General features: G+C 61.9%; 59 protein-coding genes and 1 pseudogene (2 of these 60 only partly in view). 29 read left to right on the top strand and 31 right to left on the bottom strand.

Annotation, left to right across the window (positions count from 1 at the left end; translation table 11 throughout):
* The 4 genes from IPF85_RS12905 to IPF85_RS12920 form a co-directional block, all read right to left on the bottom strand.
* Positions 1–1,664 carry the 5' portion of an ATP-binding cassette domain-containing protein gene (locus tag IPF85_RS12905; RefSeq protein WP_343408491.1) on the bottom strand. The gene continues 139 nt to the left of window position 1, outside the view, so the window shows 1,664 of its 1,803 coding nt (coding positions 1–1,664); it begins with the start codon at positions 1,662–1,664; the stop codon falls past the left edge of the window.
* Positions 1,665–1,724: 60 nt separating this feature from the next.
* Complete coding sequence (locus tag IPF85_RS12910; RefSeq protein WP_343408492.1) at positions 1,725–4,115, bottom strand: penicillin acylase family protein; 2,391 nt, start codon at positions 4,113–4,115, stop codon at positions 1,725–1,727.
* A 395-nt stretch (positions 4,116–4,510) separates the two neighbouring features.
* Positions 4,511–4,795 carry a hypothetical protein gene (locus IPF85_RS12915; protein WP_343408493.1) on the bottom strand — a complete coding sequence of 95 codons (285 nt, stop codon included), beginning with the start codon at positions 4,793–4,795 and terminating at the stop codon, positions 4,511–4,513.
* Between the two features lie 42 nt (positions 4,796–4,837).
* Entirely contained in the window at positions 4,838–5,212 is a 375-nt protein-coding gene (locus IPF85_RS12920) for an HsmA family protein (RefSeq protein WP_343408494.1), read from the bottom strand.
* A gap of 354 nt (positions 5,213–5,566) precedes the next feature.
* On the opposite strand from IPF85_RS12920, the gene IPF85_RS12925 reads away from it, so the two are divergent.
* The 3 genes from IPF85_RS12925 (at position 5,567) to msrA (ending at position 8,950) form a co-directional block, all read left to right on the top strand.
* Positions 5,567–7,585 carry a hypothetical protein gene (locus IPF85_RS12925; RefSeq protein ID WP_343408495.1) on the top strand — a complete coding sequence of 673 codons (2,019 nt, stop codon included), beginning with the start codon at positions 5,567–5,569 and terminating at the stop codon, positions 7,583–7,585.
* Positions 7,586–7,798: 213 nt separating this feature from the next.
* On the top strand, positions 7,799–8,161 hold the full coding sequence (locus IPF85_RS12930; RefSeq protein ID WP_343408496.1) for a nucleotidyltransferase domain-containing protein: 363 nt from the start codon (positions 7,799–7,801) through the stop codon (positions 8,159–8,161).
* 228 nt (positions 8,162–8,389) lie between these two features.
* Positions 8,390–8,950, top strand: coding sequence for a peptide-methionine (S)-S-oxide reductase MsrA (msrA, locus tag IPF85_RS12935; protein WP_343408497.1), 561 nt, complete (start codon positions 8,390–8,392; stop codon positions 8,948–8,950).
* A 53-nt stretch (positions 8,951–9,003) separates the two neighbouring features.
* On the opposite strand, the gene IPF85_RS12940 is transcribed toward msrA, so the two are convergent.
* The 3 genes from IPF85_RS12940 to IPF85_RS12950 are packed head-to-tail and all read right to left on the bottom strand — an operon-like array spanning position 9,004 to position 10,755.
* Positions 9,004–9,372, bottom strand: coding sequence for a HepT-like ribonuclease domain-containing protein (locus IPF85_RS12940; RefSeq protein ID WP_343408498.1), 369 nt, complete (start codon positions 9,370–9,372; stop codon positions 9,004–9,006).
* Positions 9,359–9,688, bottom strand: a complete 330-nt coding sequence (locus tag IPF85_RS12945) for a nucleotidyltransferase family protein (RefSeq protein ID WP_343408499.1) — start codon at positions 9,686–9,688, stop codon at positions 9,359–9,361. The genes IPF85_RS12940 and IPF85_RS12945 overlap by 14 nt, the downstream gene beginning before the upstream one ends.
* A gap of 17 nt (positions 9,689–9,705) precedes the next feature.
* Complete coding sequence (locus IPF85_RS12950) at positions 9,706–10,755, bottom strand: ThiF family adenylyltransferase (RefSeq protein WP_343408500.1); 1,050 nt, start codon at positions 10,753–10,755, stop codon at positions 9,706–9,708.
* Between the two features lie 144 nt (positions 10,756–10,899).
* Between IPF85_RS12950 and pyrH the strand changes: the two genes are divergently transcribed.
* The 3 genes from pyrH (at position 10,900) to IPF85_RS12965 (ending at position 13,531) form a co-directional block, all read left to right on the top strand.
* Complete coding sequence (gene pyrH / locus IPF85_RS12955; protein ID WP_343408501.1) at positions 10,900–11,634, top strand: UMP kinase; 735 nt, start codon at positions 10,900–10,902, stop codon at positions 11,632–11,634.
* A 229-nt stretch (positions 11,635–11,863) separates the two neighbouring features.
* On the top strand, positions 11,864–12,817 hold the full coding sequence (msrP, locus tag IPF85_RS12960) for a protein-methionine-sulfoxide reductase catalytic subunit MsrP (protein WP_343408565.1): 954 nt from the start codon (positions 11,864–11,866) through the stop codon (positions 12,815–12,817).
* A gap of 27 nt (positions 12,818–12,844) precedes the next feature.
* On the top strand, positions 12,845–13,531 hold the full coding sequence (locus IPF85_RS12965; protein WP_343408502.1) for a protein-methionine-sulfoxide reductase heme-binding subunit MsrQ: 687 nt from the start codon (positions 12,845–12,847) through the stop codon (positions 13,529–13,531).
* Between the two features lie 163 nt (positions 13,532–13,694).
* On the opposite strand, the gene IPF85_RS12970 is transcribed toward IPF85_RS12965, so the two are convergent.
* From IPF85_RS12970 to rpsB, 7 genes are all read right to left on the bottom strand, one after another.
* Positions 13,695–14,810: a M23 family metallopeptidase gene (locus IPF85_RS12970; RefSeq protein WP_343408503.1), complete on the bottom strand. Its 1,116-nt coding sequence runs from the start codon at positions 14,808–14,810 to the stop codon at positions 13,695–13,697.
* Between the two features lie 210 nt (positions 14,811–15,020).
* On the bottom strand, positions 15,021–16,274 hold the full coding sequence (rho, locus tag IPF85_RS12975; protein ID WP_343408504.1) for a transcription termination factor Rho: 1,254 nt from the start codon (positions 16,272–16,274) through the stop codon (positions 15,021–15,023).
* A gap of 622 nt (positions 16,275–16,896) precedes the next feature.
* Positions 16,897–17,688 (bottom strand): phosphatidate cytidylyltransferase, encoded by a 792-nt coding sequence (locus IPF85_RS12980; RefSeq protein WP_343408505.1) that lies wholly within the window; start codon positions 17,686–17,688, stop codon positions 16,897–16,899.
* A gap of 45 nt (positions 17,689–17,733) precedes the next feature.
* Positions 17,734–18,453 (bottom strand): polyprenyl diphosphate synthase, encoded by a 720-nt coding sequence (uppS, locus tag IPF85_RS12985; RefSeq protein WP_343408506.1) that lies wholly within the window; start codon positions 18,451–18,453, stop codon positions 17,734–17,736.
* Positions 18,454–18,507: 54 nt separating this feature from the next.
* Complete coding sequence (gene frr, locus IPF85_RS12990) at positions 18,508–19,065, bottom strand: ribosome recycling factor (RefSeq protein ID WP_343408507.1); 558 nt, start codon at positions 19,063–19,065, stop codon at positions 18,508–18,510.
* Positions 19,066–19,294: 229 nt separating this feature from the next.
* The gene (gene tsf, locus IPF85_RS12995; protein ID WP_343408508.1) at positions 19,295–19,888 is read right to left on the bottom strand and encodes a translation elongation factor Ts; all 594 of its coding nucleotides are present in this window, start codon (positions 19,886–19,888) and stop codon (positions 19,295–19,297) included.
* Positions 19,889–19,903: 15 nt separating this feature from the next.
* Positions 19,904–20,788 carry a 30S ribosomal protein S2 gene (gene rpsB / locus IPF85_RS13000; protein ID WP_343408509.1) on the bottom strand — a complete coding sequence of 295 codons (885 nt, stop codon included), beginning with the start codon at positions 20,786–20,788 and terminating at the stop codon, positions 19,904–19,906.
* A 452-nt stretch (positions 20,789–21,240) separates the two neighbouring features.
* On the opposite strand from rpsB, the gene IPF85_RS13005 reads away from it, so the two are divergent.
* The gene (locus IPF85_RS13005; protein WP_343408510.1) at positions 21,241–21,879 is read left to right on the top strand and encodes a sigma-70 family RNA polymerase sigma factor; all 639 of its coding nucleotides are present in this window, start codon (positions 21,241–21,243) and stop codon (positions 21,877–21,879) included.
* Between the two features lie 327 nt (positions 21,880–22,206).
* Here the strand turns inward: IPF85_RS13005 and IPF85_RS13010 are convergent, their stop codons facing one another.
* Entirely contained in the window at positions 22,207–22,716 is a 510-nt protein-coding gene (locus IPF85_RS13010; RefSeq protein WP_343408511.1) for a hypothetical protein, read from the bottom strand.
* Positions 22,717–22,922: 206 nt separating this feature from the next.
* Here IPF85_RS13010 and IPF85_RS13015 point away from each other — a divergent pair, with 206 nt between their 5' ends.
* Together IPF85_RS13015 and IPF85_RS13020 are read left to right on the top strand one after the other, a co-directional pair.
* Entirely contained in the window at positions 22,923–24,218 is a 1,296-nt protein-coding gene (locus tag IPF85_RS13015; RefSeq protein ID WP_343408512.1) for a DNA replication/repair protein RecF, read from the top strand.
* On the top strand, positions 24,199–25,581 hold the full coding sequence (locus tag IPF85_RS13020) for an FAD-dependent oxidoreductase (protein WP_343408513.1): 1,383 nt from the start codon (positions 24,199–24,201) through the stop codon (positions 25,579–25,581). The genes IPF85_RS13015 and IPF85_RS13020 overlap by 20 nt, the downstream gene beginning before the upstream one ends.
* Before the next feature lie 19 nt (positions 25,582–25,600).
* Here the strand turns inward: IPF85_RS13020 and IPF85_RS13025 are convergent, their stop codons facing one another.
* From IPF85_RS13025 to IPF85_RS13070, 10 genes are all read right to left on the bottom strand, one after another.
* On the bottom strand, positions 25,601–26,068 hold the full coding sequence (locus IPF85_RS13025) for a hypothetical protein (protein WP_343408514.1): 468 nt from the start codon (positions 26,066–26,068) through the stop codon (positions 25,601–25,603).
* A gap of 754 nt (positions 26,069–26,822) precedes the next feature.
* The gene (gene speB / locus IPF85_RS13030) at positions 26,823–27,731 is read right to left on the bottom strand and encodes an agmatinase (RefSeq protein ID WP_343408515.1); all 909 of its coding nucleotides are present in this window, start codon (positions 27,729–27,731) and stop codon (positions 26,823–26,825) included.
* 16 nt (positions 27,732–27,747) lie between these two features.
* On the bottom strand, positions 27,748–28,839 hold the full coding sequence (speY, locus tag IPF85_RS13035) for a deoxyhypusine synthase (RefSeq protein WP_343408516.1): 1,092 nt from the start codon (positions 28,837–28,839) through the stop codon (positions 27,748–27,750).
* Positions 28,840–29,033: 194 nt separating this feature from the next.
* Positions 29,034–30,038 (bottom strand): rod shape-determining protein, encoded by a 1,005-nt coding sequence (locus IPF85_RS13040; protein ID WP_343408517.1) that lies wholly within the window; start codon positions 30,036–30,038, stop codon positions 29,034–29,036.
* Between the two features lie 97 nt (positions 30,039–30,135).
* Positions 30,136–30,462: an MFS transporter gene (locus tag IPF85_RS13045; protein WP_343408518.1), complete on the bottom strand. Its 327-nt coding sequence runs from the start codon at positions 30,460–30,462 to the stop codon at positions 30,136–30,138.
* Positions 30,463–30,779: 317 nt separating this feature from the next.
* Complete coding sequence (locus tag IPF85_RS13050; protein WP_343408519.1) at positions 30,780–31,244, bottom strand: MFS transporter; 465 nt, start codon at positions 31,242–31,244, stop codon at positions 30,780–30,782.
* Positions 31,244–31,513, bottom strand: coding sequence for an MFS transporter (locus IPF85_RS13055; protein ID WP_343408520.1), 270 nt, complete (start codon positions 31,511–31,513; stop codon positions 31,244–31,246). The genes IPF85_RS13050 and IPF85_RS13055 overlap by 1 nt, the downstream gene beginning before the upstream one ends.
* 32 nt (positions 31,514–31,545) lie before the next feature.
* Positions 31,546–32,652 carry a family 20 glycosylhydrolase gene (locus tag IPF85_RS13060; protein ID WP_343408521.1) on the bottom strand — a complete coding sequence of 369 codons (1,107 nt, stop codon included), beginning with the start codon at positions 32,650–32,652 and terminating at the stop codon, positions 31,546–31,548.
* Complete coding sequence (locus IPF85_RS13065; protein WP_343408522.1) at positions 32,646–32,993, bottom strand: glycoside hydrolase family 20 zincin-like fold domain-containing protein; 348 nt, start codon at positions 32,991–32,993, stop codon at positions 32,646–32,648. Before IPF85_RS13065 ends, IPF85_RS13060 begins: the two co-directional genes overlap by 7 nt.
* Positions 32,994–33,036: 43 nt before the next feature.
* Complete coding sequence (locus tag IPF85_RS13070; RefSeq protein ID WP_343408523.1) at positions 33,037–33,708, bottom strand: deoxynucleoside kinase; 672 nt, start codon at positions 33,706–33,708, stop codon at positions 33,037–33,039.
* A gap of 368 nt (positions 33,709–34,076) precedes the next feature.
* On the opposite strand from IPF85_RS13070, the gene IPF85_RS13075 reads away from it, so the two are divergent.
* From IPF85_RS13075 to IPF85_RS13095, 5 genes are all read left to right on the top strand, one after another.
* Positions 34,077–35,081, top strand: a complete 1,005-nt coding sequence (locus tag IPF85_RS13075; RefSeq protein ID WP_343408524.1) for a lysylphosphatidylglycerol synthase transmembrane domain-containing protein — start codon at positions 34,077–34,079, stop codon at positions 35,079–35,081.
* Positions 35,074–35,430, top strand: a complete 357-nt coding sequence (locus tag IPF85_RS13080) for a glutaredoxin domain-containing protein (RefSeq protein ID WP_343408525.1) — start codon at positions 35,074–35,076, stop codon at positions 35,428–35,430. The genes IPF85_RS13075 and IPF85_RS13080 overlap by 8 nt, the downstream gene beginning before the upstream one ends.
* A gap of 36 nt (positions 35,431–35,466) precedes the next feature.
* The gene (locus tag IPF85_RS13085; protein ID WP_343408526.1) at positions 35,467–35,826 is read left to right on the top strand and encodes a hypothetical protein; all 360 of its coding nucleotides are present in this window, start codon (positions 35,467–35,469) and stop codon (positions 35,824–35,826) included.
* Between the two features lie 109 nt (positions 35,827–35,935).
* The gene (locus tag IPF85_RS13090) at positions 35,936–36,226 is read left to right on the top strand and encodes a hypothetical protein (protein WP_343408527.1); all 291 of its coding nucleotides are present in this window, start codon (positions 35,936–35,938) and stop codon (positions 36,224–36,226) included.
* Between the two features lie 125 nt (positions 36,227–36,351).
* A complete protein-coding gene (locus IPF85_RS13095) occupies positions 36,352–37,062 on the top strand; it encodes an alpha/beta fold hydrolase (protein ID WP_343408528.1) in 711 nt (236 codons plus the stop codon).
* 12 nt (positions 37,063–37,074) lie between these two features.
* On the opposite strand, the gene IPF85_RS13100 is transcribed toward IPF85_RS13095, so the two are convergent.
* Complete coding sequence (locus IPF85_RS13100) at positions 37,075–38,322, bottom strand: hypothetical protein (RefSeq protein WP_343408529.1); 1,248 nt, start codon at positions 38,320–38,322, stop codon at positions 37,075–37,077.
* Between the two features lie 355 nt (positions 38,323–38,677).
* Between IPF85_RS13100 and IPF85_RS13105 the strand changes: the two genes are divergently transcribed.
* From IPF85_RS13105 to IPF85_RS13175, 15 genes are all read left to right on the top strand, one after another.
* Complete coding sequence (locus IPF85_RS13105; RefSeq protein ID WP_343408530.1) at positions 38,678–38,977, top strand: hypothetical protein; 300 nt, start codon at positions 38,678–38,680, stop codon at positions 38,975–38,977.
* The gene (locus tag IPF85_RS13110) at positions 38,965–39,645 is read left to right on the top strand and encodes a nucleotidyl transferase AbiEii/AbiGii toxin family protein (RefSeq protein WP_343408531.1); all 681 of its coding nucleotides are present in this window, start codon (positions 38,965–38,967) and stop codon (positions 39,643–39,645) included. The genes IPF85_RS13105 and IPF85_RS13110 overlap by 13 nt, the downstream gene beginning before the upstream one ends.
* Complete coding sequence (locus tag IPF85_RS13115; protein WP_343408532.1) at positions 39,642–39,860, top strand: hypothetical protein; 219 nt, start codon at positions 39,642–39,644, stop codon at positions 39,858–39,860. The genes IPF85_RS13110 and IPF85_RS13115 overlap by 4 nt, the downstream gene beginning before the upstream one ends.
* Positions 39,857–41,212 carry a hypothetical protein gene (locus IPF85_RS13120; protein WP_343408533.1) on the top strand — a complete coding sequence of 452 codons (1,356 nt, stop codon included), beginning with the start codon at positions 39,857–39,859 and terminating at the stop codon, positions 41,210–41,212. Before IPF85_RS13115 ends, IPF85_RS13120 begins: the two co-directional genes overlap by 4 nt.
* The gene (locus tag IPF85_RS13125; protein WP_343408534.1) at positions 41,154–43,214 is read left to right on the top strand and encodes a protein kinase; all 2,061 of its coding nucleotides are present in this window, start codon (positions 41,154–41,156) and stop codon (positions 43,212–43,214) included. The genes IPF85_RS13120 and IPF85_RS13125 overlap by 59 nt, the downstream gene beginning before the upstream one ends.
* Positions 43,181–43,576, top strand: coding sequence for a hypothetical protein (locus IPF85_RS13130; protein ID WP_343408535.1), 396 nt, complete (start codon positions 43,181–43,183; stop codon positions 43,574–43,576). Before IPF85_RS13125 ends, IPF85_RS13130 begins: the two co-directional genes overlap by 34 nt.
* Before the next feature lie 7 nt (positions 43,577–43,583).
* Complete coding sequence (locus IPF85_RS13135; protein ID WP_343408536.1) at positions 43,584–43,823, top strand: hypothetical protein; 240 nt, start codon at positions 43,584–43,586, stop codon at positions 43,821–43,823.
* Positions 43,824–44,243 carry a hypothetical protein gene (locus IPF85_RS13140; RefSeq protein WP_343408537.1) on the top strand — a complete coding sequence of 140 codons (420 nt, stop codon included), beginning with the start codon at positions 43,824–43,826 and terminating at the stop codon, positions 44,241–44,243. It begins immediately after the preceding gene.
* A complete protein-coding gene (locus tag IPF85_RS13145; RefSeq protein ID WP_343408538.1) occupies positions 44,216–44,602 on the top strand; it encodes an SIR2 family protein in 387 nt (128 codons plus the stop codon). The genes IPF85_RS13140 and IPF85_RS13145 overlap by 28 nt, the downstream gene beginning before the upstream one ends.
* A 57-nt stretch (positions 44,603–44,659) precedes the next feature.
* Positions 44,660–45,049, top strand: coding sequence for a nitrilase-related carbon-nitrogen hydrolase (locus IPF85_RS13150; RefSeq protein ID WP_343408539.1), 390 nt, complete (start codon positions 44,660–44,662; stop codon positions 45,047–45,049).
* Between the two features lie 7 nt (positions 45,050–45,056).
* The gene (locus tag IPF85_RS13155) at positions 45,057–45,302 is read left to right on the top strand and encodes a nitrilase-related carbon-nitrogen hydrolase (protein WP_343408540.1); all 246 of its coding nucleotides are present in this window, start codon (positions 45,057–45,059) and stop codon (positions 45,300–45,302) included.
* The gene (locus IPF85_RS13160; RefSeq protein ID WP_343408541.1) at positions 45,239–45,544 is read left to right on the top strand and encodes a hypothetical protein; all 306 of its coding nucleotides are present in this window, start codon (positions 45,239–45,241) and stop codon (positions 45,542–45,544) included. The genes IPF85_RS13155 and IPF85_RS13160 overlap by 64 nt, the downstream gene beginning before the upstream one ends.
* A 47-nt stretch (positions 45,545–45,591) precedes the next feature.
* Positions 45,592–46,788: a CoA transferase gene (locus IPF85_RS13165; RefSeq protein ID WP_343408542.1), complete on the top strand. Its 1,197-nt coding sequence runs from the start codon at positions 45,592–45,594 to the stop codon at positions 46,786–46,788.
* Positions 46,789–49,045: 2,257 nt separating this feature from the next.
* Positions 49,046–49,933, top strand: coding sequence for a tyrosine-type recombinase/integrase (locus IPF85_RS13170; RefSeq protein WP_343408543.1), 888 nt, complete (start codon positions 49,046–49,048; stop codon positions 49,931–49,933).
* Positions 49,930–51,513: a tyrosine-type recombinase/integrase gene (locus IPF85_RS13175; RefSeq protein ID WP_343408544.1), complete on the top strand. Its 1,584-nt coding sequence runs from the start codon at positions 49,930–49,932 to the stop codon at positions 51,511–51,513. The genes IPF85_RS13170 and IPF85_RS13175 overlap by 4 nt, the downstream gene beginning before the upstream one ends.
* A gap of 180 nt (positions 51,514–51,693) precedes the next feature.
* Here IPF85_RS13175 and IPF85_RS13180 read toward each other — a convergent pair whose 3' ends face one another.
* From IPF85_RS13180 to IPF85_RS13200, 5 genes and pseudogenes are all read right to left on the bottom strand, one after another.
* Complete coding sequence (locus IPF85_RS13180) at positions 51,694–52,083, bottom strand: hypothetical protein (protein ID WP_343408545.1); 390 nt, start codon at positions 52,081–52,083, stop codon at positions 51,694–51,696.
* 23 nt (positions 52,084–52,106) lie between these two features.
* Positions 52,107–53,231, bottom strand: coding sequence for an RHS repeat-associated core domain-containing protein (locus tag IPF85_RS13185; protein WP_343408546.1), 1,125 nt, complete (start codon positions 53,229–53,231; stop codon positions 52,107–52,109).
* A gap of 82 nt (positions 53,232–53,313) precedes the next feature.
* A complete protein-coding gene (locus IPF85_RS13190; RefSeq protein WP_343408547.1) occupies positions 53,314–53,655 on the bottom strand; it encodes a hypothetical protein in 342 nt (113 codons plus the stop codon).
* Entirely contained in the window at positions 53,579–54,382 is an 804-nt protein-coding gene (locus IPF85_RS13195; RefSeq protein ID WP_343408566.1) for an RHS repeat domain-containing protein, read from the bottom strand. Before IPF85_RS13195 ends, IPF85_RS13190 begins: the two co-directional genes overlap by 77 nt.
* Positions 54,267–56,581: pseudogene (locus IPF85_RS13200) on the bottom strand (hypothetical protein) (its annotated part continues 265 nt past the right edge of the window); the annotation flags it as partial. The gene IPF85_RS13195 and the pseudogene IPF85_RS13200, both read right to left, overlap by 116 nt.

The raw sequence follows: 56,581 nt of genomic DNA on the forward strand, positions 1-56,581 counted from the left end.
CTCTGCTCGGCCTCCAGGGCTTCGATGCGGCCGGGCAGCGCTTCCATCTCCCGCTGCTCCCGATAGGTCAGCCCGCGCGCACGTTCGGGTCTGGCCCGCGGCTCCGCGGTCGGCGGCGGTGAAACCGGCCGGGATGCGGTTTTTTCGGCCGGAGCGAGGGAGGCGCGCTGGCGCACCCAGTCGTCATAGCCGCCCGCGTATTCGCCGACTCGCCCGGCGCCATCGAGGGCCAGCGTGCTCGTGACCACGTTGTTGAGCAGTTCCCGGTCGTGGCTGACGAGCAGCACGGTCCCCTCGTATTCCAGTAGCAGGTCTTCCAGAATTTCCAGGGTCTCCAGGTCCAGGTCGTTGGTGGGTTCATCCATGACCAGTACGTTGGCCGGCCGCGCAAAGAGGCGCGCCAGCAAGAGCCGGTTGCGCTCGCCGCCGGATAGGACGTTCACCGCAACCCGCGCCCGTTCTCTGGAGAAGAGGAAATCTTCCAAGTAGCCGATCACGTGGCGGGGGCGACCGTTGACGTTGATGAACTCCCGGCCGTCAGCCACGTTGTCCAGCACCGTCCGATCTTCATCGAGCTGGGCGCGCAATTGGTCGAAATAGGCGATCTCCAGGTTCGTCCCGTGGCGCACCGTGCCCGACTGTGGCGGCAGCTCGCCCAACAGCAGCCGTAACAACGTCGTCTTGCCGGCGCCGTTGGGGCCAATGATGCCCACCTTGTCGCCGCGCATGATGGTGGTGGAGAGGTCTCGCACGAGCGTCCGATTGCCATAGCCGAAGCTGGCGTTTTCGGCGCGGATCACCAGCCGGCCCGAACGCTCGACCTCCTGGAGCTGCATGCGCAGGGCGCCGGGCTGTGCGCGACGTTCCCGACGCTGCCCGCGCAACTGCTCCAGGGCGCGTATCCGCCCCTCGTTGCGCGTCCGCCGGGCCTCGATCCCCTGCCGGATCCACGCCTCTTCCTGGGCCAGCTTCTTGTCGAACTGCATCTCCTGGGCCGCTTCGGCCTTCAGGATCGCCTGCTTGCGCGCGGTGAAGGTGGTGTAGTCACACGGCCAATCCACGAGACGCCCGCGGTCAATCTCGATGATGCGGAGGGCGAGTTTCTGCAGGAAAATGCGGTCGTGAGTGACAAAGACGAGGGTGCCGCCATAGCGCAGCAGAAAATCTTCCAGCCAGGCGATGGCGTCAATGTCCAGATGGTTGGTTGGCTCGTCGAGGAGGACGATATCGGGGTCACGGACCAGACCGCGGGCCAGGAGCACCCGCCGCTTCAGCCCGGCAGAGAGCAACTCGAAATCGGCGGCGGGATCGAGTTGCATGCGCGAGATGATCGTATCCATCTGCAGCCGCCGTCGCCACAACGCATCGTCATCGCCGGCTGCCGCTGCATCCAGTCCGCCCGCCACGACAGCATCCACGGCGCCCGTCAGCCCCTGGGGCGTCTCCTGGGTCAGGTAGGCCACCCGCAGCCCCTGTTGGCGGGCGATGGTTCCTTCATCCGGCTCGAGCTGGCCGGCCATCATCTTGAGCAGGGTAGATTTGCCCACACCGTTGCGGCCGAGCAGCCCCACCCGTTCGCCGCGCTCGATCTGCAGACTGATGCGTTCCAGGACGAGCGCGCCGCCAAACCCGATGCTCACGTCCCGCACATTCAACAAGGCCATGCATGTTACCTCGGTCCGGCACACCCACCCGTACATCGGGCAGATGATGCGAAACTGCCCTCAGCCGCCGCGCGCCAGTGTCAGCTTCGCCTCGGCGTGCTTCTCCACCTGGGCGCGCGACCACAGCATGGGGTGATACTCGCCCCGGCTCCACAGTTCGAGCAGATCGTCGTAATGCGGACTGCCGAGATGGCCCGATTGGCCGACCGGCAGCACCGCCACTGCGCCCTCCAGGTCGCCCATGTCTATGATGTGACGCATCGAGGGCGCCCACGCATCGTTCGCGAAGGCTGCGCCGGGCAGGGTGGCGGTTTGCAGCGGGGTGTCGGTGTCGCCGCCAATCGGCAGCGGGCCGCGGTTGAAGACCAGGTCGAGTGGTTTCTGCACGCCCAGCGCGTGCGGGAGCGCGATGTGATGCAGACGCCCCCACTGCCAGCCCTGCGGTTCCGGGCCAAGCTCCGCGGTCAGCCACGCCACCGCCTCGGTCAGGCCACGGCGCAGCAGCGCCTCGCGGCCGCCGGCCTGCCCCACCCACCACGAGTCAGGATCGCGCAACATGCGCAGCAACACCACGGTGTCGTGTCCGTAGAACTCATGCGTACACATCAGGACCGGATGGAAGCCCTGGCCGCGCCAACGCGTGGTCAGCGATTCGCCCATGATGGGCGCGAACAGGGCGCGCACCAGCGCGGTGCGCGTCACCTCGTAGAGACTGCCGCCGACCGAGTCGGTGCTCAGCCGGCCGTCCCAGGCGGTCAGCAGATCGAGCGCCCGCGCCACGTCGCCCGCCTCGCCGCCGCGGTTCGCCTGCGGGAAAACCTCGGCCAGCAGGCGCACGAACTCAAGCCCCGGCAGGCAGGTGACGTCCATCTGCATGGCGCGGCAGTCCGCGGCTGTCACTCTGTCGTTGCTCACCAGCAGATCGGCCAGGCGTCGGGCGCGGTAGCCGTTCATCCAGGCGTTGCCCAGGTAGTGGGGATAATCGTCAGGCGCGATGCGGTTGTTGCAATGCACCAGGTAGCCGGCCGCCGGGTTGAGCGCGTGCGGCATCTCCTCGAACGGCACCTCGCCAATCCATTCGTCTTCGCCGGTCCAGCCCGGCGCGGGCACGACGCCCTGCCCCCTGGCGCGGATCGGCACCTTGCCGGTGACCCAATAGCCGATGTTGCCATCCACGTCCGCGTAGGCAAAATTGAGCTGCGGCGCCTCGATCGGGCGCATGGCCTCGACGAATTCATCCCAGTTGCGCGCCCGGTTCAGCGCAAACCAGCCGTGCAGCGCCGGACAGGGGCGCAGCGCCATCGAGCTGACCGCCAGCCGCTGGCCCGGCTGCCCGATCACATCCGAGATGACCGGGCCGTGGCGCGTGACGAGGACCTCCTCGACGTGCGGCTCCCTGCGCCCCTTCACCTGGATCGTCTCTCGAATGACCTCCGCGTCCAACCACTGGCCCTTGAATTCGTAACGCCGGGGCTGATCCGGGTCGAATTTCTCCACGAACAGGTCTTCGCAGTCGGTGAAGGCCAGCGTGATGCCCCAGGCGATGTGGGCGTTGTGTCCGGCCACGACGCCCGGCAGCCCTGGCACAGAAACCCCAGTGACCCGCAGATCGCCGGCCTCCAGGTGTACCTGGTGCCAGATGCCGGGCACGGTGAGCTGCAGGTGCATGTCGTTGCACAGAATGGGATGGCCGGAGGCGCTCCGGCTGCCGGAAATGGCCCATGCGTTGCTGCCCATGCGCCGTTTGAGGAAAGGATCGTGCGCTCCCGCCAGCGCTGCGCCGGCCAGGGCGTTGAACTCGATGCCGGCCGGCAGCACCGCCGGGTTGTCGGCCGCGTCGGAAATTTCCAGCTCTGCGGCGCGCTCCGGGCCGAGCGCGGCAATCAACTGAGCGCGGATCACCTCGCCGTACCAGGCATGCGACATCTGCCAATTCATCACGCGGCTGAAGGCCAGAGTGTCCTCCACGCGCCACGGTTGCGGGCGGTGGCGCAGCAGGGTGAATTCGAGGGGCCGGCAGCGTTTGCCGGCCGGGCTGTCCAGCCAGGCGTTGATGCCCGCGCAGTAGGCTTCGATGCGCTGGCGGTCCTCTGCGGGCAACAACTCCCAGTCGGCGCGGCCCAGGCGCTCGAAGCCAAAGGTGCGCGTGGCGCGATCGGTGTCGAGGGCCAGGTCGCCGAGCATCTCGCTCAGGCGTCCGGTCGCCAGGCGGCGGTTCAGCTCCATCTGCCACAGGCGGTCCTGCGCATGGACGAACCCCTGCGCAAAGAAGACATCATGGTCGTTGGCCGCGTAGATGTGCGGCACACCCCAACGGTCGCGGATGATTTCGACTGACGCGGTCAGGCCGGGCAGGCTGAGCGTCCCGCTGGTTTGAGCCAGCCGGCGCCGGCCCAGCCAGGTCAGGCCGCCGGCCAGGACGCGGCCGATGAATGGACGTTGCGGAGACATGCAGATTCCTCCTCGATTGCGAATGACCCGATTATACCCGCCCGCGCGCCAGCCGCCAAACGTCCGCCGAAGGGCTAATTTGCACGAATCGGACTTCTGCCTTCGTGGCAAAATCTGACGCGGCGCGGGATTGACCGCGGCGTCCGCTTGCGGTATGATTGCCTGCGCTCGGTCTCCTGGCCGAGCGTCCTCTGCGCTTGACGATCATGGCGCAACTGCACGCCTTCACCAGGCAGCTACACCCCTGATACACCGAAACCTGCTGAAGCAGGTTGGTGGTGGGTGCGACGGCTCGAGGCGTGCAATTCGTGGCAGAACTGAACCACTGAACCACCAGAACCTGTCAAGACAGTGCTTACCCAATCAATCCTCCAGGCCAACAATGTGATCGAAAATCAGGATAGCGCAATCGGCGCACACTGGAGGTGGGCGGCCGCGGCAAGCACTTGTTCCCAATCAGGCAAGGTATCTCGTTCGGCATATTGTTTCCAGAAATGGTAACGCTGGGCATAGGGATCGGCCACGTGCGCCTGGCACACCCGCAGCACTTTTTCCAGCGTGGCCCGATCCGCAAGCGCCGCCCGGCGCAGCGCAGCGCAATCCGGCCGCTTGCCGCGGGCGATCACGTCGTCAATGGCGGCCAGGGCGAACTGTTGATGGGTGAGGTGACGGTGTAACATGACGTGATTATCTAATCAGACTCGCAGTTTTGCCAATCGCCGTTATGCTGTCATCCCAAACAGAGCGCCGGAGAGGTAGGGAATCAACCAGATCACCCACACCGCGACGCTGAACTTATGGAAGTTGCGAATCGCGGCCTCGTCCACCCGGATCAGCACGACCGTCGCCCAGATCGCGTGGACGACCATCAGGAGGATGGCGGTCACGCCGGTGACGCCGTGGACGCCGAAGGTCAGCCCGCCGGCCATCTCCAGCATCATGGCGGTGCCCACGGTGTCGCATACCAGACCGAGCCAGAAGAAAGCCAGGTGCCAGGCCTTCAGCCGCCCGGCGATCCGTTCGCTCCACACGCCGATGGAGTAGAAAATCAGGGCCAGGGTGATAAAAACAGTAGAGAGGAGCACTGGAGCGGGCATAAGTTATCCTTTCGATACGTATCGGGCCACTTGTCTATGATCCATGATGGCGTGATTATACAAGCGGACTTGCGGCTTTGCCAATCGCAGCGCCATTGACAATGACGCCGGCGAGTGGCATAATGATAGTGGCGCAGTCGGTCCGACCGGCGCGGCGCGCAAGACACCGATCAGGCGACTCAGCGGGCGATGAAACGCTCGGCGAGGCCGATCGGGCGGCGAGCGTGCGACCGGGCGGCGCATGACGGCCGAAGCGGGCGCGGACGAGACTATCGGGTGTTCGACGGATCTCTCCAGGGCGATCCCAGTGGATCGTCCTGATCGGCTCGCAACGTTTTGTATCGGAGGAACATAATGGATTGCAGACCGCGTGTTGTTCCCGCGGCGTTACTCGTAGGGTTGATTATCATGAGCATGGCGGCGCCCGGCGCCGCCAGCGCACCATTCGGCGCTCCCCTGGCGCCAGTATCCGCCAGGGCAGACGCCCTGCCCCCGGCACAGCAAACGACGGTGGCGTTGTATCTGCCCGTCATCGGTCAGCGATCGCAGCCGTACCCGGCGCCGATCGGCCAGATTGGCGGGCAAGCCCTAGCCGTGGCGGTGTTGGGCGACTACGCGTATGTCGGCGTCGGCCCACGTCTGCTGATCGTGGATATCCACGACCCGGCCGCACCGCAAGTGGTGGGGCAGAGTTGGTTCCTGACCTTTCAGGAAGTGCGTGACATTGCCGTTGTGCATGAGCCGGCGACCGGTTCAGGTGCGAGCGCTGCGTCAGCCCCAGGGGAGACCCTGGCCTACGTTGCGGCCAGAAGTCGGGGCTTGCACATCTTCGATGTCAGCGATCCGGCGCACCCGGTTCTGCGGGGCAGTTACTACAATCAGCTCGATGCCCTGGGCGTAGCCGTCGTCGGCAGCCTGGCCTATGTGGCGGCCGGGTGGAGCGGGTTGCAGATCTTCGACGTGAGCGACTCGACAAGCCCGCAGTGGCGCGGCGCCTTCGACACGCCGGGGTGGGCTGAACGCGTGGCCGTGGTCGGCAGCCTTGCCTACGTCGCGAACGGGCTCAATGGGTTGCAGATCATTGACGTGAGCGACCCGGCCAACCCCGTGCGCCTCGGCGTCCATGATACGACGGGGTGGGCCAATGACGTGACCGTGGCGGGTAACCTGGCTTACGTCGCCATCGACTCGGGTGCATTGCAGATCATTGACGTGAGCGACCCGGCGAACCCCGTGCGTCGCGGCAGCGTTGACACGCCCGGGTTTGCCGAAGGCGTTGCCGTGACCGGCAACCTCGCCTACGTCGCGGATGCGAATCACGGGTTGCAGATCATTGATGTGAGCGACCCGGCCAATCCCATGGTGCGCGCTGCGTATGACATGCCGGGATCGGCCCACAGCGTGGCCGCGGCCGGCAGCCTGGTCTATGTCGCAGCCAGGAATGGCGGATTGCAGATCATTGACGTGAGCGATCCGGGCAACCCTGTGCGCCGCGGCGATTATGATACGCCGGATTTTGCCGTGGACATTGCCGTGGCCGGCAGCTTGGCCTATGTAGCGGCTGGGCATGACGGGCTGTGGATCATTGACGTGAGCGACCCGGTCAACCCCATGCACCGCGGCCGCTATGATACGCCGGGGTCCGCCGAAGGTGTGGCGGTGGCAGGCAGCCTGGCCTACGTCGCCGACTATGAATGGGGATTACAGGTCATTGATGTGAGCGACCCGGTCAACCCCGTGCGCCGCGGCGGCTACGATACGCCGGGGTACGCCCGCGGCGTGGCCGTGGCCGGCAGCCTGGCTTACGTCGCTGACCATGACAACGGGTTGCAGATCATTGACGTGAGCGACCCGGCCAACCCGGTGCATCGCGGCGGCATTGACACGCCGGGGTATGCCCGTGGCGTGGCCGTAGCCGGCAGCCTGGCCTACGTCGCCGACCATGATAGCGGGTTGCAGATCATTGACGTAAGCGACCCGGCCAACCCCGTGCGCCGCGGCGCGTATGACACGCCGGGATATGCCCATGGTGTGGGCGTAACCGGCAGCCTGGCTTACGTCGCCGACGACTCGCTTGGCGGGTTGCAGATCATTGACGTGGGCGACCCGGCCAACCCCGTGCGCCGCGGCGCGTATAACACGCCGGGGTATGCCAATGGCGTGACCGTAGCCGGCAGCCTGGCTTACGTCGCCGACGACTCGCTTGGCGGGTTGCAGATCATTGACGTGGGCGATCCGGCCAACCCCGTGCAGCGCGGCGCGTATGACACGCCAGGTGGGGCCCAGGGCGTGGCCGTGGCCGGCAGCCTGGCCTATGTTGCCGACTCTTTTGGTGGATTGTGGATCGTGGACGTGAGCGACCCGGCTCACTAACCTGAGGTGAGGCGGTGCGTATGACACGCCGCCCGGTTCCTTGAACCAGGTTGACAACACCGCTCGCCACCGAGATCACTCAGCGGCGCGATGGACATGGTCATGTCCATCGCGCCGCTTTTCATTTTTTGCCAATCTGCCAATGTGGTATAATGTGGGAGTCAGGCCCTACGTCGAGTTGCCTGCCATCGCTTGCAGGCCAGGAGTTAAATCATGGATGCCATCACATATTCAAGGTCAGACCCACAACCTTGTATTTCCATGCAGGCGATTCGTGCGCTGGCAGAGCACATTGCCGAACAGTTTCAGCCTGAGGAAATTGTGCTTTTCGGCTCCTATGCCTACGGCACACCTAAGCCAGAAAGTGACGTTGACCTGCTGATCGTCATGAATACGGCGCTGCGCTCGCGCGAACAACGGCTGCAGATCTCACGTGCGCTTTCACCGCGCCCCTTCGCGCTGGACATCATTGTGCGTACACCGGAGGAAGTCGAAGAACGCGTTGCCTTGGGCGATCCATTTCTCTCTGAGATTACGAAGCGAGGCAAGGTAATGTATGCACGAGATCGTAACTGAATGGGTCAAGAAAGCCGAGAGCGACTATTCATAATGACGGACAGACAGGCTGACTGACCACGCGCCCGTGTAACGATTCCGGTGACAGTGAGACCCAGAGTCCCGAACTTGTTCGGGCCGTCTTCACGCGAATCTGCCCTTGTAACGATTCCGGTGACACTGAGACTGCGTAAGCAGTCAAAACGCTGTCGCCAACGAAACCAGGAATCAACAGGGAGAAAACTCAGCATGAATACACCATCTATCCAGGCCAGCCGTGAGGTCGCCACGTTGGGCGGCGGCTGCTTCTGGTGTGTAGAGGCCGTCTTCGATGAAGTCACCGGCGTGACCGACGTCGTGTCCGGTTATGCCGGCGGCGCGGTCAAGAATCCAACCTACGAGCAGGTGTGCAGCGGCCGCACCGGGCACGCGGAAGTCGTACAGGTGACGTTCGATCCGGCCATCATCAGCTTGCGTGAGATTCTGGAGATCTTCTTCACGATCCACGACCCCACCACGCTCAACCGCCAGGGCAACGATGTCGGCACGCAGTACCGTTCTGTGATCTTCTATCACAGTCCGGAGCAGCAAGCGGTCGCGCAGCAGGTCATCCGTGAGTTCAACGCGGCCGGGATATGGGATCGCCCGCTGGTGACCGAGGTCACGCCCGCGCCGACGTTCTACGCGGCTGAGGATTATCACCAGGAGTACTTCGCCCGCAACCCCACCCAGGGCTACTGCCGGGCCGTCGTTGCGCCCAAGGTGACGAAGTTCCGCCAGAAGTACGCGCATCGGCTGAAGGGAAGCTGAACTGCTGAGTATGCGCCGCAGATGAGCGGAGCCATCCGCGGCTGCGGCGCAGATCAGTCATTCGTTTTGACAGTGGGCGGCGGAATAAGCGATTCGATCATGCTTTCCAATGCCGCCAGCAAAGGCGGCAGGTCATCAGTGATCGTATCCCAAACGCGATCCATGTCAACGCTATAGTAGGCGTGAATCAACCGATGACGCATGCCCACAATATGTCTCCACGGAATCTCAGGATGTTCACGACAAAAATCATCGCTGACCTGCGAGGCCGCTTCGCCGACGATTTCGATGCATTTGACGAGCGACAGAGCCAACATGCGGTCATGATCAAGATCTTCACGGCGCCGATGCTCTGCAAACGCAATCGCTTCGCGCGCAGCATCAGCCATATGACGTAGGCGAACCAGGTTATCCCTGAACATACTGCGGTTCCGCCTCTTTCAGAACTTGGTCACGAAAGTAGATACTGAGATCGGCAGGTGTACGCAGATCAACCTTGCGACCGAGCAATGCGCTGAGTTCAAGCTCAAGTCCGGCTAACCGAATCAGCCCAATCCGATAGCCTGGCTCGAACTCCACGAGTAAGTCTATGTCGCTATTCGGTCCCATTTCACTACGCAAGGCCGAACCAAACAGCGATAGCCTCCGGATATGGTTATTACAACAAAATTGCCTGATCTTCTCAGTCGGCAAGTGAATTCGTTCCATTGACATACGACAAACCACCCTTTCAGACATAGGGGAACCGCAACTGCTTAGTTCCCCACATACTTCGCATACAAGGTGCGTGCGACGTCGGGATCGCTAGTGCCGGCGATGATGGCGCGACCGTCGGGGAAGATGGTCAGATTGTAGCCATCAATATCGGCCTTGAGCAGATAGGCGTTGGCGCGCACCGCGCCCAGCGGCTGCAGGACCTGTGCCAACCGCGCCAGGTTGAGCACGGTCGCGTCGTCGGCCCCGCGGTTGACGCTGATCTGCACCGCGTTGCGGCCGCACAGGGTGATGCTGTGGGTGCCGCGCTCGGCGTTCAGAAATTCATAGTCATGCTGCCCGCAGGCCGGACAGTCTGCTTGCGGGCCGCCCAGGTCGAACACATCCAACGAATTATCCCACAAGTCGTAGTGCAGCATGCCCCGGTTCGGCTCGCCAAACTGCCCCAGGCGCTTGAGCGCCTCGCCGGCCGAGATGGACGCCACTACGGCGACGGCCGGCCCCAGCACGCCGGCCGTGTCGCAGGTGGGCGTGGTGCCCGGCGCCGGCATCTGCCCCAGCACGCAGCGCAGGCAGGCGCTTTGCCCCGGCACAATCGTTTGCGACACGCCGTAGGAGCCAATGACGCCGGTGTAAATCCACGGCTTGCCCAGCTTGACGCACACGTCATTCAACAGATAGCGCGTCTCGAAGTTGTCGGTGCCATCCATCACCAGGTGTACGTCTTGCACGAGCTGCACCACATTGCCGGGGTTGACATCGGTCACCACGGCCTCGATCTCGATTTCGCTGTTGATACGGCGCAATTTGATGGCCGCGGCCGCGGCCTTGGGCAATCCCTGCCGCATGTCCTCTTCGTCGAACAGCAGTTGGCGCTGCAGGTTGTTCAACTCGATGTAGTCGCGATCCACGATGCGCAAATAGCCAACGCCCGCCCGCGCCAAGTGATTGGCAATCACCGTGCCGGTCGCGCCGCAGCCGATGATGGCCACCCGCGCAGCCAACAGCCGGCGTTGACCCGCCTCACCCAGCCCGCTGAAAATGGTCTGGCGCAAATAGCGCGCCAGCGATTGGTTTCCTGTTTCCGGCATAACACGTCATCTCCAACGCACAACAAAACGTCAGCCGCATTCGACATTATAACGATATAATGTCTATTGTATCACATCTGCCCAGGGCTGACAGATTGCGCGCCGCGGGCAATTCGAGTACAATTCAAAACGGAGGTAAATGTTGTGCGTTATTCACGTATTTTGCTCAAACTGAGCGGCGCCGCGATGGCCGGCGACAAGGACTTTGGTTTCAACCCGACTGCGCTCAACTTCATCGCCGATGAGGTGCTCAAACTGCACAGTGCTGGTATTCAAGTCGGCATTGTGATTGGCGGCGGCAACATCTTTCGCGGCAACCTGGGGGCGCAGTGGGGCATCGAACATGCCGAGGCCGACAACATCGGCATGATGGCTACGGTCATCAACAGCCTGATGCTGCGCGGGGTGCTTACCAGCCGTGGCAACGCCGAGGTGCGGGTCATGACCGCCATTCCGATTGACACCGTGGCCGAGCCATTCATCCGTCTGCGCGCCATTCACCACATGGACAAGGGCTATATCTGTATCTTCGCCGGTGGCACCGGCCAACCCTTCATGACCACCGATTATCCGGCCGTGCAGCGGGCCATCGAGGTGCGCGCGCAGGCGCTGCTGTCGGCCAAGTCAGGCACCGACGGCATCTACACGGCCGATCCCAACCAGGACCCCGCGGCCCGTCGCTATTCGCAGATCAGCTATGACAGCGTGGTGCGCCAAAATCTGCGCGCCATGGATCAGCCCGCGGTGCTGCTGGCCCGCGATAACCGCCTGCGCCTGCACGTCTTCAGCTTCGACCATCCCGACGTCATGTACCGCCTGTGCCAGGGTGAAGATGTCGGCACGCTCATCGCCAACGTGGATCAGGATCAACTGGCCTGAAAATAGCGTCGTTCGGTCGTAGGTCACGCCTCTGGCGTGACAACGCCCTCTGCGACACATCACGCCCCTCCTCAGACCCGGCCTCTCGCAGAAGCCGGGTCTCTCTTTGTAATTTTCTCTTTGTAATTCTCTCTTTGTAATGACCTGCGCCGGCGCGAGACTAACTGCAAAGAATCGCCGTCCAAAAGGTGATCTTACGAGACGATCAAATTGACCGAAGAGAGGCATGATGCAAGAGATACCGACCATTCCATCGTCCGAAATTACCCCGGAACCGATCTATCTGTCACGGCGTAAGTTCATGTTGGGTATTGGCAGTCTGGCGCTTAGTTCGGCGCTGCTGGCGGCCTGCGGCGGTGCGGCGCCGGCCACGCCCAGCGCTGAGGTTGCCACGCCGGCCGGCACCCCAGAGCCAACGCCTGATCTGCGCCAGGAGCTGACAACCTTCGAGAACATCACCAATTACAACAACTTCTACGAGTTTTCCACGGACAAACAGGCCGTGGCGGGTCTGGCAGGCAATTTTCGCACCAACCCGTGGACGCTGCAGGTGGGTGGTCTCGTCAACAAACCGATGACCTTCGGTATCGAAGACCTGCTGCGCCAATTCACCCAGGAAGAGCGCATCTACCGCCTGCGCTGTGTCGAGGCCTGGTCCATGGTCATCCCCTGGCAGGGCTTCAGCCTGCGCAAGCTGCTGGAGGCCGTAGAACCGACGGCCGCGGCGCAGTATGTGCGCTTCGAGACGCTGCTCGACCCCACACAGATGCCCGGTCAGAAGGCCGGCTGGTACACCTGGCCCTACGCGGAAGGTCTGCGCCTCGACGAAGCGATGCACGACTTGACCATCCTGGCGACCGGCCTCTACGGCAAGACACTGTTGCCGCAAAACGGCGCGCCGCTGCGCGTGGTGGTGCCGTGGAAGTATGGCTTCAAGAGCATCAAGTCTATCGTCAAGATTGACCTGGTGGCGGAGCAGCCGACTTCATTGTGGATGGCGGCCGGGCCGAACGAGTATGGATTCTACGCCAACGTGAATCCCAGCGTCAACCACCCACGCTGGTCGCAGGCCAGCGAGCGCCGCATCGGTGAACTGTCACGGCGTAAGACGCTGCCGTTCAACGGTTATGCCGAACAGGTAGCGTCGCTCTACGCCGGTATGGACCTGCGCCGCTTTTATTGAGGCCAGATCGTGAGGCTGGATGGCTTGATGACACGTTGGTTGAGATGGGGCACCCACAGCGCGGCGCTGGCGCCGCTGGCGGTTATTCTGTTTCTGGCCTGGCAGGGCCGGCTGACAGCCAATCCAATTCAGGACATCACCCTGCGCACCGGGCAAACGGCGCTGGTGTTGCTGGTTCTTTCCCTGTCCATCACCCCGCTGTACACCGCCTTCACGATCAAGGAACTGCTGCCGCTGCGGCGACGACTGGGATTGTATGCCTTCCTGTACGCGACGCTGCACTTCCTGATCTTCATCGGCCTGGATTACGGCTTCGATCCAGAATTGCTGAAGGAAGCTATCTTCGAAAAACGCTACGCCCTGGTGGGATTTGCGGCCTTCCTGGTAATGCTGCCGCTGGCCCTCACCTCCACCAAAGGCTGGATGCGGCGGCTGGGCAAACGCTGGAAGGCGCTGCACCGCTGGGTTTACGTCGCCGCGCTGCTGGTCATCGTACACTACGTCTGGCTGGTCAAATCGGATATCCGAGTGCCGCTGCTGTACGGAGCGATCGTTGGCATCCTGCTGGCGCTGCGTATCCCAGCGGTGACCCAGCGTGTGCGCCAGTTCCGCCAGGCCAGGCGTGGAGGGCGTGCATCGGACGCAGCCACGGCCGCAGGCCGGCGCGTGGCGCCCAAGTCACAGCCGCCCGGCCGTGAATCAACGGCCGATTGAGTCCAATTATCTGCACCACAAAAGACGGCCTGTCTTGGCGACAGGCCGTCTTTTGTGATGCAATTGTTATCCTGGCTTGAGCTTAGGAACGAGAATTAAATAAGTGTCCGAACATAGCCACCCCGTGGGTCGTTGAACCAGACAATTGAAAAATTCTCGTTCCTTAGGGCAGCATGCTCAGCGGGTTGCGCTGAGCGCCGCGCACACGTACTTCGAAGTGGAGGTGCGGGCCGGTAGAATTGCCGGTGCTACCCACATTGCCGATCACCTGGCCCCGCGTGACCGAGTCGCCAACCTTGACGCTGAACTTACTCAAATGGGCATACAGGGTCTGCATCTGATTGCCGTGATCAATGACCACATGGTATCCGTAGCCGTAGGGGCTCCAACCGGCAGCCACCACATAGCCGGCATCGGCTGCCTTGATCGGCGAACCGAGCGGCGCCGCCAGGTCAATACCGGGATGACGACTCCAGAAGCGTTGGGTTATGCGTGCAGACGCCGGCCACATCAGGGCGCCGGTACCCTTGCGCGCGCTGTTTGGCGCCGTTGCAAAACCAAGCGCCCTTGCAACGAAGGGCTTCTCGCCACTGGGCACGATCAGCATCTGACCCACGGCCAACGGCTGATTGATGTCGGTGAGTTTGTTCCAGGCGTAACTCACGATGGTGCTCGCTGGCACCTTGTACTTCTTGGCAATGCTGGTGACCGTGTCACCCTTGACGGCTTTGTGATACACGCCACTGACCGGCAGCACCACTAGTTTCTGTCCCAGGCGCAGAAGGTCAGGGTTGTCCTCCAGATTTCCATTGGCCCACATCAGGGTTTCTGGTGAGACATGGAAACGCTGTGACAGGTCGTAGACGGTATCGCCAAGCTGGACAGTGTAGGTGATGATGTCCAAGCGCGGGCGATCAGGAATCTGCGTAAAAGGGACGGCATTACGGATCAGCGTGTCGCGTCCGAAGAAGTTGTTACCACCACGTGCATCCATGTCGCTGTCTGCACTGGCAGTCTGTGTACTGGTCGAAGCTGGTGTGCTGGCAGGTAAATCCCATTGCGGTAATCGAACCTGGCTCAAGGCCAGAACGAGCACCGCAACCAACAGCAGAGCCAAGTGTGACGCGAGACGGATAACGGACGCTGAGTTGCGGGGGTGGTTGAATTGTGACCTGAATCCGCGCCAGAGGGCGATGATCTGTTCAGGGACAATGCTGTCGTCATGCGAGTCCGGCAAGGCATCATCGTCGGCAGTAGCGCTATGCAATTGCTTTGGCATTCTTTCCCATCTCCACCCTTCGGTCTCTTTTCTTCAGAGCGAGGGAAGGTTGTTTGGGGTGATGTCATCGGGTGTCAACGGCTGCGGGTTCGCGCAAGCTCGCAGAAAAATTATACCATCGCCCGCAGAAAGCGCAAAATCGCGCTGTCAGCATGAACAGAACTTCATCTTCACAGAGAAACCAGGATCAAAGGCCGGGCAGGCAGCGCCTTAGAGAGACTCTTTGTGCAGGGTCGCCAGAAATTCTTTGTTCGAGCGCGTGCGTGCCATGCGTTCCAGCAAGGGCAAAATAGCATCTGGGCCACCCCCGATGGCGTCGAGCATGCGCCGCATGGTCCAGACGCGTGCCAGGGTCTCTGGATCCAACAGGAGTTCTTCGCGCCGCGTACCGGAGCGTTCCATATCGAAGGCCGGGAAGATGCGGCGTTCGGCCAGGCGACGACTGAGGACCAGTTCCATGTTGCCGGTTCCCTTGAACTCCTCGTAGATCACATCATCCATGCGGGAACCGGTGTCAACCAGGCAGGTAGCCATGATGGTCAGGCTGCCGCCTTCTTCAATCGTACGGGCTGCGCCAAAGAAGTGCTTGGGCGGATAGAGCGCCGCGGGGTCAATACCACCAGACAGCGTACGACCACTGGGCGGAACGGTCAAGTTGTAGGCGCGTGTCAAACGGGTAATGGAGTCAAGGAGAATGGCGACATCGCGTTTGCCTTCCACCAAGCGCTTCGCGCGCTCCAGCGCCATCTCCGCGACGCGCACATGGTTGGTGACCGGTTCATCGAAGGTTGAACTGATGACCTCCGCCTGGACCGAACGATCCATATCAGTCACTTCCTCTGGGCGTTCGCCAATCAGCACCACCATCAAATGGACATCAGGGTGATTCAGGGAGATGCCATTGGCAATCCGCTTGAGAATTGTGGTCTTGCCGGCTTTCGGCGGCGACACAATCAGGCCTCGCTGACCACGGCCGATGGGTGACGCCATGTCAATCAGGCGGGTGGCCAGCAGATTCGGCTCAGTTTCCAGCAACATCTGCTTATCCGGGAAGATAGGCGTCAAACGCTCGAAGACGGGGCGCTGCTTGGCCACTTCCGGATCAAGGGCGTTGACCGCTTCTACCTTGAGTAGGCCAAAGTATTTCTCTGTATCTTTGGGCGGTCGCACCTGGCCGATGACCAGGTCCCCGGTGCGCAGGCCAAAACGGCGGATTTGAGACTGCGAGACATAGACGTCCTCCGGGCCTGGCAACAGGTGGTCAGCACGCAAGAAGCCGATGCCATCCTGGACGATCTCAAGCACTCCGCCACCAAAAATGTAGCCCTGCTGCTCGGCATGGGCGCGTAACAGGGCCATGATGAGGTCATGCTTTTTCAGGCGCGAATAGCCGGTCAACCCCAGGTCGCGCGCCATGGTTTGGAGTTGTTCGAGGGTTGAGTTTTCAAGATCAGCAAAGTTCACGGTTGGAGTCTCCATTTGCGAAAGTCGCGGCTGTCAGCCAGAGGGCGACGCGCATGACGGTAACATGCCGCGGGAGCGACATCGGCGGCATGCTGAGGAATGAGAATTTCTTGACTTTCTGGTTTAAGGGCCTACGGGGTGGCTATGTTCGGACACTTATTTGATTCTCGTTCCTTGATTGGGTCGAAGTCAGGACAAGTGCTGTTGCGGGACGTAGCAAATACGCGCTCGTAAAGTCAGATGGCGTAGGCAAGCACGGTTGGTGCTAAAACGCAATTCAGATGGGAGTGTGGCTGTCAGAGCAGTCACTCAACGTGAATCAAAGGATAATTACACCTACTGAGGGGCGTCCTCAAAAAGATTTTTGCGCTGCCGTTCGGAATAAACTCGATGGTAGCCAGAGGACGCTCAACCTGTCGCAGTATGAAGAGGTCTTATTCAAGAATTGATTCAAGAAGAATACTGCGGCACGCACTAGCTTGTGCTGAAATCATTATAGCATTTTGCTCACAACACGTCAAGTAGTTTGACTGCTTTTTTCGTACTTTTTTATTGTTTGTCCGGCAAGTCAGCCAGGCGCAGGCTCGGTAGGTTGGAAAAATCAGGTCTCCGTACCGGCATCCTACCGGGCGCCGATCAGGAAGGCCCAGTAATAAACCACGGGTATCACAAACAACAGGCTGTCAATGCGATCCCACATACCACCGTGGCCGGGGATCAGGTGGCCTGAATCTTTCGCGCCCATCTGTCGTTTGACCATAGACTCCGCCAGGTCGCCAAAGGGTGCGACCAGGCAGACAAGGCCGCCCAATGCTGCACCGGCCCAGGGCGATTGACCCACCAACCACGGCCCAAGCAGCGCGCCCGCCGCCGTTCCCACCAGCCAGCCCCCGATTGCGCCCTCCCAGGTCTTTTTAGGGCTGTGGCGCGGCCAGAGTTTGTGCTTGCCCAGGCCGCGACCGCTGAAATAGGCGCCGGTATCGGTGATCCAGGTCAACAGTAGCCCCAACAACAGCCACTGCAAGCCGGCCGGCAGATTGCGCAGGGCAACGAAGTGATTGAGCAACAGACCAAAGTAGATCACGCCGGCCAGTGACCACGCCCAATCGGTGACCGGCGTCTGGCCGCTACGAAACAGGGCAATCACCAGTGACAGCACGATCAGGGCAGTCAGCAACAGACGCAGAGACCAAGCTTGTGCCCAATACGCCTCGCCAATGACCGCCAGGATGCCGATCAACCCCGGCCAACGCAGCGGTGCGCTGCCGCCCTGAACGAGTAATGAAAAATACTCCCAGCCAGCCAGAAAGCCAACCAGCAGCATCAAGCCCAGGAACCAAAGGCCTCCCAGGTAAGCAAGACCCAGCACCAGGGGCGCCAGCACAAGGGCACTGATGAAGCGCTCGCGTAGCATATCAGCTTAGGTCTCTATTGGCCGCACAGTGGCAACACGGTAGCGTCATGATGGTGTCTTGACCTTGCCAAAACGCCGATCGCGGTCTTCGAAGTCCTGCAACGCGCGTCGCAGCTCCTCTTTGTCGAAATCGGGCCAGAAGGTAGGCGTCGCGTAGTATTCGGCATATGCGGCCTGCCAGATCAAGAAATTACTCAGCCGGTACTCGCCCCCGGTGCGGATGATGAGGTCCGGGTCAGGCAGCCCCCCCGTGTACAGGTAACGAGCAAAAACGTCCTCCGACACATCATCGGGCTTCAGTCCGTCCTGTATGATTTGCCGCACCGCGTCGACAATTTCGGCCCGGCCACCGTAGTTGAAGGCCACGTTGAGAATGATGCGCTGATTGTTTTTGGTTAGTTCGAGCGCGTCACGAATCTGCTGCTGCAAACCCGGCTCGATCCCGGCCATGCGGCCGCTGTGGCGGATCTGCACACCGTTGGCGTGCAGATCCGCTAACTGGCGGCGGATGGTTTCACTCAGCAACTTCATCAGGCCACTGACCTCGGCGGGCGGTCGCGCCCAATTCTCTGTGGAAAAAGCGTAGATGGTCAGCGCCTTGATGCCGAACCCCACCGAGGCTTCGAGCACGGGCCGGATGTTGTTCACCCCGCCGCGATGACCGAGCAAGCGTGGCATGCCCCGCGCCTGCGCCCAGCGTCCATTGCCATCCATGACGATGCCCACATGGTAGGGTACACGCCTGAAGGAAGTGCCACTAGTCATGGGCATGGTCTCGCGATTCTCAATCCGAGTGACGGTTGCAACACAAAACCCTGCTTACACTTCCATGACTTCGGTCTCTTTGTCGCGGCCGATAGTATCTATCTGTTCAATTTGGCGGTCGGTCAGGCGTTGGATCTCGTCACGCCCATGGCGCAGATCGTCTTCTGAGATCAGCTTTTCCTTTTCGAACTCGCGCAAATCCTCGATGGCATCGCGCCGGATGTTGCGGACAGACACGCGCGCTTCCTCCACGCGCTTGTCTACCTGCCTGGCAAGCTCGCGCCGGCGTTCTTCCGTGGGCATGGGGATGATCAAACGCATGATCTGACCATCGTTCGAGGGATTCAAACCCAGGTCGGACTTCAGAATCGCGCGCTCGATGATGCCCATATCGCCGCGGTTGAAGGGCTTGATCGCAAGCAGGCGCGGCTCAGGGGCGTTGATAGTCGCCAGTTGTTGCAGCGGCGTCGGCATACCGTAGTATTCGACAGACAGATTCTCAACCAAGGCCGGCGAAGCTCGGCCGGTGCGCACTTTTTTCAAATCCTCACGGAGTGCATCTATGGTCTTATGCATCCGTTCGGCCGTGTCATGAAGCACGTCTTTGACCATGACAGAAACTCCCCTGTTCTGAAAACCTGGTTACACGATTGAGGGCCATGCGGGAAAAGGCTGACAGCTTTGCTTGAGCCAACGAAGGGCAGCCACACGTGCCTACCCTTTCGATGACCAAACAGCAAGGCGAGGTTCATAATGGGCCTAAGTTCACCAACCGACTCCCGAGTGATTCTCAGCGTCTGCTCACGCAAGGGAATCGCAGGCTCATTTAGGCCCACATGGACTAATTGCCCAGTTCGAGGCGAGCGAAGCGACGGACGACGATATTCTCGCCCAGCCGCGCCACCATGTCGGTCAGCAGGCTTTGGATCGTCACGCTGTCATCCTTGATGAAGGACTGTTCAAGCAGGCAGGTTTCTTCATAAAACTTAGCCAGCTTGCCCTCGATGATGCGCTCGAGCACATTGGCCGGTTTATTTGCATCGTCCAGTTGGCTCAGGTACTTCTCTTTTTCATGGGCGACTACGTCGGCCGGCACATCTTCGCGACGCACATAGAGCGGTCGAGCGGCCACCACTTGCATGGCCAAATCACGGGCCAGCGCCTGGAACTGCTCGGTGCGGGCCACAAAATCGGTCTCGCAATTCACCTCGACCAGGGCCGCCATCTTGGCGCCCATATGCACATAGTTGCCGATGATGCCATTGCTTGCCTCACGGTCGGCCTTCTTTGCAGCCGCGGCCAGCCCCTTCTCGCGCAACATCGCGACCGCTTTGTCAATATCACCCTGCGTGGCATCCAGCGCTTTGCGGCAATCAAGCACGCCGGCGCCGGTCAAGTCGCGCAGTTTCTTAATCAGATCAGCACTGATACTCACAGATCGTTCTCCTCACTACTCCGCGCTGTTATCCAGGGACGAGTCAGCGGCAAAATCGTCTTCATCCACATTGCCCAGGTCAGCGGCGCCTTCAGCGTCGGTTTGTGCCACGTCAAGGCCGCTCTTGAGGCGGTCAATGGTGTCCTGACTGCCGTATTGATCGAGCATGTCGGCCTGGTTTACTTCCTCGGTGCCTTCCTCCGCCGCAATCACCTCGCGCAGACGCCGGCCTTCGATCACCGCGTCGGCCATCTTGCCGGCAATCAGCTTGATCGCGCGAATGGCGTCGTCGTTGGATGGGATCGGATAGTCAATGGGGTCAGGGTCCGAGTTGGTATCCACCATGGCGATGATGGGAATACCGAGCGTGCGCGCTTCCTTGATGGCCAACTCCTCGTGGTGTGTATCAGATACGAAGAGGATATTGGGGGGCCGCACCATCGGCTTGAGGCCGCCGATGCGCCGCTCCAACTTGGTCATCTCGCGCTCGATGTCCAGCACTTCTTTCTTGGGCAAACGGTCCAACTCGCCGCGCGCCTTGCGCTGATTGATGCCGCTCATATAATCAATGCGTTGACGAATGGTGCGATAGTTGGTCAGGGTGCCGCCCAGCCAGCGCTGGTTGACAAACGGCATACCGGCACGGTCAGCTTCCTGGCGGATAGTCTCCTGGGCTTGCTTTTTGGTGCCGGCGAAGAGGATGGTGCCACCGTCTTTGACGGTGTCGCGAACAAGCGCGTAGGCTTCTTCAAGGCGGTGCAGCGTCTGCTGTAGGTCAATGATATGAATGCCGTTGCGTTCGGTAAAAATGTACGGCTTCATCTTAGGGTTCCAGCGCCGCGTGCGGTGCCCAAAATGGACGCCTGCTTCAAGCAGCGCCTTCATCGAAATGACTGCCACTGGTGTACTCTCCTTCTGTTGGTTATTACGTCCGCCCCTCAACTCCAGCTACCAGACCCGGTGCAGTGCGCAGGCACCCCGATAGCCGTCTTTCCAGTCGTGCAACTGGGTAGAGAAACGTGTTTGATATGGGTCAAAACCCAAAAATGGATTGTAACACAGGCATCTTGGTTTACCAAATAGACGCAAACAGTTTGATCGCGCCGACGTCGCCCCAGATTGATGCAAGAAGCGCGGCCGGCGTCTGTCCTTACACACAGAGGTGACATGACAACTCGTCATTCTTCGGCGTGTTGTGCGTCTGCAAATATGGGCCCGCCAGCAAAATTCATGCTTCCAACCGACTGCGCGTGTGCTATACTGCAAGCGGGCATAGACTACGCTTTTCCGCCTGAGGAAACAGGCGCAATTCGTGCCCCCTTGCAATACATCATCTATGGTGTGAGGCGCCGATGGCTACAGACCAGGCAATGGGGATTCGTACGAACCAGGAATGGGTGCAATTACTGCGTGAGCAGCGCGCCGACAGCTATGAAACTCTCTGGCGTTACCTGTACAAGGTCACGACCAATCTGTGTACGCGCCGCCTGGCTGACCTGCCGCCCGAACGCCAACTCGCCATGGCTGAGGAGTGCGCACAAGAGGCCCTGGTACAAGTGTGGCGCAAGCTCGATTCCTACCGCGGCGATGGGCCGTTCCTGGGCTGGGTGACACGCATCGCCGTCAACAAGCTGCGCGACCGCCTGCGCCACGAACGCCCCTGGCAAGCCAAGACGGAGATCACCGAAAATCTGCAGCCCACCTCATCAGATCCAATATCCGACGTTCTCGCCCTTCTCATGCAAGCCCTGCAACAACTGACTCCCTGCGAGCGCCATGTGCTGACTGGACGCCTTCTGCAAGAACGCAGCAGCGAAGAAATCGCCACCGCGCTCGGCATCTCACGCGGCAACGAACGCATCATCTACCTCCGTGCCCGCCAAAAGGTCAAAACAGTGTTACTTGCCAACGGTTATGCACCAGCCGCCAGGCGCGCCGGACCCGCTGTCAAATCCGCGCCCTCAGGCGACGGACCGCTTCTCAAGAAATAGAGATTCGGTGCTGGATACGCGTCAGGCTCGCGCAGTCGGCCCTGACTGGCCTGCTGCAGCACCCAGCGCAAGTCCTCGTACTCCTGCCGGCAAACCGGGCAAACCGCCAGGTGATGGGCGATGCCTCTCCGCTCCTCTCTACGCGCCAACACAGGCGACAGAAAAAACTCCAATCGCTCACGCACTTCGGCACACGCCAGCAGTCGGCCCATCCTCCTGGCCCGCAAGACATCGCGCCAACTGCGTCTATTCGATGAATCCCGTACGATCATGATCGCCTCTCCGGGCATGGATTTTGTGTTAGTGACGTTTTGCACATGAAGTCTGTTACAGTCCCGATTCCGTGGCCCCAGGTGCAGGCTCAGGCTGCCAGCCTCTGAGGCGTGCCAGCAGCGGCGCCAGGCGATGTTCCTGGCAGCGCACCTCATAATCCCAATACCATCCGCCGGTCTGCTCGCCAGGCTGCTGACCAAAACGAAAGCGCCTGCGATATCGGGTGCGGTGCAGATGACACAGACGCTTGCCGCACTGGCTGCACGCGGCCAAAACCTGGCTGAACTCCTCACCGCACACGCCGCAGGTGCGAAAAACGACATCGCCCGTTCGCTTGCGCTCCCACTGCTGCCGATCCAGCGCCAGTTCTGCGCGGCTTCGATCTGCACATTCCTGGCACGCCCACACCCCGAACAGCGCAGCCAGTTCTGGCTCTAGTGCTTCTCGGTGTTCTTCACACACCGGTAAATGACACTGCGGACAGTCGGCGCCGGCTGACTCTCCACACAAATGGCAGGCATTGGCTGTAGCTGGTATCACCTTGTGGTCGCGGTTGGGACGCAAACGCGGCGCACGCTCCTCAGCCCGCGCCGATAGAAGTCGTGAGAGCTTGCCAGTCTGATTTCTTGTGGGTCTTTCCATACTTTCTCTGCACCTGCAATCAACGTCGTGAATTGTTGTGTCAGTTTCTGACGGAGTCAGTGAACAAACCGTAACGCAAACTTCCATTTTCAGCCCGGCCGGTCTATAATCTGCTGCCGGAGCATCATGTGAACCTGACATCTCTCTCGCTGACCAATTTTCGCAATTATGTAAGACTGGAACTGGCGTTGAGCAGCGGCTTGACCCTGATCCAGGGGACGAACGCGCAAGGAAAAACCAGCCTGCTCGAAGCTGCCTACTACCTGGCTACCAGCAAATCACCTCATGCCGGGGTGGAACGGGAACTGGTCAACTGGCTGGCGCGTGAAGACGCCAATCGCTTTCTACGTGTGCAGGGCCACGTGCGCCACAACGGCCCGAGCGGCGCCAGCGAGCAGTTGGAAGTGATTCTTGCGCCCACCAACGGCTCAACCGCCAGCTACGGCAAACGGGTCCGCATCAATGGGGTCGTGCAGCGAGCCATTGACCTGGTGGGCCATCTGCGCGTGGTGCTTTTCCTGCCTGAAGATATCGAACTGGTGAACGGCGCGCCGACCGGGCGCCGGCGTTACCTGGACATTGCGCTGTGCCAGATCGAGCCAGATTACTGCCGCACCCTCAGCACCTACAACCAGGTGATTCAGCAGCGCAACGCCTTGCTGCGTCAACTGCGCGAACGCGGGGGCAGCGCGCAGCAGTTGACTTTCTGGGATGACCAGGTGGTGAAACTGGGCGCACACCTGATGCAGCGACGCCAATGGTTCATCAGCGCGCTGGAAATGGCCGCCCGTGAGCGCCAGCGCGCGCTGACCGATGGGCATGAGCGCCTCTACCTGGAATATCTACCCAGCGTTGACCCGGCTCGGGATCCGGCCCAAGTAGCGAATCAACTCTTGTTAGCCTACGACGTGATCGCCGAAGGGCACACCCCCTACGCCGCCCATTCCGAACGAGAAATCGCCCAGGCCTTTCAGGCGCAGCTCCAGGCCGTGCGCAGCCGCGAGATTGCCGCAGCCATGACGTTGCTCGGCCCGCATCGGGACGATATGCGCTTCCTGGTGCAGGGACGTGATCTGCGCACCTACGGCTCGCGCGGGCAACAGCGCACGGCCACCCTGGCCCTCAAGCTGGCCGAGGTTGCGGTGATGACGCAGACCACGGCCGAGACGCCAGTGCTGCTGTTGGATGACGTCATGTCTGAGCTGGATGAATTCAGGCGCGCAACCCTGCTCCAGGCGCTGGATGGCGTGACCCAGGTGCTGCTCACGACGACAGACTGGGATGATTTCACGCCTGATTTTCGCCAGCGTGCGCACAATCTGCACATAACCGAGGGTCGCGTTGCGGAGGCGTCAGGGGACCCAGGCGAGGCTGACAGGGAGATCAGCCAGGAAAGGCACAACCATGGCGAAAAGGCAGGCTGATGTCGTCATCTGCGGCGCGGGGATTGCCGGCATCTCAACCGCGTACTACCTGGCAACGCGCTACGGCGTGCGCAACGTCGTGCTGGTGGATGAACGCCCGCCCCTCTCACTGACCAGTGACAAATCCACGGAGTGTTACCGCAACTGGTGGCCTGGCCCTGGCGACGCCATGGTCAGCCTGATGAATCACAGCATTGACCTGCTGGAGACGCTGGCGCGCGCGACCGCCAACGCCTTTCACCTGAACCGGCGCGGCTACGTCTACGCGACAGCCAACCCGGCGCAGGTAGAACGCCTGGCCCAGGCCGCGGCTGAGACGGCCAGTCTGGGCGCCGGCGCGCTGCGCGACCATGCAGCCGGCGCCGCCCGCTCGTCCTATCGGCCGGCGCCGCCCACCGGCTTCGAGAACCAACCGGACGGCGCGGATCTAATCACCGACCGGGCGCTGCTGCGGGAGCATTTCCCCTACCTGGCGCCCGACGTGGTGGCCGTGCTCCACACCCGGCGCTGCGGCTGGTTCAGCGCGCAACTCTTGGGCATGCTGATGTTGGAACAAGCGCGGGCGTTGGGCGTGCGCCTGCTGTCTGGCCGCGTCACTGCCGTGGAACAAGCCGCGGGGCGGATCAGCGCGGTGCGCATCAACCAGGCTCAGGGCGAAACCCTGATCGAAACCCCGGTGTTTGTCAATGCGGCCGGCCCTTTACTGGACGATGTGGCGCGGCAACTTGGCGTGGTGCTGCCGGTTCACAGCGAGCGGCATCTCAAGCTGGCCTTCAGCGATCACCTGGGCGTGGTGCCGCGCCACGCGCCCTTCCTGGTATGGGCTGATGCACAGCGGCTGCCGTGGGACGACGAGGAGCGCGCCTGGCTGGAGGAATCTGAGGAGACGTGCTGGATGCTGGAGGAATTCACGCCTGGGGTACACGCCCGGCCCGATGGCCCGGCCGACAGCCCGATCCTGCTGATGCTGTGGGACTACCACGCGCGCCCCGTCGAGGTGGTGTTGCCTGTGCCGCTCGACGCCGAATTCCCTGACCTGGTGCTGCGTGGACTTTCCACGATGCTGCCGGGGCTGCGCGCCTACTGGGGTCGTGCGCCCAAGCCCCGCCTGGACGGCGGTTACTACACCAAGACCCAGGAAAATCGCCCGCTGATCGGCCCGCTCGGCGTGCCGGGCGCCTACGTCATCGGCGCGCTCTCCGGCTACGGGGTCATGGCCGCGCCCGGCGCCGGCGACCTGCTGGCCCGGCACATCAGCGGGCAGGCGCTGCCCGACCATGCGCGTTGGTTCCTGCTCAGCCGCTATCAGGATCCGGCCTACCAGGCTCTACTGGCAAACTGGGGCGCCAGCGGGCAACTGTAGCCTGCAACCATCTCTGGCATCAGGCCTCACCCAAAGGGCCGAAGTAGAACAACGAGGCGTCAGGATCAACGGCGAAGCGCATGCGCTGCAGCATCCCTTCGAGACCAACAAATGAGGGTAGTGTCCAGACTTCACCGGGATCGAGTTGCGGAATAAAAACTATGACGGTCAAACTGATGTCATCGCCATCATCCGCCATGATTTCTGCCGACATGAGATAAGTATCGCCCCGGTACTCGATTCCACGAATAAGCAGGCGCTTCTTCCCCAATGGATCGGTCAGCCTGGGCTTTAGAGGCTCGGCAAGGTCAGGATGGCATATGACAAAAGGAGAGCCTGTGTCTATGGCGGCCACAAGCGGTTGCCCTTCGATCGTCAACCGTATCATGAGCCGCCCGGCTGTTGGCTCGCCGATATTGCCAACAAAGTAGGGTGTGGCGCCGGTGGCAAACGCTCGGCCATTCTTGAGATTCAGTAAACCCGGCACGGAAAACTCCGGGTTGTCTATTTCCAAACGATCTGGGCGACTGTGGCGGAACGAAGATCGCCAATCTGAACTTCAAGCTGTTGGATCGTGGCAGCCGCCGAAACGAGTTGACCATCCCTGACTGCAACCCACTGTCCGTAATACTCGGCGCTGTGTTTGGCAAACCACTGTGTGTCCGCGCGCGCGGTTCCGTCATGAACGGCATGACTCACTTGTGCCGGTCGAGGATTCAACGCCTGTGAAAACTTTCTGCAAGCCAGGATGATAAGGATGCAGGGTGGCGCCGTCGCGCGCCAAAGTCTGCGCCAGGTAGTGTAGTCCGGCTTGAAAAGCCAAACGGGCCACGCGTTCGATGGTCTCTGGCGGCTGCTGCAACCAATCTACTTGTGCGTAAGCCTGGTGGAATGCTTGTTCATTGCCATCTTCAGACGCAACCCGCAGGTGCCAAGACTTCGTCAACGAACCTGGCTTCACAAGAGGCGCCGGCAGACGGTACCGCCCCGGCTCTCTTTCTGCAATTGACTGTCGCCTGTTGTCGTGCTGCCCGGTGAAGGGAGCGGGCGGCGGCGGGCATTCGCAACCACCTGTTGACTGGACAGGTAATTTGCTGGCGTTTCGCCTCGAAGCCGGCTTCTTGATTGAATGACGCCTCCTATACCGCCCCACACCCAGCTGACTGTCATCTTCCGCTCCTGACCCTGCCAGAGGCACGTATTATACCGCCTCACCCCCGCGGCGAATATCATCAGCCGGTCTACTGCCGCCCCTCCAGGGCCAGCGCCAGTGTCTTGTACACCAGCTTGGCCACGGTAAAATCGGCCGCGTGATAGCCGGGGATGGGCGCCAGTTCGACGGCGTCGAAGCCAACGATGTCCGCGTTCTGGGCCACGGTGCGAATCACGTCCAGGGTTTGCCACCAACTCAGGCCGCCCGGCTCTGGGGTGCCAGTGGCCGGAATCAGCGCCGGGTCAATGCCATCCACGTCAATGGTTAGAAAAACCTTGTAACCCCTGACCCACTCTGCCAGTTCAGCCAGATACTCCGGCCCGGCATGAACCTCCTCGGCGAAAAACACGCGCACGGTCTCCGGGTTGGCAGCGATGTAGTCGGTCTCTTCCCGGCAGACAGAACGAATACCGATCTGTGCCAGCGGCCCTAGCTGATGAAAGTGCCGCGCGGCGCAGGCGTGGCTGTAGGTAGAATCCTCGTAGCTGGCGCGCAGATCGCTGTGCGCATCAATCTGCACGGTCAGCAGCGGCGACCCGTCCGCGCAGAAGACCTGCGCCAGGCCTCGCGCCACGCCCACGCTGACGGTGTGTTCACCACCCAGACCGACGACGAACTTACCCGCGCGAGCCTGCTCGGCCACCACTTCCTGAATGGCATCCACCATCGCCGCCGGGCCTTCCATGCTGGGCGCCAGCGCGGGCAGCGTGTGGACGCCCCAGCGCAGCGCCAATTCATCATCGAATTCACGGTCCAGCAGTTCTACCTGCGTGGAAGCCTGCAAGATCGCGCGCGGTCCGTTGCGCGTGCCGCCGCTGTAACTGACGGTAGCTTCGTACGGAATGGGCAGCACGACCACGCGGCTGCGTTCGTAGGCACTAAACTCTTCGGCCAGTCCCAAGAAGTTGTCCGGCGGTAGAAATGTGTAACCCGACATGTTTACCTCACGACTGTCAAAATTCGGAATCAGCCGGCCGGTTCTGGAGGTAGGCCGCAGTCAACGCCGCCAGCAGGGCCGGGCGCTGCTCGTACAGGCGCTTATGCGGGCGAGGCGCGTGCTTCGCCAACGCGTAGGCGGTTAGAATGGGCAGGGCCAACGTGCTGTCGGTGTAGCAAACGATGCTGTCCGGCAGTTGATCCGGGTCCACCTTGCCCCAGGTGACGGCCTCGGAAGGGGTGGCGCCGCTGAGGCCGCCGGTATCAGGCCGGGCATCGGTAATCTGCACGAAGTAATCGTGCCCCTTTTCATCAATGCCCATGATTTCCTGAATTTGCGGCTCGGTCTGCAGAATGAAATTCTTGGGGCTGCCGCCGCCAATGATGAGCACCGCGCTCTTGCCGCCGCTGGTCTTGGCGCCGTAGACGACGGCCGTCGTTTCGTTGACATCCGCCTCCGGGTCGAAGCCCAGTTGGCCGCCGGCCAGGCGCAGCGCGGCCACGTTCATGCCGATGGTCGAGTCGCCAGGGCTGGAGGTGTAAACCGGCACACCTGCGTCGAACGCCGCGCCGAGGACGGAGCGATGGGTCAACCCCAGGCGCAACTCACGCGCACGCACATATTTGCCCAGGTGATAGTGCAACTCGGCTGTGCTCAGACGGCGCTGAAATTCCGGCGCAGCCAGCACGCGACGCAGAAAGGCATCGGATTTGAGCAGCACCTCCTGATCGAAGACGATGTCGTAGATGCGAATGATCTTCTGTGCGCGCAGCTCGACATCGTCCACAAAGGGCGAGGTCTGGAAAAGCTCAAAGCCTAAAGAGCGGTGCAGGTCGTGATAAAGATTGGCGCCGGTGCTGACGATCCAATCAATCATGCCGGCATCAATCAGCGGCACCAGTGCGGCATGGCCCAGTCCGGTCGGCGTGAGCGCACCGGAGAGGGTGACGCCCACGGTGACATCAGGCGCCAGCATCTTGTTGACGAACAGGCGGCACGCTTCACGCAGGCGGGCCGCGTTGTAGGCCAGGAAATAGTCGTCTACCAGGTCGGCCACGCTCAAGTTGGTCGGAATGGGGTGTGGGTCGAGCTTACGACCGTAGGACATCGTGAATCCTCCTCGCTGCTTAAACCTGCTCATGCGCCGAACGAGTTTGGCGCTCCGGACTTGTCGAAGGGCTGATACAAAATGGGGATGTCAAGCCTGCTGGCTCTGCACATCCCCACTCGTTGGCGGTTGTCTCATCTTGCCGTGCGGCCTGTAGCCGGCGACAGCGGCACGCTGACCGCGGCCGGCGCCGGTCAGACCTGCATCAGGCTGCGCTTCATGATGGCGTAGTTCTCCAGCGCCTTGCCGGCGCCGATGGCGACGCAGGCGATGGGGTTCTCGGCCACGTAGCAGGGCACACCGGTCTCTTTGGTTAGCAATTTGTCAATGTTGCGCAGGAGGGCGCCGCCGCCGGTGATAACCATGCCGCGGTCAATGATGTCGGCCGCCAATTCGGGTGGGGTCTTCTCCAGCGTTGCCTTGACCGTGCCCACAATGGCCTGCATCGGTTCGGTGATGGCCTCGGTCACTTCCTCCGAGGTAATCGTGATCGTCTTGGGCAGGCCGGCCACCTGGTCACGGCCGCGCACTTCCATGGACATGTTTTCGGGCATCATGACCGCACTGCCGATCTTGATCTTGATCTCTTCGGCGGTCTGGTCGCCGATCAGCAGGTTGTACTTCTTGCGCACGTAGTTGACGATGGCGTCGTCAATGCGATTGCCGCCGATGCGGATGGCGCTCCAGACCACGATGTCGTACATGGAAACAACGGCTGCTTCGGTTGTGCCGCCGCCGATGTCCACCACCATGTTGCCGGTAGGGGTGTCAATCGGCAAGCCTGCGCCATACGCGGCCGCCAGTGGCTCAGGAATCAGATAGGCTTCGCGCGCACCGGCTTCAAGGGTGGCATCGCGCACCGCACGGCTTTCGACGCTGGTGACGCCTTTGGGCGTCGAAATCATGACGCGTGGCTTGAAGAGCGGGTTGCGGCCACAGGTGCGGCGGATGAAGTAGCGCAGCATGGCTTCGGTGACGACATAATCGGCGATCACGCCATCGCGCATCGGCCGCGCAACTTCGATGCTCTCTGGCGTACGTCCCAGCATATCGGCGGCTTCCTGGCCGACGGCCACGATTTTGCTGTCACGCGTGGCAATGGCCACAACCGATGGTTCTTGCAGGACGATGCCCTTGCCCTTCATGTAGACGAGCAGGTTTACCGTGCCCAGGTCAATACCCAGTAACTTTTCGAACATGCAATCATTTCCTTCTCTAGCTTGTTCGCAGAGATCAATAGGGGCGATTATACGGGAAAGCAGAGTACGATGCAAGTTAGTGCCTGTTGAGATATCCTCACACCAGGCGGGCGGCCCGCTGCGCGCGTCGTTTCGCCAGCAGGCTGAGGATGCGCGCGTGTCGCGCCCGAGGGATGGGGTAGAAAGAGACCAGGATGATACCGGCCACGAAGAAGACGGCCGGGAGCGGACCGGCGAGAAAGCGAATGGTTCCCAGGGCCGTGGCCGGCTGTAGCCCATCCACCAGGTTGGCATTGGCCACGTAGCCGCTGGCCGACAACAGAGTGCCGGTCAGGGTAATTGTCACCGCACCGACCAGTTTCTGAATGAGCGTGATGACGCTGTAATACGCGGCCTCCCTGCCGCTGGGCGCGGCGCAGTTCATCCCAGTCAATCACATCGGGCAGAATCGCCAGCGGGATGGCATGGGCGGCCGAGACACCGATGCCGGCCAACGCGGCCAGGAGAAAGACCAGGTTGGCCCGCCCTGGCGGCATGAAACTGAGCGCCAGGAGCACCACAGCCAGGAACGCCATGCCCAGTTGATAGGCGCGCGGCTTGTCCAGCTTGTGAGAGATCCATACCCACAAGGGCAACGCCAGCACCCCCACCCCAAACAAGAGCAGAAAGATCAGATCGCGCGCGCCGCCATCCAGCCGGAAATAGTCGCGGATGAGAAAGACGAGGACGAATTGAATCAGATCAATCGGCATCCAGGTCAGCAAATAGACGCCTGCGACGATCAGGAAAGCCTTGTTGCTGGCTGCCATGCGAAACGAATCCACCAGGCCAGGCGTGGGCAGGTCCTGAAACTCCGGGCGTTCGCACCACGGCAAAAACCAGCCAGACAGGCAGCACACTGGCCAGCCCAAGCAAGGTTGCCATCACCATATAGGCGCTGTGAAGGGCCGGGCCGCTGACGCCCGCTCCCGCGATGGCATCCACGATGGCCAGGGGAGCCACCGCGCCCAACAAACCGAAGCCGATGGAGAAGGCCATGCGATAGGAGTGCAGCGAGGTGCGTTCGTCATAACCAGGCGCCAATTCGGGCGTCAGCGCGATGTAGGGCACATTGACCAGGGTGAAGAAGGTGTCGAACAGGATGTACATCGCCGTGTAGTAGATCAGCAGTGCGGTCTGGCTGGGCATGGCGGGAACGACCCACATCAGGATGAAGGCCACACCGAAAGGCAGCGCCGAACAAGAGGTAGGGGCGGCGGCGGCCAGCGGGAACAGGTGCGGTCGCTCAGGGTGCCGATGACCAGGTCGTTGAAGGCGTCCCAGATGCGCCCCAGGCCGATGGAAATCCCGGCCAGTCGCGGGTCAAGTCCGACCACACTGACCAGGAAGTCGAGGTAGAGCAACGCCAGGGCGGTGGAAGTGAGCGAAAAGCCGGAATCGCCAGCGCCATAGATGATTTTCTTCCAGGTGGTCATGTCTGACGCCTCCAGCGTGCGGTTGAGTCGGGTTACCAGGGAACCTGCGGTGAGCGGTAGAAGTTGACGCCAAGCGCCTGCAGGCGCGCGCCGTGTGCGGCCAGGCGTATGCGGAAATCGTCCCAACGGCAGCGGTTGGCCGGAGACCAGGCAATCTCGGCCAGGGCGGCCAGGCGCGGGAAGGCCATCCATTCGATGTCGGCCAGGGTGGTGAGGGTTTCGGACCAAAGCGGCGCTTCGATACCCAGGATGTCGTCCTCGGCCACCCCTGCCAGGTAGGTGGCCGGATCCCACTCATAGGTGTCCTTGATCTCCACGTAGCCGGCCCAGTGCAGCCCCAGGGGCGCGGCCGGGGTGTACTGCATGTCCAGGTAAGTCCTGCTGGCCGGTGACAGAATAACCTGCGAGCCTTGCTGCACCGCCGCGCGCGCGTCGTCGCTGTGCCAGTGCTGAACGACCGTGGAGGGCAGCAGGCGCGCGTGTGCGATCTCCTCCCAACCGATCATCTGTTTGCCGCACGCCTGCACCAGGGTCTGCACCCGTTCGATGAAGCGTCGGTAGGCGGCCGGCGGGGTGGCGGCTGTCTCGTCGCCGCCGATGTGGATGTACGGGCCGGGCGTTAGGCTCGCTACCTCGCCAATCACATCGGCCAGCCAGCGATACGTCCATTCGTCGTCGCAGTTGAGCGAGCTAAAACCAACGTCCGTGCCGGTATACAATGGCGGCGCCGCGCCATCGGCGTTGAGCGCGGCGACTGCGGCCAGCGCGGCGTTGGTGTGGCCGGGCATGTCAATCTCTGGGATGACCATGATGCCCTGGCGCTGCGCATAGGCGACGATGTCTGCGTAATCGGCCTGGGTGTAGTAACCGCCCGGGCCGCCGCCCACCGCGGTGGCGCCGCCGATCGCGGTCAGGGCCGGCCAGCGGGCGATGTGCAGACGCCAGCCTTGATCGTCGGTCAGGTGGAGATGCAGCCGGTTGAGCTTGTGCAGGGCCAGCAGGTCAATGATGCGCTTGATGGTGGGCACGTCGAAGAAATGGCGCGCCACGTCCAGCATGAAGCCGCGCCAGGCAAAACGCGGCAGATCGCGCACACTGCCGCAGGGCAGCAGCCACGGCCCCGGTTGCACCGTTACCACGCGCTGGCCGCGGGCAGGCGCTGGCGCAGGGTCTGCAAACCCCAGTGCAACCCGGCAGGTTGCGGCGCCGTCAGCGTCACCGCGTCCGGCTGGATCATCAGTTGATACCCTTCAGCGCCCAGGGCAGGGTCAGCGCCGACGGTGGTCAAGCGCAGCTGGCCGGCCGCCGGCGCGCCTGTGACCACCGGAAGTTCAAAGCCAGTGGCGGGGCGCAGGTGCGCGGCCAGGTCATGGCCCAACGCCAACAGCGGCGCGGTGGGCGGTTCCACCCTGATTTGGGTGTCCGCTGTCAGCACAAACGCGCCCTCTGCCTCATGCACGGACGCCGGATATGGAATCATTGGCTACTCCTGTCTGGTTCTTGTCATCATGATGATCCTCGTCTTAGAAGACCAGGGTTTCCTTACCGTGCAAGCGATCCTGAATGCGTTGGGCCACCAACGACAGATGAGACTCGTGCTGCACGTAGTTGAGATTGTCGGTTTCCACGACCAGAACCGGGCACAGCGTGAAACCGGCGACCCACTGCTCGTAAAGATCGTTCAGGCGCGCCAGGTAATCGGGCGACATGGTTTGCTCGTAGTCGCGACCGCGCTGGGCAATGCGATCGAGCAGGGAGGGCACCGACGCACGCAGGTAAACCACCAAGTGCGGCGGTTGTAAGAGCAGCGTGAGCGTGCTGAAGAGCGCGTAGTAGGTCTCCCAATCGCGCGCGCTCAGATGCCCTTGCAGGAACAGGTTGCGCGCAAAGACCTCGGCATCCTCGTAGACGCTGCGGTCCTGCACGACGGACTGCCTGTATTGCAGGAGGTGAAAATGCTGCTGCAAGCGCCGCGAGAGAAAAAACGCCTGTGAATGAAAGCTCCAGCGGCGCATGTCCGCGTAGAAATCGGACAGGTACGGATTTTCGTCAACCGCTTCGTAGACGGGTTCCCATCCCAACCGGTCGGTCAGCAAACGTGTGAGGGTAGATTTGCCGACGCCGATGTTGCCGGCCACGGCGACGAAGTATTTGGTGGTCAGGCTCTGCGTCATCGTCAGTTTGTTACATCCCATCCGAAATTGAATCCCGCACGATTTGGGTTGACACGACAAATTGCCTTCATCAGAGCACCTCCTGAGGAAAATTGACCGGGGGAAGATTGGCAAACGCGCTGGGTGACGCTGATTGTACCACAGGTGGGCAAAAGCCTGAAGAAAGCCTGAAGAAGGCCGAAAGATGGCCTAAAGATGGAAACACCGAAGCGCTATTTTTGCCTTTCTGCGCGTTTTCGCCGACAATGGCCCGGTGCTTGGATTCTCAATTTGTAGGGGCGCACCCTTGCGGTCGCCCACGCGGGCAGGCGCAAGGCCATGCCCCGCACCCCGGGTCATCGAGAAGTGCCTGGCCATTCTCACACCAAGAGGCAAAGGAATCTACGTTTATGTCTACACGCACCAAACTGATCGCCAGCACAGCGGTCATCGTTCTGATTGTGATTCTGTTTCCGCGCTTCGTGGACATGCCAGCGGCGGCACGGGCCTTGCAGCAGGCTGACCTGCGCTACGGCGCGCTGGCCTCCCTGGCGTTCATTGCCGGGCTGGCGGCCTATGCGCAGCGCTGGCGGGTGCTCCTGGCCGGCCAGCCCAGTCTCAGCGCGGCTTTTCAGGCGGCCAATGTGGGGCATGCGCTCAACATCCTGCTGCCGCTGCGCGCGGGCGAAGCGGCGCGGCATCGCTGCTGGGGCGCACGACTGGCCTGCCCCCTGGCTGAAATCACCGCCAGCGTGGTGGTGGAGCGCGTGATCGAGCAGGTGATGCGTCTGCTGGCGCTGGGCGGCGCCTTGCTGGTGGGACTGCGCTTGCAACTGGCGCCCAGGGCTGTGATGGGCGCGGTGGCGCTCGTCAGCCTGCTGGCCGGGCTGATGACCTGGGCGCTGCGCCATCGAGCGCAGGTGCTGGCGCGGGCGCCCGTCTTTCTGGCGCGCCTGCCGGGCATTACCGAGGCGCGCGCCCGTCGCGCCCTCGGCGGCGTCCTGGCCGGGGTCACGCAGGCCGTGACTTCCAGGCGCTTATCGGCCGCCATGCTCTGGTCGTTCATCACCTGGGGCTGCTTTGGCGCCTTTCACCTGTTGACGCTGGCCGCGCTCGGCGCCGATGGCTTGCCCCCAACCACCTGGGGGGCGCTCGCCCTGGGCACCCTCGTCCTGGCCCCGCCCTCCGCGCCGACGCAGCCGGGCATCTTTCATGCCACGCTGGTGGCGCCGCTGGCCCTGCTCGGCTTCGACCGCGCGCTCACCGCCTTTGCCATCCTCCTGCATCTGCAGCAGATGGTGTGGATGATCGGCCTGGCCCTGGTGGGCAGCGGTATGCAGGCGTTCAAGTCCGGCCAGGCTGTTGCCGTAGAAAGGGTTGTAGAAAAGGCTGCAGAAAGGGCTGAACATGGTTGAACCACTCACGCTCTACGGTGCGCCTACCTGTGAAGATACGGCGCTTGTGCGCCATCGCTTGCAGGTTCTGGGTGCGCCATTCATCGAAATCAACGTCGAGCGCGACGCCGACGCGTCCCGCCTGGTGGAGCAGTTGAACGGAGGTTTTCGCATCACCCCCACGCTGACCCTGGCCGGGCAGCCGGGACACCTGGCCGAACCGACCATCGAGCAGTTGCAGGATTGGCTGGCCGCGGCCCGGATTTCCTTCACCCCTCCGCGTGGGCTGGACTATCACGGCGAACTCGCCTCCCGCCCCCCTGCCCGGACTTTGCGCTGGCCGGCCACCCCGCGACGCCGTTTCGTCTGAGCAACCTGCGCGGACGCCACAAGGCGGTGATCTTCTTTGCGCATGACCATCGCTGCCTGGTCTGCGCCGGCTACGCCAAACAGTTGGCGTCCCCGCGCCGCGCTGACCGAAACGGACGCGGTGCTCATCTCCGTGCTGCAGGCTCATGAGGAGCAGGCGCGGACATGGGCAGAGGAATTCGCCGCCGGTCACATCGTCCTGGCCGATCCGGACGGCGCGGTCAAGCAGCGGCTGGCGGCTTATGTCAACGCTGATCGGGCGGGAGTCCTGGTGCTGCTGCTCGATCGCTATACCGCGCCGCGCACCCGCATCCAGGCTGCGGACGCCGGCGGGCTTCTGGCGCCTCATGAGCTGGCCGAATGGCTCTACTACCTCGATCGCGAATGCGCGGAATGAGACACCGGCGCGTGCTGGCCCGTGGGGCCGGAGTAGGGCAGTCGCCAAGACTGAGTAAAGGTTTCGCCTGGCTCATCGCGCTGATGGCTGTCGCGGGAGGCCTGGCGGCATGCCAGCCGGATGGCGGCGCCGCGGCCAACGCGCGCCAGGCCAACCAAATGACGCCGACCGGCGCAGCCGCGACCGTGGAGATCATCCTTGCGCCTGCGCCGGCGTCGTTCACAGCGACGGCCGTTCCCACACCGACTGCCAGCGCCACGGCAACGCCTGCGCCGACCGCCACGCCCAGTCCCACCGCCAGCGCCACGGAGACGCCAACGGCCATCCCCTCGCCAACGTCAACCAGCGCGCCGCCGGCCGTCCTGACGCCCGGCCAGGCCACCGGCTGGACGATTGCTGAGATGGCCGGCCGCGCTTACGGCGGCGGAACGTTGACCGATCGCGGCCAGGTGGACACGCCGACCGGTTTTACGCGCCCTCATCACCTATCCGAGCGATGGGCTGACCATCTACGGCTTCATCAACGTGCCGCCGGGGCCGGGGCCATTCCCGGTCATCATCGCCCTTCATGGTTATGTCGAGCCGTCGCAGTACGGCATCCTGAGCTACACCACGCGCTACGCCGATGCCCTGGCGCGCGCCGGGTATATCGTCATCCATCCCAATCTGCGCAATTTTCCGCCTTCGGACGAGGGGCCGGATGTGTTCCGTACCGGCATGACCGCGGACATCCTGAACCTGATTGCGATCGTCCAGGCGCAGGGCGGGCAGCCGGGGCTGCTGACCGCGGCCGATCCGCAGCGCATCGGGCTGTGGGGTCACAGCCTGGGCGGTGGATTGGCCCTGCGGGTGATGACCATCAGCCCGGTTGTGCAGGCCACGCTGCTCTACGCCGCGTTGAGCGGGGACGAGCAGCGCAATTTCGATTATGTCTATCGGGCCAGCGGCGGTAAGCGGGGTGCGGTGGAATACCATACGCCGCCGGAGATCGTGCATGAGATTTCGCCGCTCTTTCATTTGGAACGCGTGCAGAGCGCGGTCAGCATTCACCACGGCGGGGAGGATGCCGGCATTCCCCTGCCCATCGCCGCGGACCTGTGCGAGCGTTTGCAGCAGTTGGGCAAAACGGTGGAATGCTTCACTTACGCGGGCCAGGGGCACATCTTCAGCGGTCGCAGCGATGACCTTTTCATCGAACGAAGCTGGGCTTTCTTTGCGGCCCATCTGCGGCGCTGAGTCGCCGGTCGCTCACTGCGCCCAGCGCCAACTGCTGCCGTCGCGAGAGTCTTCCACGACGACGTTGTGGCCATCCAGCATGGTGCGAACCTGGTCGGCCAGCGCCCACTGGCTGTCCTTGCGCAGCGTCTGACGCAGCGTCACCAGGTCTGAGATCAACGGCGCGGCCGCGAAACCGCGCTGATTGGCCCCTTCCAGCCAGATAGCCAGCAGCGCCAGCATCTCACGCACCAACCGCTCGATCTCAGGCAAGACGGCTTCATGCAGGCTGCTGCGCCTGCCGGTTTGAATTGCCTCCTGCAGGGCATGAAGATAGCCCACCGCGCTGGCCGGGTTGCGCTCTTCGATCAACGCGTGACGAAAGACGCTGGCAACTTCGCTGGTTTGGTGGTAGAGCATCGCGGAGGGGTCCGTGGGCGGCAGACTGTCCGCGGCCGGGCGGCGATGGCTGCCCTGGTGGCGCAGCTCGTCGAAGGAGAAGGTTTCGCCGCTTCTGAAGACCCGATCGGCCGCACCGTCCAGGGTGCGGATAGTGACTGCGCCCTGGCCGAAGACGCGGCAGCACTGGCCGGCCGGCTCCATGACGCAGGCGGTGAATTCGTCAATGCCCAGGATCACGAGGGTGGGCGGCAGCATCTGCTCGAGCTTGCGCAGACGCGCCTCGCCCATGAAACAGCGCGAGGTGTCATGGGTCTCGCCGCTGCTGTTGTTCCAGTGCGGGACGACGGCCAAGTCCAGCCCGTAACGGCCCAGCAGGTCCAGCCCGTCGGTCCAGTGCAGCTCGAGACCGACCTTGTAGATTTCGTAGACCGGCAGGGTGAAACGCCCCATGGCGGTGACCGCGGCGCTGGCCAGCACCAGGTGGCTGCCGAAGGCCAGCTTGCCGGCCATCGTTTCGAAGACGGCCGTATTGCGCCAGGAGCGCACCGCGTAGGTGGGGCTGCCCGGCCCGGCAAACAGGTAGTTGGCCCGGCGCAGCTTGCGCAGCACCGCTTCCATCTCGATGGGGGTCGGATAGTGGGCGGTTGGAAACGAGATGGTGTCCAGAGTCAGGCCAAAGTGGGTGGCAAAGTATTCCACGGCGCGCTGCGAGATGCTGTCCACATTCAACTCGAAGTTGGCCGGTGTATCAATGAAAACCGGCGCCACCGTGCCCTTGATACCATCCATGATGTGCCGGTGAACATGAACCATCGTCGTCGTCATTTCCCCTGACCCCATCAGGGTCAAGGTGCCGGCTGTTTCGTACAAATGATGCATGGTGGGCCTCCCAGCGGTTTTTCGAACTCAGAACGGTGATCGGTCATCTCATTTGATCTCATTTGACGGAGGCGGGGCCGCAGAGTCACCGCGGATCGCGCCAGACGGCGGATGGCTTTCGATCGCGAGGGGGCGCGAGGGGGCGCGAGGGGGCGCGAGGGGGCGCGAGGGGGCGCGAGGGGGCGAGGGGGCGAGGAGGGGGGCGGGGGGGGGCGGGGGGGCGCGAGGGGGCGCGTTCGAAGGCAAGCCAACGCACTTGACGTAGCGCCTGCTGCCGGGTACACTGTGTCTATCGAATGTCAAGCAGACTCCGTCATCTGACAGACGTAGCATTGGAGCATGGGAGAACGTCATTATGGACGCCAGCATTCCGAGTGGGTTGTGGCCGTACTTCCAGGAGTATGATCCGCGTCAACTCAACTACGAGCAGGATGCCGATCTGATCGTTCAACGTACGCTCGAACACGGCACCTGGGAGGAAATTCGCTGGCTGATGACCGTTTATGGCCGCACACGCATCCGTGAGTTCGTCCGCCTGCACGGCGAGCGTATGCTTTCGGCCGCGACGTTCACCTACTGGCGCAAACTGCTGGATCTGCGACGTTGGCGTCACCGACCTTTTGCCCAGGAGGCCAGACAAGTATGGCCCTTCTAGCGCCTTATTGGCAGGCGTTGACGCCAGAAACCCGACATGCCTTCAAGATAGCGGCCGGGCTGCCCTTCATCGAGCGATTCTACCTGGCCGGCGGCACCGGTTTGGCGCTCTACCTGGGCCATCGCTTTTCAGTTGATCTCGATTTTTTCACATCCGCTCCTGATGCGGTTGGACCTGATGAACGGGCGGTGCTGCGCGCGGCTTTTGACGATCCCACTCTCACCATCAGCTTTGATAAAGACATGACCTTTGTGGCGAACTGGCGCGGAGTTGGCGTTAGCTTCTTTCGCCTGGCACTCTACCCGCTGGCGCAGACGCCGTATTTGCTCGACGGTGTGCCAATTGCCACCATCGAAGAGATCGGCGCCATGAAACTCGCCGCTATTATGTCGCGCGGCACGCGTAAGGACTACATTGACCTCTATTTCATCTTGCAGCAAGTACCGCTTGAGCAGTTATTCGAAGTTGCATCAGTGAAGTACGCGCGAGTGCGCACCTTTGCCGTCAGTGCGATCCGCGCTTTGACCTACTTCACCGATGCGGAAACCACCCCGATGCCCCAGATGATCCAACGCGTGGCCTGGCCGACTATCAAACGCTTCTTGGAGCGCCAGGCGCTTGACGCTGGTCGCAGACGCCTGGAAGATCTTTGGGGCGAAAACCAATGAGGCCAATTCTCGAAGATGCCATTTGGCAAACCGAGCGTCGGCTAAAACACTTCGAGGGTCTGCATAGAATGACGAGTGCAGAGTTCGTGCAGCGTTATGAAGACGACGAGTTCGAAGAATCGCTTGATTATGCTGATTGGATTGGCGAGTATCGCCTGCTGAGGCGGCTCAAGGAAAAGACGGATACCTATTGTCACGAAGGAGGAAGCTCATGATTCAACGCAGTCTTTTCTCCCACCCCGGACGGTGGTTGATCTCTCTGTTGTTCGTCGCGCTGACCGCTGTGTTGCTGACAGCCTGTTCGCTTGAAACCCCGACCCTTGCTCCCACCGACATCCCCACGCGGGTGTCGCCTACGGTTGCACGGCCAACCGACACGCCCACGCCGGCGCCGCCCGATGCCGTTACGCCGCTCGCACTCCCGCCCATCCTGCTGCCGGACGAGGTCATCGAGCAGGCGCAGCAGATCGCCAAAGACAGAAAATTGAAGTTGGACGGCGCTTGGGCGCGGGAGCGCACGACCGTTTACGCGGAGCCTGGCCGGGGCGCCATCTATCTGCTCAACGTGTTCATCATCCCCGAGGCCCTGCGCAGCGTGGACATGGCGCTCAGCGGCGCGCTCGACAACCAGGTGCTGGGCGTGCTCTACGTCACCCCGGCGGCGGCCGATCTGCCGTCCGATTACCTGGCGCCGGGGGTCTACGTCCTGGCGCTTGGCCCCAACGGCAAGCTGCTCAACTTCTTCGGCCAGGCGGGCGGGCCCAAGGCGCAGGCCGATCTGCGCACCTTCAAGAGCGATCTGGTCATGGCGCAGCCCTTCGCCTTCATCAGCAGTGAGCAGATGTGCCTGGCATGGGACGCCTTGCAGGTCTGCGGCCGCCAGCGCACCCCGCTGCCCGTGGAGTTCCAAAACGTGCTGGCGGAAGCGGCCGTTGGGCTGGGCGCCTCGCCGGAACTGTTCGCCATCGAGCGGGGTATGTTCGACATCGAAGGGGTCAACAACCTGGAGCGCTGCGCCCAAGCCGTCGCAGAAGGCAAGTTCGAGGCGTGCGAACCGTCCATCCTGGTGGCGCCGATCAATAGGGACGGCCTGGATGCGAAGCCGCCGCCTGAATATGACCCGCTGAAGAGCGGCAAGGCGCCACTGGCGGCCCCGGCCCGTGCGCCGCTGACAGAAATCGCCCAGGCCGGCCTGATCGGCGTCGCCGTGGTCTTCACCGAAACGATCGAAGAGGTCTACCGGGATGCGGAACTGACGAAACCCGCGCCGTCGCTGCCCGCCGACGCCTACCTGATGTATGACATCCTGTTCGCCAGCGATCCGCAGGTCGGAACCAACGACGGCCAGCCGATCACGCTGTCGCGCGTCGAGCTGCGCCTCTCGCCCGCGGTCAAATACTACCTGCCTGACGTGCGCAATGTGCCCTTGCTGGGTGCGCCGGTCAACAGTGATCCGCCGGCCGACCAGGAATCCGAAGTTGCGGCTGTCAATTTGCTTGTGAGGGTCTTTGGACGACAAATCTGCCTTTTCAGAGCGCGCGAATGCCCCCGCCTTAGAAACAACTGAGCACGCCGCGTTCATCGAACGGGTCGCGCGCTATGTGAGCGAAGGGCGCTGCGTGCTGTTCGTCGGCCCGGACAGCGGCGAATCGGACAGCCGTTTCCAGGGCCTGCCCACCAGCGGTCAGTTGGCGGATGAAATGGCGACGGCCGTGGCCTACCGCGGCCGTTACGTCTCATTTCCGCAGATGGCGCAGGTCTTCGAAGAGCGCCGCGGACGCCAGGCGTTGATCCAATTCCTGCGCGCGCGCATCCACGCGCCGACGCTGCGCCCGCTGCCGCTGCATCGTGACATCGCCCGGCTGCCCTTTCGGGTCATCATCAGCGGCGGCTGGGATTCCCTGCTGGCAGAGGCGCTGCGTGAGCAGCGCGTGCCTTTCGACCTGCTACGCCCCGCCATGCAGGCCGCGGTGGATGAGTCACGCGTCTTACTCTACCAGCCTTATGGCAACCTGACCACGTTCGACGACCCCGGCGACCTGGTCATCACCCAAACCGATCAGGCCGAGGTCCTCAGTCGGCCTAAGTTCCAGGGCCTGCTCGATCGCCTCAAAGTGGCCCTGCGTGAACGCCCCCTGCTCCTGATCGGCTACGCGCCGGCGCCTGGCGACCTCTTCGTGCGCCTGTACGAGGCCATTCGCCTCTCACAACGGGAATTCACCCCGCCCGCCTTCGCCGTGCAGTCGCTGGGCCGTGAGGATGACATCGCCGCGTTCGAGACCAACGGCATTGCGGTCATCACCCAGGAGCCGGGCGCGTTCCTGCGCGAGCTGGCAGAGGCTGTGGCTGCCCTGCGCGGCCAGCCATTTGACCTGGTTGAACCGGCGCAGATGTCCGATGCACCGCGCCTGACCGTGGATGAGCTGACACGGCAGGGTGCGGCGCTCGATAACATCATGAACCAGATCGGCATCGCCACGTTGGTTGACCAGACCGATGTGCCACTGCTCAGCGAAGAGCAACTGCGCGACATCCAGGCCATGCGCGCAGCTTATGAGCGCCTGGCGCGCGCCTTCGACCCGGCGCAATCCTCGGCCGCGACCTGGCTGCGCAGCGGCAACCTGGAGTACGCCCGGCAGAACTACAAGCGCGCGGCCGCCTATTACCAACAGGCGCTGGCCGCCGCGCCTGATTTGGCCGAAGCACATCACAATTTGCATTATGTCTACCTGGCGCTCGGCGACTTACCGGCCAGCCTGGAGGCTTACCAACGTGCGGTGACACTGCAGCCGAACCTCGCCATCTTACCGCCGCGCTACCGCATCGAGGCCATCCAGGGCATCGGCGGCGTCGGCGTGGTTTACAAAGCCTGGGACACGGAGCAACAGCAGCCGGTCGCGGTCAAGGTTTTACAGCGGTCGCAGGCGCAGACCGAGCGGCTGCTGGCCGGTTTTCGGCGTGAGGCCAACACCCTGCGTACACTCGATCACCCCGGCATCGTCAAGCTGCTCGATTTCGGTGAGTACCGGGGCAACTACTACATCGTCATGCCCTTTCTGGCCGGAGAAACGCTCAAGGAGGCGTTGCGCAACGCCAAATCTGACAATCAACCAGTGTCGCTTGACCGCGCCTACCGGCTCATCGGCCAGGTATGCGCCGCGCTGACCTACACCCATGCACGCGGCATCGTCCACCGCGACCTCAAGCCCTCCAACATCTTCCTGGCGGACGATCAGGTCAAGCTGATTGATTTTGGCCTGGCCCGCTCCCTGGCGCCCGGTCAGCAGTCCACCACCAACCTGGTCAGCGGCACGGTGGACTACATGGCGCCGGAACAGGTGGAAGGACGGCTGCCCGACGTGCGCTCCGATGTCTACGCCGCCGCGACCGTGCTCTACGAAATGCTCACCCTGCGCAATCCCAGCCAGGGCGCCTTTGTCCCCGCCAGTGAAGCTGCACCCCGGACTCGACGACGCCTTCGACCTGGTGATCGAGAAGGCGCGCCAGCCGCAGCCGGAGGGCCCGCTACCCCACGATGGCCGATTTCCACAGCGAACTGGCGCAGGTGATGCTGACCCAGGCCGCCAGTTCGAATGCGCCGCTGGCCTTGCGTGCGGTGAGTCGTATCGCGCGCGGCGCACGGCTGGCGACCGAACGCGGCTGGTGGGCCATCCTCCTGGCCGCGGCCGTGCTCGGCTTTGGACTACCCCTGCTCAATGTCGCGCCCAGCATCAGCAGTCAAACCCGCTATGTGGCCGTCATGCTGATCATCGGCCTGGCGGGGGCGACCCTGACCGATTGGTTTGCGACCGCCGTGGCGCGCCGTCAACGCAGCGCGTTGATCGTGGCCTACGGTCGCGATAGGCGCCGCATTTGGTCTGCTCAATGCCATTTTCTGGCTCAAGAGCTTTCGCCCAGAGGACATTCCTAATCTAGGCGTGGTTGAAGCGGTTGATTTTGCCCTCATTCTGATCTTTTGTTTTGCCAGCAGCATGGTGACGCTGCTGCTCCTGCATCTGCTCATGTTCACCGGCGGACTCCTGGCCCAACGGCTCGGACGGCGTTTCAGTGACGGCTTTTTCGTCACGGCTCTGCTGCTCTTTCTGGGGTTCATTGCACTGACCGCGGTTGTGGAACCTGGCTGGCTCGGCGGGCAGTTGGGAGCGCAGGCGCCATGAGTGCATTCCTGTGGTTTTCCGACCTGGCCGAACATCTGGCCGACGGCAGCCTGGCCCCTGTGGGTCGGCGGCGATGTTCCGCAAACCCTGACCGGCGTGCCCACATGCCAGGCGTTGGCCGCTGACCTGGCGCAACGCTACGGTCTGGCGACCGGTCTGCCCCTGGCTGAGGTGGCGCAGCGCCTGGCCCGCCGCGGGCAGCGATGGGAATTCACCGATTTCCTGCAGCGGACGTTGGGCGCCGCCGACCACGGCCCGCAGTCGTGGCACGCCTTGCTGGCGAGTTTGCCGGTGAGCCATTTCATCGCCACCGCCTACGATGACCTGCTGGCGCGTGCCTTGCGCGCCGGCAGCCGCCCTTCGATCACTTGGTGCAGGCCGGCCAGGTGGCCTTGCGCACGCCGCGCGCCGTCAGCCTGATTCAACTCTACGGCTGGGTGGCTCAGCCAGACACCCTGGTGGTAACGGAAAATGACCACTTGCAACTGTGGGAGAATGCGGCGAAAAAGGCGCTGCTCGACCGTGTGCGCGCCATTCTGGAGGAGCATCATCTGCTGATTCTGGGGCAAGACCTGACCGATCCCACGTTCAAGCAACTGTGGGCCAACACCCTGGGCCGTTTCGGCGCGCTGACGCCTGCTGCCTATGCCGTGGCGCCTGGCCTGTCAATGGCAGCGCAGGCGGTCTGGGAAGATCGCCATATCCACATCTTGGAGGACGCGCCGTTGGCCGTGGTGGAACGGCTGCACGAACTCGGGAACCGCCCCCAAAGCATGTAGGAGGAATGATGCAACGTTTTACGGCTGCCTGCGCGCAATTTGCCATCACGCCGATGGATGCCACGGCCAATATCGCTAAGCCCGGCGCTTGGGTCCAGCGCCGCGGATCAAACCGGCGCCCAACTGATCGTGTTGCCCGAAACGGTGACAACCGGCTTCGTCCCCACCGTAGGCCCGCTTGAACTCTGGGACGCCATGGATGAAATTCCCGGTCGTCTCTCGGAGCCGATCCAAAAGGCCGCACAGGCGGTTGGCGCTTACGTGGTGCTGCCCTCGTATGAGCGCGGCCCGCAGCGGGGCGTCGTCTACAACTCGGCGCGCTGCTGGGGCCAAACGGCGACGTGCTCGGTATTTACCGCAAGACTCATCTTTTCCCCACGGAACGGATCAACGGGCCGGCTGCGCCCGGCGCGGCTGCAGCAACGGCTGGTCAACGCCCGGCCATGAGCCGGTGGTGATCCAAACGCCCCTGGCCGCCATTGGCATCACCATCTGCTACGATGGCGGCTTTCCCGAACTCTACCGCGCTGAGGCGATCATGGGCGCGGAGGTCATCGTGCGCCCCACGCGCTGCTGCGCTCGTTCGAAATCTGGGAACTCACCAACCGCGCGCGCGCCTACGATAATCACGTCTACATGGTGTCGTGCAATGCCGTCGGCCCCGACGCCGGAGGCAACTACTATTTCGGCCACAGCATGATCGTCAGCCCGATTGCGCACAAGCTGGCGCAGGCCCGCGGCACCGAAGAGGTCGCCTTCGCCGAGCTGGACCCCGACCCGATCAAGTTCATCACTTATGGCACGCCCAGCCCCATGATCTTCGATCACTTGCGCGACCGCAACCTCGCGGCCTATCAAAACATCCTGACCCCGCGCACAGCCGCTTCGAGCCGGCGCGCCGATCGTAACGCAAGCCGCCGGCTTGCCCCACCCCGATCGTAACGCAAGCCGCCGGCTTGCCCCACCCCCCTCAGAGTAAGGAGATTCTCGTGGAACAAGCCTCTGTCCTGCAAGGCATCCAGGTTCTCGACATGACCGAGGCGCTGGCCGGCCCCCTGTGCGCCATGATGCTCGGAGACCTGGGCGCGGACGTCCTGAAGATCGAGCGCCCTGGCAGCGGTGATATGTCACGCGGCTGGGCGCCGCCCTATGTGGGAACGGAAAGCGCCTATTTCCTGAGCACCAATCGCAACAAGCGCAGTATGACCCTCAACCTCAAACACCCCGCCGCGCAGGCTGTTTTGCATCAACTGGTGCGCACAGCCGACGTGTTCGTGGTCAACCAGCCCAGCCTGGAATCGCTGCGCAAGCTGGCCACAGACCCTGACACGCTGTGGGCCATCAACCCGCGCCTGGTCTACTGCGCCGTCAGTGGATTCGGCTTGACCGGCCCCGAAGCCGGCCAGGGCGGCTATGACGTGGTGGCGCAGGCGCGTTCGGGTCTCATGGCGCTGACGGGCGAGCCAGGCTCAGGCCCGATGCGCTATCCCATCCCCCTGAGTGATGCGACCTGCGGCGTCTACAGCGTCATCGGCATCCTCTCCGCGCTGCGGGTGCGCGAACAGACCGGCCGCGGTCAACTGGTGGACATGGCCCTGCTCGACGGCCAGGTCTCCTGGTTGACGCACGTCGCCGGGCCTACTTCGCCACCGGTCAGCGGCCCAGCAAAATTGGCAACACCCATGCGACGATCGTCCCCTATCAGTCCTTCCGTGCGCGCGACAAGCACATGGTGGTGGCCGTGGGCAGCGAACGCCTGTGGCAGCGCTTTTGCCAGACGCTTGCAATCGAACAGACGGTCGGCCAGGACCCCGTTTCCGCACGAACTCGGATCGCCTGCAGCACCGCGCCGACTTGATTCCACTGCTGGCCGAGGTGTTTGCCACGCAAGACGCCAGCTTCTGGCTGGAACGGCTGCGCCGCGGACATTCCCTGCGGCCCCATCAACGAGGTGGATGGAAGCCCTCAACGACCCGCAGGTGGTGGCGCGTGGCATGATCGTAGAGCAAGAACATCCAGTAGTTGGGCCGGTGCGTTCGGTGGGCAACCCGGTGCATCTGAGCGAAACCCCAGTCAGCTATCGCCTGCCGCCGCCCAGCCTGGGCCAACATACGGTCGAGGTGCTGCGCAGCCTGGGCTATGCGGATGAACAGATCGAGCAGCTCAGGGCCGAAGGCGCGGCATGAGCGAATCCCGGCGATGCATGCCGGTCGCAATAGGCCTCAAATTTCACGCCAAGACGCAAAGGGTGAAGTGACTGCCGTGGCGTCTTGGCGTTGGATCCTTTTCTATCAGGCGCTCCGGTAAGGCAACACGCTGCCCGCCGGTCCCAGCGGCGTTTTTTGCCACGAATGACACGAATTCCACGAAAGTATACAGGTACCGCTGATGGTCTCCTTGACCCGGTTGCCGTCCGCGTCATAGGTGTAGCCAGAGGCGCCGTGCTTCCCTGCTTCACCTGCTGCAAGCGGTTCTCCGCATCGTAGACCAGGGTGTAGGTCACGCCGCCCACCGTGCGCCCGGTCATGTTGCCGTTGCAGGGCAGAATCAGCCACGAATGACACGAATTCCAGGGGCTTTTCGTGGCAATTCGTGGCCGAAATCCCGACTGATTGAGCAACTTCCGTCCGTAATAGCCGCGTGATCATCACCGATTTCGGGCGCTATCTGGTAATCAGTTCACAGCAAAGAGCATCATGACGAAGTCATGTTTTTCTTGACAAGTATCGGTTTGCCATGCTCTTGTTCCCAGCGTCGCGATGCCACAATATAGCTCAAATTGCTTCCAGCGCCTATCGCACCAATAGTGGTAAACACAAAAGCGACAACCAGTAACAGAATCAAATCGCCAGTGACAGGCAAAGATCGTACAATTAGCAAGGAAATTCCTCCGACAAGAGGTGCCAGTCTCAGAGCAAGTGTTGTTGATCTCTTTATATTCTTCGCGCGAGTTTGCACTGAAAAAGCCTCAGTGGAAAGATCAATCACTCCCGTTGTTTGATCAAGGATCCGATGATTTCGTGCGGCATTTTCTCGCGTTCAGGAGATTTGAGAGTGATCTCGTATGTTTGTAGACCTACGACAGACAAAACTACAAGCATCCCAAACCCACAATCATTGAAAAACTGTCGACCATACCCCACGTGAGAACGTACCAAGCAACGGTACCATAAGTAAGGCTCAGAAGAACCATGAGAACGACAAAGAAGCACTTGATGTGGACAAGTCGTCGTGTGCTGAAATGCAACAATATGCCAACAAATGGAATTCCAATCACAGAGAGTAGCCAAATCCATGTTGGAAGCACTATACCGATCGTTGGTGCAGTAGCAAACAGCGAAAGTCCCATCGGAATCATGAAAATTCCGCTAATGATACCCATGAATAATGCGGAGAAACGCGCATGTCGTGGGTCAATGAATCGTTGGATTAGTTGATGCATCGCACCCTCTTGGTTTCAGTTCTCAAAGCGTACGCCATGAATCAACCTCAATGTGGCAAATGATATCGAACCAGGGCTCTCGCACCTGGAGCAATCCAATTATCCCACGCCAGGCTGAGACCTATGGAACCCCCCACTTCGCCCAAAATGACTGCAACCCCAGGCGCCCAGGGCGCAGCAACCTGAGCTCCAACTCCAATCGCTGCTCCACCAAGGTCAGAGACAAGCCATCCGGCTCCATCAACAATCAAATCGGTAGCCGTCTCCCAACTCCAGAAATCGCCGTGATTGGCATGTGCAATCAGATTTGGTCCAACAGACGCAAGAGCCCCAGCGAGGAGAAAAGGGCCATCGCCGCCTCGCCCCGCAGTCCGTATTGCGTTCATGGCACGTGAGCTATTTGCCACTCCGGGATTGAGTCCAATTCTGCGCAATGCGGCAGCAGAACCGGCCGCCACCCAGTATTCCTGACCATTCCTGCCAACAACCTTGTAGATTGAGTATCCTTCCCTGGTATTCACGAACCCAAACGCATAATCGCGAATGTCTCCCTCCCCCCTTTTGTATAAAGTGACCATCGTGTCTGGTGAAAACAAGGCGTCCCAACTCCAGGAATTCGCTGTCCCTCCCTGATTGGCAGTGACTTGCCCTGGCGTTGGCGTACCTAGCGGTGGTGTTGGAGCCGGCAACGGCACTATCACCGGCCTTGATGATCTGGGAGGCGTGGTACCACAACCACCATCTACGCTTGTGCCACATACCGCTGCGTGTCCGCTGGGGTCGCTAAACCTGACAGAATTATTCAGGGCATAGCTGTATCTGTTCAGATTTTGCGGATTTCCTGCATTCGGGACCAGCGTATCGGCCTGAGTGAACCTTCCCAGCGCCGATCACTTATCTTAACCGGCAGCCGTTCACTGCTGGGGCACATGTGCGCCTCCTGGGAGTAGAATGGGTGGGGATTCCAATCACACCCATCTCATTCCACAGGAGGTACCGTTATGCTAACCGAGATCGAATGCTTCGTCAATTGGGTGCGGCGTCGCAACCCTGATGCGCGCACCTGGCGGGATTACCGTGGCGATTTGCGACAGTTTGCAGACCTCGTCGGCGACCTGCTACCGGCCGCCGTCACGTTGCGGGATATTGACCGCTTCGTGAGGCAACAGGCCAGCCAAGGGTGTCAACCCAGCACAATCAACCGCCGCCTGGCTGCCATCACTGCTTTCTACACATTTCTTGCTGACGAAGACACCACGTTGGTCTGCCCCGTATTGCCGCACCGGCATGGGTTACGCGAGCCACAGCGCCTGCCACGACCCGTTCAGCAAGATGCCATCCGCAAATTCTTCGCCGTTATCACTGACCCGCGCGATCGGGCGATGTTTCTCCTCATGCTACGCTGTGGCCTGCGCATCTCGGAGGTCGCGACGCTGCGACTCACAGACCTCTTTCTGGACGAAACGCTGCCCCGCATGATAATTCACGGCAAAGGCAGCAAGGATCGCACGGCCTACCTTTCGCCGCAGGCTGAACAGGCTGTACGTACCTATCTGGCCGTGCGCCCGCACGTCACCTGCGACGCCCTCTTCGTCAGCTACCAAGGCCAGGGTCTCTCCACTACGGCCATCCATCTGCGTTTGCTCGCCTACCGTACACAAGCCGGTGTCACCCTCACCGCCCACCGTTTGCGCCACACCTTCGCCAACGACCTGCTCAACGCTGACGTGCCGGTGACTACCATCCAGAAACTGCTTGGCCACGCCTGGCTGGAAACCACGCAGATCTACGTGGCTGCCAATGATCGTCAGGTGCAAGCCGACTACAATGCCGCCTGCGCACAAATCGAGAATTGGGCTGACACCGCGCCTGCGGGAGGCGCATCATGAACCCTAAACGCATTCCCGATCATTTAGTTGCCCAACGCTACGACCAGGCCCTGCACTACGGCCACGATCAACGTATGCCGCCTGCTGTGCCGCGGCCCCAGCCCACGGCCGCCTGGCCAACCGAGAACATTGCATTCCTGGAACGCTATCAGGCGTGGCTGCTCAGTGGCGGCGCTAGTCTGCCCGTTATCAGAATCCTCTACATCCCCATGGCCGGTCACGTCTTGGGCCTCAATCTTAAGCCACATAGCCAACTCGACCTGGACACCGACCTGGCCAAGGCGCTCGCCTACATCCAAGCCAAACAACTGAGTGCCGAATGGACCGACATGTGTCGTAACGCCCTGGCCAAGTTTCGCCGCTTCCTACGTCATGAGCGGGGTCAACTCGAAAGCAAGGCCCACCCGTTTGAGGTGACCCTACATACCGCCGGTCTACCGCAGTGGCTTGTGTCCGAACTGACGCGTTATCAACACCTCCGTCAAGCCAACTGGCGCCCCGCTCGGCTGGAAGACAACATCCGACGCTTCTGGAGCGGCCACCTCCGTCTCTGGCGCTGGCTGTGCGAACACCATGCCGTGACCCAGTTAACGGATGTCAAACGCCAATACATCCTGGACTATGTGGATCACCGCTTGGCTGCCGGTTATGCCGCCAAAAGCATCAACCAAGACCTGCGCGCCTTGCACGCCTTTGTGCTCTTCCTGCAAGACAACGATCACCGGGTGCCGCAGGCGTTGCTGCGCCTGCGCTATCTCAAGGAACCGGATAGCCTCCCCCGTTTCTTGACCGACGATGAGGTGCGTCGTTTGCGCGCTGACTGCGAGCAACGCGTCGCTCAGGCCAAGCTATCGCATCAGCACCGCGATGCCCTGCTTGATCGCGCCGCCTTCTACCTCATGTGGCAGGGCGGGCTGCGCCTGGGTGAGGTCGAAGAACTGCGCCTCGACGATCTCAATCTGACTGCCCGCCAACTCACCGTCCGCCGGGGCAAGGGGCAGCAGGATCGCACCGTCTATCTCACTGATATCACCGTGCAGGCGCTCCAAGCCTATCTGGCCGGGCGCGGTATGGGGCCAACCAACCACGTCTTTCTCTACCGCAACCAACCGGTCTGCAAGGACTTACTGCGCAGTCGCATCAAGGCTGCTGGCGTACGCACCGGCATCAAAGTCTACCCCCATCGCCTGCGCCACACCTGTGCCACGCAACTGCTCAACGCCGGCTGCCGCATCACCTCGATCCAAAAGCTGCTGGGACACCGTCGGCTCAACTCCACCTTGATCTACGCGCGCGTCCACGACCAGACCGTCGCGGCTGACTACTTCGCCGCCATGATACGGGTCGAACAACGCCTCGATCTGACTCCAGCGCCCCCAGCCGACCCACCCCCGCCAGTCAACGACGTTGTCACCGAGGAGACCTCGCTGGCGCTGCTCGCGCGCCTGGCCGTGCCGGCCCTGCCTGACGCAGAACGGCTGACCCTGGTAGCGCAATTGCGCCGTCTGCTTCAGTCCCCAACACCGCTGGCGCCGCCACCTTCGGTCGTACCCCCCACGTGTGCCGCACCAACGCCGTGATTCAGGCAAGCTGCCGGCGTAGACGGCAGAAACTGGCGAACGTCATCACCGACGATGTTGGCGCTGGGCAGAGTCAAAACTGGCTCTGCCCAGGTTCCAATTGCCGCAACTGCACTGCTCCGAAAGCGCTTAACGCAAACTTCACCCCCCCCACCTGCCTTGAGGGCAAGACCAACAAACCTAATCTTCGAAGTGTTCACGCTGCAAACAGTCTCGGTAGACGGCATGCCAGACGTATGGCTCAAAGCTACCGAGATCATCGCCCACAACGAATACGCCATTGACAGGTTTACTCTTGACAATCACGATGTCGGCTTGGTCATACTTATGACGGCCGAAGAAGAAAAGATCCGTGATTGTTTCAAGCTTGCCGCCTACGAGATTGGGGCATGGCTGATGGTACCAGGCCTTTTCGCTCAGAATCCGGATCGCATCGTCGCGCAGCGTGCCTACGGACACCTGTTTTCTCGCCTCCTCCAACGGCGATGAATAGCATCCAGCTACCAGTGTGACCAACAAGATCACGACACTCACTGCTCCCAGTCTGCCGGCAACACTGATATGTTGCATAACAAGCCTCCTGGCAGCGTCCATCAGAACCAACGATCCAGCATAAAGAGGTTCCATGCGTGTGTGATGTCCGTCAACCCCAGGACACGGAATCGAACACCGAGCGCAGCCCCGCGATTTCCGATGCTGACATCTGACCAGCTATTGCGCCAATCGCCATGAAATTGCGTGATTTCGCGCCCCGTGTTGAGCAAACTGCCGCCCGGGCCGTACTCCGCCCCCATGGTCAGCGCCCAAGCCCAATGATGCACATTCGCATCGTCATCTGAGGTGCCCATGAACGAGGCAGGCAACCCCTGCCGATCAAAATAAACCCAGGTCCGTATGGGATTCCCTGCATTGCTGACCGCCGGCCAAGCGTTTGGCGCTTCCAAGCGATTGGCTAGACCTCCGAACAGGCTACCAATGTCTCTGGTGAACATACCCTCTTCGCCAGCTTTGTACCAACCGGTCAAGCGTTCCAGCGCGCTTGGCATGTCATTCCATGACCAGTTAGCAGGTCGGTTGTCTCGGAATACGCTCTCCAGGTTTCCCTGGACGTAGTTACCGTCAGCGTCGTAGAAGACTGACCAATTCCACTCGCCAGGAAAGGCTATCGAGAACAGACGAATCAAAATGTCTTCGGCCGTCGGCGCACGATGATGCATCTGCTCAAATTCCTCTTGCCAGGCCTGATCCAGCGGATCGTGGCCTGATGGATCGATAAAGCGTAGAGGATTATTCCGGCAGTAAGAGTAGCGATTGAGATTTTGCGGATCGCCAGGATTGGGTATAATGCTGTCGGGTTGGATCCACCGGTTAAGATAAGGGTCGTAGTATCTCGCGTTGTAGAAATACAACCCAATGCTCGCATCCAGCACCTGCCCGGTGAAGCGTCGCTGCGTCGGCGTCGCGCCGACGGGCGTCCCTCGATTCTCACCCCACGGCTTGTACCACAACTCCGCCGTGCGCTCACCGCTGGCGCCATTGGCCGTCACCGTCGTGCTGCCCAGGTGATCGCGCAACAGCCAGTACAACACCCCCGCCACGCGCACGGCCACCCGCTGACCGTTGAAATAGTAGTATTTCGTGTGCGTCGTTGCGCCGCCAACCACCTTCTTCTTCTCGTACAGATTGCCGATCGTGGTGACCGTCTCCCCGTTCAGCACGCTCTTGACCCGGTCGCCGTCCGCATCGTACACGAAGCTCGCCGTCGCCGCCCCGCTGATGCTGACCAGGCGATTCTCGTCATCATACGTCAGTGTAGGTGTTCCCCCGATCGTGCGCCGCCGCATGTTTGCCGTTCTGATCGTAACAGTAACTGCTGCCGTTGCTTGTGCTTACCACCGCATGCTTCTTCACCAACGCCCCTTCCGGGCAGGTGCTCGCCTGCGCCACCCCGTAGCCGTACGTCCCCTGCCCCGTCTTGCTGATCAGGTTCCCCGCGTTGTTGTAGCTGTAGTTCTCATCGTACACCCAGCTCCCGGTCCCATCGTCGTAGCCCGCGCAAATCGCATCACCCGTGAAGCCGCGCAGCAGATCCAACCCGTCGTAGCTGAAGCACTGCCGCTGACCGTTGTTGCGCGCATCCACGATCCAGCGCATTGCCGGCCGTATCGTAGCCATACGTCAAGTCCTGCAAACTGCTGGCATCCGCCGACGTTCCTGCCTTCACCTTCTGCAAGCGCCCCAGTCCGCCGCTCGCTGTCCAGGGATGGTAGGTGAACGCCATCTGCACCACCGGATTGTTGTTGGTGCTCTGCTTGCCCAGCTTCAACTGCGTCAGCCTTCCGGCCACATCATACGCCGCATTCCCACTGCGCACATAATCCACACTGCTGTACATCCGCCCCGGCAGCCCCTGCGTCGTGTACGCCACGTTGACCGTCTCCGCACTCTGGGTCGGGTAAACTACCCGCAGCACCCGGTCCGCCGAATCATAGGTGTAACCGAGGGTGTACGCCTCCCCATCAATCGTGTGCGTTTCCGCCGTCACCCGGCCGCGCTTGTCGTATGTCCAACTCGCGCTGTTGTTGACATCGCCGCCCACATATGCCCTCATCCCGGTGCGCCGACCCTTGCCGAACTGCGTGGCCCCATCGAACGCATCATAGCTGTAATCGGCCAACACCGTCCCGCTGCTGCTGCCGCTCTGCCATTTCTGCGTCAGCCGATTCAGTCCGTCATAGCCAAACCCTATCGTGACATTCCGCGCATCGGTCTGCGCCACCAGGTTCCCGGCCGTGTCGTACGTGTAGCTCCACGCACCCATGTCCGGATCGTTCATGCTCATCTTGCGCCCCAACAGGTCGTACGTGATCGTGGTCACCGCCCCATCCGGCCCGGTCATCTGCACCAGCCGATCCGCCACGTCGTAGGCGTAGGTCGTCAGGCCGTTCGCATTCGCATTCCAGGCCGGCGTCGGGCACGTGACCGTGCCGCTGCCCACCTGCCCCAGGTACTCCTTGACGCTCGCCAGCCGCCCGGCCCAACCCATCGTAACGCTGGCTCACCAGGCTCCACTGGCCGCTGCTGTACTCCTTCTGCACCTGCCGCACACGCCCCAACCCATCGTAGAACGTGCGCTCCTCCAGGTAGGTCGCACTCGCACTGGCGTCGCCGTTGCCGTCATCGCGCAGCAAATGTCGCTGCACATACAGCCCCTGGTCCGTCGTGTAGACGATCTTCTCCGTCGCCGGGTTGCTGAACCCCGCCCCCGGCTTACGCCCATAACTGGCGGCTTTCACCCAGTTGGCGTCACAGGCGCTTCCCCCCTGTCCCGCCTGCCACACCTCCTTCACCTGCCCAGCCGTCGGCGCCTGGTTGTACGCCGCATAGCCGCTGTAGTTGTCGTAGATGGTGCGCGTCTGCCCCTGGCATGTCCCGCTTTCGCTCCCCGCGAACAGCTTCTCCTCCGCCACCCGATTGACGATGTAGGTCGTGCCGTCATTGCGTGGGGAATAGACCCGCTTGATCGTTCGGTATGGTATCGTTGGCGCGGCCTCGCTGTATAGCCGGGTCAACAGCAGATTGCCATACGCCGCATCGTAGGTGTTGACGCTTTTGGTGTAACGCAGCGGCGGGTTCGTCCCGTTCGGGTCCGCCACATAGTCGGTCTTGTCTTGCGGATAGACGAAAGTCATCCCGCCCGGCGTACCCACGCTGGTCTCATTCCAGGTCTGGTCGCTGCGCGCCAGCAAAGTGCCGCCGGAACCTGCACGCGTCTCTGTCTTGTACAACCTGCCCTTCCAGCGGTGCTGGTTGGTCGTGGTGTGGAACCATTGCTTCAGCCGCGTGTCCGGCTGACCGCTGCCGATCAAGGCCCCGCTCCCCACCTGGATGGCCTCCGCCTGACCGAACCCGCCCGCCTCATCATCCCAACTGCTATTGTCGTACACGTATTGCGTCACGATGTCGGGATCGCTCCCGCCCCCGCGCCACCACTCCTGCTGCACCACCATTCCGCCGCTCGAACCGCCGTACGTAATCTCCACCCGTCCCTGGTAGCCGTTGTTCACCGTCACCATGTGCCCATCCGTCGTGCCGCTGCCGTAGGTGTAGCTGGTTGGCGGTAGCGCACTGCTGCCGGTTCCATAGCGCGTGATCGTGCTCAAGTACAGCCGGCTCTGCGACGGCGCCGTCGGGTTGATGAACGTCGTCATGCCCAACACCAGTTTGTGCAGCAGCGTGTTGTTGGCCATTACCTCCACCCGCTGCAGGTATTTCCGTGTCCAGAAAACCTGGTAGCCGGTCTCGTCGAAGTGCTCGGCCCGATCCTCCCGGTTCTGATAGGTCAGCTTCAGCTTGAAGGCGCCGTTTGGCCCATAGCTGATCTCCTTCACCCGCACCGCACGCACCTGGATGAGCTCATCATTGGTGGAGTTGCGGGTCGAACAGTCTGCTGGCTGGGACTCCGCCTGCCGTGTGCCTTCATAGTCATAGCTGAACGTCAGACGATTAGGCGTCGTTGGCGTGGTGTCGCGCACCTCGGTCAACACCCACTTGGTGAAGCGATGCACCACCCCGCATTCCTCCAAGCTCCCGTCCGCCGCCGCTGCAGTCGCGCATGCATAAGCGCCGGCTCGAAGTGATAGGTAATGCCGCTTTCGGTCGTCACCTCCCAGACCAGGTTGTCTCGATTGTACGCCCGGATGTGGGGGCAGATCGATCGTCCCGAAGGGATTGTTGTATTCAAAATACTCCATCAGCGGATAGTCAGGATTGGAAGGGGTGGGCCGGCGGATCTTCAGGAAGGGGTCCTGCACGCTGTAGAAAATCCCGCCGTGTTCCTCCAATTCGTGGGTGATGCCGTCGAGGGTCAGGGTGTACTTGCCCGTGTCCAGGCTACGCAAGATGTAGCTCAACCCGCCGATATCCCAGCCCCACCCGGCCAGTTGATGATGTCCGTCGCCGGCCAGGCTGCGGCTGCTGTAGTCCAGGCTCAGCCCAGGCGCCAGTCCACCCGGCCCCGGCGGCGCTGCGATCGGGTAGCTGACGGTCCAGGCCCCGTTGTACAACT

This window comes from Candidatus Amarolinea dominans (genome assembly GCF_016704685.1).
GTDB classification, from domain to species: domain Bacteria; phylum Chloroflexota; class Anaerolineae; order SSC4; family Amarolineaceae; genus Amarolinea; species Amarolinea dominans.

Coding starts and splice junctions, on each gene's coding strand:
- IPF85_RS13175 (WP_343408544.1), top strand. CDS start 49,930: ATGAACCCTAAACGCATTCCCGATCATTTAGTTGCCCAACGCTACGAC.
- IPF85_RS13040 (WP_343408517.1), bottom strand. CDS start 30,038: ATGTTCGAAAAGTTACTGGGTATTGACCTGGGCACGGTAAACCTGCTC.
- IPF85_RS13180 (WP_343408545.1), bottom strand. CDS start 52,083: ATGCAACATATCAGTGTTGCCGGCAGACTGGGAGCAGTGAGTGTCGTG.
- IPF85_RS12925 (WP_343408495.1), top strand. CDS start 5,567: ATGGATTGCAGACCGCGTGTTGTTCCCGCGGCGTTACTCGTAGGGTTG.
- msrP (WP_343408565.1), top strand. CDS start 11,864: ATGCAAGAGATACCGACCATTCCATCGTCCGAAATTACCCCGGAACCG.
- IPF85_RS13075 (WP_343408524.1), top strand. CDS start 34,077: ATGTCTACACGCACCAAACTGATCGCCAGCACAGCGGTCATCGTTCTG.
- frr (WP_343408507.1), bottom strand. CDS start 19,065: ATGGTCAAAGACGTGCTTCATGACACGGCCGAACGGATGCATAAGACC.
- IPF85_RS12965 (WP_343408502.1), top strand. CDS start 12,845: ATGACACGTTGGTTGAGATGGGGCACCCACAGCGCGGCGCTGGCGCCG.
- IPF85_RS12945 (WP_343408499.1), bottom strand. CDS start 9,688: ATGTCTGAAAGGGTGGTTTGTCGTATGTCAATGGAACGAATTCACTTG.
- speY (WP_343408516.1), bottom strand. CDS start 28,839: ATGTCCTACGGTCGTAAGCTCGACCCACACCCCATTCCGACCAACTTG.
- IPF85_RS13120 (WP_343408533.1), top strand. CDS start 39,857: ATGATTCAACGCAGTCTTTTCTCCCACCCCGGACGGTGGTTGATCTCT.
- IPF85_RS12940 (WP_343408498.1), bottom strand. CDS start 9,372: ATGTTCAGGGATAACCTGGTTCGCCTACGTCATATGGCTGATGCTGCG.
- IPF85_RS13090 (WP_343408527.1), top strand. CDS start 35,936: ATGCCAGCCGGATGGCGGCGCCGCGGCCAACGCGCGCCAGGCCAACCA.
- IPF85_RS13130 (WP_343408535.1), top strand. CDS start 43,181: ATGGCCGATTTCCACAGCGAACTGGCGCAGGTGATGCTGACCCAGGCC.
- IPF85_RS12950 (WP_343408500.1), bottom strand. CDS start 10,755: ATGCCGGAAACAGGAAACCAATCGCTGGCGCGCTATTTGCGCCAGACC.
- IPF85_RS12930 (WP_343408496.1), top strand. CDS start 7,799: ATGGATGCCATCACATATTCAAGGTCAGACCCACAACCTTGTATTTCC.
- msrA (WP_343408497.1), top strand. CDS start 8,390: ATGAATACACCATCTATCCAGGCCAGCCGTGAGGTCGCCACGTTGGGC.
- speB (WP_343408515.1), bottom strand. CDS start 27,731: ATGTCGGGTTACACATTTCTACCGCCGGACAACTTCTTGGGACTGGCC.
- IPF85_RS13050 (WP_343408519.1), bottom strand. CDS start 31,244: ATGTGGGTCGTTCCCGCCATGCCCAGCCAGACCGCACTGCTGATCTAC.
- IPF85_RS13005 (WP_343408510.1), top strand. CDS start 21,241: ATGGCTACAGACCAGGCAATGGGGATTCGTACGAACCAGGAATGGGTG.
- IPF85_RS13070 (WP_343408523.1), bottom strand. CDS start 33,708: ATGGGATGTAACAAACTGACGATGACGCAGAGCCTGACCACCAAATAC.
- IPF85_RS13115 (WP_343408532.1), top strand. CDS start 39,642: ATGAGGCCAATTCTCGAAGATGCCATTTGGCAAACCGAGCGTCGGCTA.
- IPF85_RS13170 (WP_343408543.1), top strand. CDS start 49,046: ATGCTAACCGAGATCGAATGCTTCGTCAATTGGGTGCGGCGTCGCAAC.
- IPF85_RS13065 (WP_343408522.1), bottom strand. CDS start 32,993: ATGATTCCATATCCGGCGTCCGTGCATGAGGCAGAGGGCGCGTTTGTG.
- IPF85_RS13150 (WP_343408539.1), top strand. CDS start 44,660: ATGCCACGGCCAATATCGCTAAGCCCGGCGCTTGGGTCCAGCGCCGCG.
- uppS (WP_343408506.1), bottom strand. CDS start 18,453: ATGACTAGTGGCACTTCCTTCAGGCGTGTACCCTACCATGTGGGCATC.
- IPF85_RS13055 (WP_343408520.1), bottom strand. CDS start 31,513: ATGACCACCTGGAAGAAAATCATCTATGGCGCTGGCGATTCCGGCTTT.
- IPF85_RS13160 (WP_343408541.1), top strand. CDS start 45,239: ATGGTGTCGTGCAATGCCGTCGGCCCCGACGCCGGAGGCAACTACTAT.
- IPF85_RS12980 (WP_343408505.1), bottom strand. CDS start 17,688: ATGCTACGCGAGCGCTTCATCAGTGCCCTTGTGCTGGCGCCCCTGGTG.
- IPF85_RS12920 (WP_343408494.1), bottom strand. CDS start 5,212: ATGCCCGCTCCAGTGCTCCTCTCTACTGTTTTTATCACCCTGGCCCTG.
- IPF85_RS12970 (WP_343408503.1), bottom strand. CDS start 14,810: ATGCCAAAGCAATTGCATAGCGCTACTGCCGACGATGATGCCTTGCCG.
- IPF85_RS12910 (WP_343408492.1), bottom strand. CDS start 4,115: ATGTCTCCGCAACGTCCATTCATCGGCCGCGTCCTGGCCGGCGGCCTG.
- IPF85_RS13110 (WP_343408531.1), top strand. CDS start 38,965: ATGGCCCTTCTAGCGCCTTATTGGCAGGCGTTGACGCCAGAAACCCGA.
- IPF85_RS13020 (WP_343408513.1), top strand. CDS start 24,199: ATGGCGAAAAGGCAGGCTGATGTCGTCATCTGCGGCGCGGGGATTGCC.
- IPF85_RS13045 (WP_343408518.1), bottom strand. CDS start 30,462: ATGAACTGCGCCGCGCCCAGCGGCAGGGAGGCCGCGTATTACAGCGTC.
- IPF85_RS13100 (WP_343408529.1), bottom strand. CDS start 38,322: ATGCATCATTTGTACGAAACAGCCGGCACCTTGACCCTGATGGGGTCA.
- IPF85_RS12915 (WP_343408493.1), bottom strand. CDS start 4,795: ATGTTACACCGTCACCTCACCCATCAACAGTTCGCCCTGGCCGCCATT.
- IPF85_RS13105 (WP_343408530.1), top strand. CDS start 38,678: ATGGACGCCAGCATTCCGAGTGGGTTGTGGCCGTACTTCCAGGAGTAT.
- IPF85_RS13080 (WP_343408525.1), top strand. CDS start 35,074: ATGGTTGAACCACTCACGCTCTACGGTGCGCCTACCTGTGAAGATACG.